Raw genomic sequence first — 57,671 nt, 5'->3', positions numbered from 1 at the left:
GCAATGCGGTTAACAACATGATCAATGCTGGTTTGCGCGGTGTTGATTTCGTTGTGGCCAACACTGACGCTCAGGCGCTGACAATGTCGAAGGCTGAACGTATCATTCAGCTGGGTGCTGCCGTAACCGAAGGTCTCGGCGCGGGTTCACAGCCGGAAGTTGGCCGTGCGGCCGCTGAAGAATGCATCGATGAAATCATCGATCACCTGAATGGCACGCATATGTGCTTTGTCACTGCCGGCATGGGCGGCGGCACCGGTACGGGGGCTGCTCCGGTTGTTGCGCGTGCTGCGCGTGAACGCGGCATTCTGACCGTGGGCGTTGTGACCAAGCCTTTCCATTTTGAAGGCCAGCGTCGCATGAAGACCGCCGAGATGGGCATCGAAGAGCTGCAGAAAAACGTCGATACGCTCATCGTTATCCCGAACCAGAACCTCTTCCGCATTGCCAACGACAAGACCACCTTCGCCGATGCTTTTGCCATGGCTGACCAGGTGCTCTATTCGGGCGTTGCCTGCATTACCGATCTGATGGTCAAGGAAGGCCTGATCAATCTCGACTTCGCCGACGTTCGTTCGGTCATGCGCGAAATGGGCAAGGCAATGATGGGCACGGGCGAGGCTTCCGGCGAAGGCCGCGCAATGGCTGCTGCCGAAGCTGCAATTGCCAATCCGCTGCTTGATGAAACCTCGATGCGCGGTGCCAAGGGCCTGCTGATCTCGATCACCGGCGGCCGCGACATGACGCTGTTTGAGGTTGATGAGGCTGCAACCCGCATCCGCGAGGAAGTCGATCCGGATGCAAACATCATCCTCGGCGCAACCTTCGACGAAGGTCTGGAAGGCGTGATCCGCGTATCCGTCGTCGCAACCGGTATCGACAAGCAGCAAGGAGATGCGGCGCCTGCGCCGATCGAATTTCGCCAGCCGGTAAAGCCTGCCGTACAGACGGCTACCAAGCCGGTTGCGCCACATGGCGCGCTGCGTCCGCCGGTCGTTGAACAGCCGGTCCAGCAGGAGCCTGTTGCCCAGGCTGCAGAAGCCGAAATGCCGGTTGCCCCGGCTGCTCCGGTTGCAGCCGCCGAGCCAGCCTTCCGTCCGCAGAGCCGCATTTTCCAGGCTCCTGCACCGGAAGCCTTTGACCGCGCACCGGTGGTTGCGCGTGCACCGCAGCAGGCTGCCCAGGCGACCGCCCAGGCTGTCCAGCAGCAGACCTATCAGCAACCGCAGCAGATGCATGTAGAGCCCATGCGTGAACCGCGTCCGGCCCCGCGCATGCCTTCGGTTTCCGACTTCCCGCCACAGGCGCAGGCTGAATTCAATGCCCGTCGTGCGCAGCAGGCACCGGCTCAGCCACAGGAAGAACGCGGCTCCAAGGGCCTGTTCAACCGTCTGCTGCAGGGCCTGTCGCGTCGCGACGAAGAGCAGCCGGCTGCCCGTCTGGAACCGGCACGCGAACCAGCCTTGCGTCCGGCAGAACCACGCCGCATGCCGCAGCAGGATGCATCGATCTATCAGCCACGCCGTGGCCAGCTCGATGATCAGGGCCGCGCCCGCGCAGTTTCGGAAGATGATCAGCTCGAAATTCCGGCTTTCCTGCGCCGCCAGTCGAACTGATTGACCGGATGATGATTTCGGATGCCGCAGGTGAAAGCCTGCGGCATTTTTGTTTGCGGCGCGGAAAACAGGTTCCTTATTTTCGCGGAACTGCTCTAAAGCTGATGCAATAATATAAAATATGAGAAAGCCGCAAAATTGGCCCGATTGGATGCCATGCGGGTCTGGCTTCAGGTAAGCAGTAATGATGCTGAGCAAATGATTGGAATGGTCGTGCAGAATTTTCAAGGCACAATTGGCGGCGAAGTGACGGTATCGGGCATTGGCGTACATGGTGGCAAGCCTGCCGCGGTGACCTTTCTGCCAGCCGAAGTGAATACGGGGATCGTCTTTCAACGGGCCGACATTGACGGCAGTCCATGGGTGCCGGCGCATGTGGAGCAGATCGGGGCAACGGATCTGTGCACATCGATCGGTGCGCGCGCGGCACGAATCGATACGATCGAACATCTCATGGCTGCAGTCACCGCATTGGGCATTGATAATCTGCGCGTGCGGGTGAGCGGGCCGGAAGTGCCGATTCTCGATGGATCCTCACGCGAATATGTTGCAGCCTTTGCCAGGGTGGGCCTGGTGCAGCAGGAGGTTCGCCGCCGTTATCTCCGCATTCTGAAGCCGGTGCGTGTTGAGGCCGGCAGTTCATGGGGCGAGTTCCGCCCCTATGACGGGACGCGCTATGAAGTCGAGATCGATTTTGATGTTGCGGTCATCGGTCGGCAGAAATTTGCCGGCGACATGAGTGCCGAGGTCTTCAGCCGGGAAATTGCCGATGCGCGCACCTTTGGCTTCATGAAGGATGTGGCAAGGCTGCATGCGGCAGGCCTTGCGCTGGGGGCGTCGCTTGACAATACCGTGGCAATTGGCGAGGATAATCAGGTGATGAACCCAGAGGGCCTGCGCTTTGCCGATGAATTTGTCCGCCACAAGACACTTGATGCGGTGGGCGATCTGGCGCTTGCCGGCATGCCTTTCATCGGTTGCTATGCATCTTATCGCGGCGGGCACAGGCTGAACAGCGAAGCAGTCAAGGCGCTGCTGGCCGATGCATCGGCCTATGAAATTGTTCAGGGCTGACAAATCAGACCGGGATGATTTATGCCGGGCTTGGTCATAATTGGGCCGCGATGGCAGAATCATCTGGGGAGGCTGCCCAAATCATTGGCGTTATTTGCAAAGTTGCAGCAATTTCTGGCGATAGATGCGCTAGACGATTGCCGATTGCGCGCCATTATGGTTTATGGACGGCTAGCGCAATTCAGATTTTCACGGAGACTCTGAATTGCACCAACATATTGTCTTTTCGCAGTTCCGGACGGAAAACCGGTTTCCACTTTCCTGGAACTGCTCTGAGGCATGTGAGCATATTCGCTTTGCGAGTGCTGTAATATTTGGATGAATGCTATTTGTGCTGAAGGCAAACTTCAGCTATGCCATTCGGAAAAGATGCTGCCAGAAGGCCGGAGACCGCATGACGAGTTTCAGATTTACGGGTGTGACAAAAACTGCACTGCTGACAAGTGCGCTGGCTGTTGTTGTGACGCTCGTCGGTTGCGCAAGCAAGGATGAAGATATCGATCTGGCCACCTATGTCGAGTCGATCGAGCCTGCAGACAAGCTTTACAATGAAGGTCTGGCCAATCTGGATGCCGGACGCCTGAACGAGGCGGCAAAGAAGTTTGCCGCCATCGAACGCCAGCATCCCTATACGGAATGGGCGCGCAAGGCGCTGGTGATGGCAGCCTTCACCAATTACCGGCAGGGCAATTACGAGGAAGCCATCAATATGGCAAAGCGTTACAACACGCTTTACCCAACCTCGCCTGAATCGGCCTATGCCTATTACATCATCGGCCTGTCCTATTTCCGTCAGATTCCGGATGTCACACGCGATCAGGCCGCAAGCCGCCGTGCCATCGCTGCGATGCAGGAAGTGGTCGATCGTTTCCCGGATTCGGAATATACCGAGGATGCCAAGGCCAAGATCCGTGTCGCGCGCGACCAACTCGCCGGCAAGGAAATGCAGATCGGTCGCTATTATCTTGAACGCAAGGAATATCTGGCCGCAATCAAGCGCTTCCGCGGCGTTGTCGAGGATTATTCCAATACCCGTCAGGTCGAAGAAGCGCTGGCCCGTCTGGTCGAGGCCTATTATGCGCTTGGCCTGACATCGGAAGCGCAGATGGCGGCTTCCGTTCTGGGTAAGAACTTCCCGGACAGCCAGTGGTACAAGGACAGTTACAAGCTGCTGCAGTCGGGCGGTCTGTCGCCGCGTGAAAACAGTGGCTCCTGGCTGGCACGGGCATCTTCACTGATCACTGGTGCGCCTCAGTAAGCGGAAACGCATATGCTGTCGAACCTGTCGATCCGTGATATTGTCCTGATTGAAAGGCTCGATATTGAGTTCAAGCCGGGCTTGTCGGTGCTTACCGGCGAGACCGGGGCAGGTAAATCGATCCTGCTCGATTCGCTGTCACTTGCGCTTGGCGCGCGCGGCGATGCATCGCTCGTGCGCGATGGTGCCGAACATGGCCAGGTGACGGCGGTGTTTGACGTGCCGGGCAATCATCCAGCCCGGCTTTTCCTGCGCGAAAACGGGTTTGATGATGACGGCGACATTATTCTGCGTCGTCTGCAGATGAGCGATGGCCGCACCCGTGTCTTCATCAATGATCAGGCGGCAAGTGTCGCGCTTTTGCGCGAACTTGGCAAAAAGCTGGTCGAAATCCATGGTCAGCATGATGACCGCGCTCTGGTGGACACCGATCTGCATCGCACGCTGCTTGATGCCTTTGGCGGGCTGGAACACGAGGCCAGTCTGGTGCGCGAGCGCCACAGGGCGTGGCGCGATGCCGAAAACGCGCTGAACAGGCACCGGGCCAAGGTGGAAGCTGCCGAGCGCGAGGGCGATTATCTGCGGGCGTCCGTCGAGGAACTCACCAGGCTTGATCCGCAGCCCAACGAAGAGGAAGAACTGGCCGAACGCCGCGCCGTGATGATGAAATCGGAAAAGATTGCCGGTGACATCAATGAGGCGGGCGAAATCCTGTCCGGGCAGGGCTCGCCCGTGCCGACGCTGGCGAGTCTGGTGCGCCGGCTGGAGCGCAAGATCCCGGAAGCACCGCATCTGCTGGAACCGGTATGCAAGGCAATCGATGAGGCGCTGAACAGTCTGGCACTGGCGCAGGATGGCATTGACCATGCCATGCGTGAGATTGATTTTGATCCACGCGAATTGGAACAGGTGGAAGAACGCCTGTTTGCGCTGCGGGCGGCAGCGCGCAAATATTCCGTGCCGGTTGAATCACTGTCGGCGCTGCGTGACAGGATGGATGCCGATCTGGCCGATCTTGACGCAGGCGCAGAAAAGCTCATCCAGCTTGAGGCAGAGGCTTCTGAGGCGCGCGCTGCCTATGACAGGGCTGCGGCAGAGCTTTCCGCCAAGCGGCGCGAGGCGGCGGAACATCTCAAGGCTGCCGTGATGGCAGAATTGCCGGCACTGAAGCTTGAACGGGCGGAATTTCTGGTCGAAATGACAAGTGACCCGGAATCACGCACGGCTGAGGGTATTGATACGGTTGAATATTGGGTGCGTACCAATCCCGGTACGCGCGCCGGGCCGATGATGAAAGTGGCTTCAGGCGGCGAGCTGTCGCGTTTTCTTCTGGCGCTGAAGGTGGCGCTGGCGGATCGTGGTTCTGCCCCGACACTGGTGTTTGACGAAATCGATACCGGCGTTGGCGGAGCGGTTGCCGATGCCATTGGCCAGCGTCTGGCGCGGCTTTCCGAACGCGTGCAGGTTCTGTCGGTCACCCATGCGCCGCAGGTTGCCGCGCGTGCTTCGACGCATTTCCTGATCGCCAAGTCGGCGACCAGTGATGACCGCATGGCAACCTCGATCCGCGTCATGGGTGCGGATGAGCGCCAGGAAGAAATTGCCCGCATGCTGGCCGGCGCCAGCATTACCGAGGAAGCGCGCAAGGCGGCAGAACGGCTGCTTGCCGAAAACCGCGCCTTCGCCTCCTGATCATGACATTGTTCTGTCAGGATCATCTGTTCGTAAGGGATGCAGCAGTATCGCGCGGGGCCGTTCTTGACTATCCTCTGCCCGATTCCTTCCTGCAGGACTGATGTAAGCCATGGCGAAAAAAGCCCGCACAACCGGCACCGAGATTGCCGTTGATCAATTGACCGCTCTGGAAGCTGCCGCAGAACTGGCTCATCTTGCACGCGAGATTGCCCGGCATGATGCGCTTTACCATGCCAAGGACCAGCCGGAAATTTCGGATGCCGAATATGATGCGCTGAAGCGGCGCAATGAGGCGATCGAAGCGCGCTTTCCCGAGCTTGTGCGCGAGGACAGTCCGTCGAAGCGGGTGGGGGCTGCGCCGCAACTGACGCAATTTGCGCCCATCACCCATGTCAAGCCGATGCTCTCCCTCGACAATGCCTTTTCGGATGAGGATGTGCAGGATTTTGTCGGCAGTGTTTATCGTTTTCTGGGCATGCTGCCGGACAATTCCATCGCCTTTACCGCCGAGCCGAAGATCGATGGGCTTTCCATGTCGATCCGCTATGAAAAGGGCAGGCTGGTTCATGGAGCCACCCGCGGCGATGGCACCACGGGCGAAAATGTGACCGCCAATATTCTCACCATCGCCGAAATCCCGAAACAATTGCCCGCCGATGCGCCGGATGTGGTGGAAGTGCGCGGCGAAGTCTATATGGCAAAAAGCGATTTTCTGGCGCTCAATGCCCAGATGGCGGCCGAGGGCAGGCAGACCTATGTCAATCCACGCAATACGGCGGCAGGTTCACTGCGCCAGCTCGACCCGAAGGTGACGGCAAGTCGCAAGCTCAAATTCTTCGCCTATGCCTGGGGTGACATGTCGGACATGCCGGCCGATACGCAGATGGGCATGGTTGAGGTTTTCCGCAAATGGGGCTTTCCGGTCAATCCGCTGATGCAGCGCTTTAACAGTGTTGATGGGCTGCTTGGCCATTACCGCGCGATCGGTATGGAACGGCCCAATCTCGATTATGACATTGACGGCGTGGTCTACAAGGTCGACCGGATCGAGCTGCAGAACCGGCTCGGTTTTCGCTCGCGCAGCCCGCGCTGGGCAATTGCGCATAAATTCCCGGCAGAACAGGCGACAACCATCTTGCGTGGCATCGACATTCAGGTTGGCCGCACCGGTGCACTGACGCCGGTGGCGCGGCTTGAGCCGATCACGGTTGGCGGTGTGGTGGTGACCAATGCAACGCTGCACAATGAAGATTACATCAAGGGCATCGGGCTCAAGGGCGAGCCGTTGCGCGAGGGACGGGACATTCGCATTGGCGACACCGTGATCGTGCAGCGCGCGGGCGACGTCATTCCGCAGATCGTCGATGTCGTGCTTGAGAAGCGGCCTGCCGATGCGGTGCCATTCCAGTTTCCGCATCAATGCCCGATTTGCGGCAGCCATGCCGTGCGCGAGGAGGGAGAATCGGTCTATCGCTGCACGGCGGGGCTCACCTGTCCGGCGCAGGCCATGGAGCGGCTTCGCCATTTTGTGTCGCGCAATGCCTTTGACATTGAGGGGCTTGGTGAAAAGCAGGTCGAGTTCTTCTTCAATGCGCAGGATCCAAGCCTTTCGATCCGATCGCCAGCCGATATCTTCACCCTGCAGAAGCGCCAGGAAGCTTCGCTCAAGAAGCTTGAAAATATCGAAGGCTTTGGCGCAACCTCAGTGCGCAAGCTTTATGACGCGATCAATGCAAGGCGGGAAATTGCGTTTTCCCGCTTCCTGTTCGGCCTTGGCATCCGCCATGTCGGCGAGGTCAATGCCAAGCGTCTGGCACGCGCCTATCGCTCCTATCAGGCCTTTGAAAGAGCCGTGCTCGAAGCCCGTCCGCCGAGGGAAGGCGACCGCAATGACAAGGGCAATGAGGCATGGCAGGAACTGACATCAATTGAAGGTATTGGCACCATCGTTGCCGAAGCCGTCGTCGATTTTTATGCCGAGCCACATAACCGGGAGGCTCTGGCCTCACTTCTTGCGGAAGTGAAACCGCTTGATGAAGAGGTGCAGATTGCAACCGGTTCGCCGGTTGAAGGCAAGACAATCGTCTTTACCGGTTCGCTGGAGCGCATGTCGCGCGATGAAGCCAAGGCCATGGCCGAACGCTATGGTGCAAAGACGGCTGGTTCCGTTTCCAGAAAGACTGATCTGGTTGTGGCCGGGCCGGGCGCAGGCTCAAAGCTTGCCAAGGCGCAGGAGCTTGGTATTGAGGTGATTGATGAGGATGCCTGGTTCAGACTGGTCGGGGAGGAGTGAGTGATGGCGCCCTTTCAAGGCTTTGGCGACAAGGCCATAGCCTTCCTGAAGGCGCTTGATTTCCATCAGAACCGCGAATGGTTTTTGGAAAACAGGGATATTTTTGAAAAGCATTTGAAAGAGCCACTCGGCGATCTGGTTGAAGAGCTGACCGAACGCTTTGCAAAGGCCGGTCTGCCGTTCAAGGGCGACCGGGTGAAATCGCTGTTTCGTATCAAGCGCGATACGCGCTTTTCCCGGGACAAGGCGCCCTATAACCGGCATTTATCGGCACTTCTGTCGGTATCCGGCTCGAAATGGGATGAAAGTGGCTGTTTCTATGTCTGCATTGGTCTGCCGGGTGTGCGCGATTGTTATGCCGGTGTTGCCTGGTGGAGCCCAAGGCCAGCATTGCTTGCAGCCATGCGGCAGTCGATCGTTGATGAACCGGAAAGGTTTCGCGCCATGGTCGCGGCCTTGAAGAAAAACGGTCTCACATTTAGCGATCATGATCGGCTGAAACGCAATCCGCGCGGGTTTGAGACAGTAAACGGGCCCGATCTGGTTGCGGCCATTCGCAACCGGCATTTTGTCGTGCGCATGGAAATTGATCCGGCCGAGATTACCGATCCGGCTCTTGCCGACCGCCTGTTTGATTTTGCCATGCGCGCAAGACCGCTGATCGACTAGGGCAAGCGCATAGAGCAGTCGCTGCCCGCATGATGATTGATCATAAAGATTTATCAGTCACTTCAATGAAACTGACGTGACAAGAAACGCCATGCTCTTTAGAGGGCGTTTCAGGGCATGTTTATTCCAAAGTCGAATCAGACATCTGCCCTGACCTGTCTAGGCGGCATGGGAACCGAAATCTGGTGGAACATTTCGGGATGTGCCTTCAAAGCATGAATGGGAGAGGGCCGGTGTCTCAGGCCAATATGATCAAAGGCAAGGCCTCCAATGCGGCATTGTTTTGGGAAGGCTTTCGCACCGCGCTGCCGGTGACGATTGCCATCATGCCGTTCGGCATGCTGTTTGGTGCCATTGCCATCGATAATGGTTTTACCACGGCTGATGCCGTTTTCATGAGTGCGGCGATCTTTGCTGGCGCAAGCCAGATGGTGGGGCTGGAGCTGTTTGGCCAGCATATTGCGCCATGGATGATCGTGCTGTCGATTTTCGCGGTCAATTTTCGCCATGTGCTTTATTCTGCTGCTGTCGGGCGGCGGATACAGCATTTCAGCTTCATCCAGAAGGCGCTGACCTTCTTCTTCCTCGCCGATCCGCAATATGCCGATGTCGAAAGCCGTGCCGAGGCAGGCAAGCCGGTCACCTTCATCGGCTATCTCGGCTTTTCCATGTGCATCTATCCGATGTGGGTGATTGATGGCTATATCGGTGCGCGTTTTGGCAAGCTGATCAAGGATCCTTATGCATGGGGCATCGATTTCATGCTGCCCATGTATTTCATGTGCCTTGTCATGGGATTCCGCTCGCGCGAGCACTGGTTTCCGGTGGTCGCGGCAAGTGCGCTTTCCTCCATCCTTGCCTATCATTTTATCGGCTCGCCCTGGCATGTCTCGATCGGCGCCATTGGCGGCATTGCCGTTGCCGTCATTCTCGCCAAGCCGAAGGAAGCGAATCTGTGACCGATTTTTTCTGGATCATCGTGGCGGGCGCTGTCGTCACCTATCTCACCCGCATTGGCGGCTATCTCATCCTGTCGCGCTTTGAGCGCATTCATTACCGCGTGGAAGCAGGGCTTAATGCCGTTCCGGCGGCAGTTCTGACGACACTGGTGGCACCGCCTGCCTTTGATCATGGCTGGAAGGAGCTGGCAGCCCTCATCGTCTGTATCGTGATGTCGCTGCGTGTGAACCTGCTCAAATCCTTTATCTGCGGTGCAGTGGTGCTCATTGCCCTGCGCCACTTTTTCCCCGGCTGAAAATAAACGCCGATCCGGGCAGACCGGATCGGCGTTTGCATGAAGACAAATGATCTGCCCGCAATCAGAGTGGTGCGGTTGCCCATTCCAGCCATTTTCGCGTGGCCTCATCCAGATGGCCGGACAATCTGGCATAGACTTTTGCGTGGTAATCGTTGAGCCAGTCGCGCTCCTCCTGTGTAAGAAGCGTAACATCGATCAGCCGGCGGTCGATCGGGCAATAGGTCAGCGTCTCAAAGCCCATCATTGCGATGTCGCCACCTGCAGGTACCTTCGGCTCGGTGACGATGATCAGGTTTTCGATGCGGATGCCGAAATGGCCCGGCTTGTAATAGCCCGGCTCATTGGAAAGGATCATGCCCGGAAGCAGTTCCTGCGTGCCGGTCTTGGCCAGACGCTGCGGTCCCTCATGCACGGCCAGATAGGAACCAACGCCGTGGCCGGTGCCATGGGCATAGTCAAAGCCATGTTTCCACAAGGCAATGCGCGCCAGAACGTCCAGATCCTGTCCGCGCGTGCCGGCCGGGAAACGGGCAGTGGAGATGGCAATCATGCCTTTGAGCACCAGTGTGAAGGCGCGCACGGTTTCTGGCTTGATTGCGCCTACGGGCACGGTGCGGGTGATGTCGGTCGTGCCATCGCGATATTGCGCGCCTGAATCAAGCAGGAACAGTTCGCCATCATTGAGCGTGCGGTTGGTTTCGGTATTGACGCGATAATGAATGATTGCGCCATTGGGGCCGGCACCGGAAATGGTGTCGAAGGAAATATCCTCAAGCGGCATCTGGAAGTCATTGCCGGCCTTGGCGCGGGCTTCTTCCAGCTTCTGCGCGGCGGTGATTTCATCAATGGTGCCGGGGGGCTGTGTGTCAAGCCAGGACAGGAAATTGACCATGGCAACACCATCACGCTCATGCGCTGCGCGCGAGCCGTCAAGTTCGGCCTTGTTCTTGACTGCGCGCGGCAGGCGGGCAGGATCCCTGCCGTCGATCACCTTGCCGCCTGCCGTTTCCACGATGAGACGCAGCTTTTCGGCCGCAAGACTGGAATCAAGCAGGATGGCCTCACCGGACTTTGCCCGCGCGGCAAGGCTCTTTTCCAGATCCTGCGGCGGCAGCAGTCTGGCAAGCTGGGTGAGATAGGCGCGCGGCTCGATATCGAGCTTTGCTTCATCGATGAAGAGTTCCGGTTCGCCCTTGGCCGGGATGATGGCAAAGCTCAAGGGAAGCGGGGTGTTGGAGACATCCTTGCCGCGAATGTTGAAGACCCAGGCAACAGAAGACGGATCGGTCAGAACGGTAGCGTCTGCTCCGCTTGCAGCCACGGCCTGCTGCATTTCGGCAATCTTGTCCCGTGCCTCACGGCCGGCAAAACGTGCAGGCTGAATGCTGACTGGGCCTTTGGGTGCATCTGGCTGATCGTCCCAGATGAGATCGACCAGATTTTCAGCCACCGGCACCAGGCTGCCGCCCCGCTTTTCAAGCGCTGCGGCAAGGGCCTTGGTTTCGGCAATGGTGTGCAGCCATGGGTCGAAGCCGATGCGCAGTCCCTTGCCATGGTCGGCGAGAAAGACATGCGGCGGATTGCTGACAAGGCTTTCATAAGAAAACACGGCCGGATCGGTCTGCGCGCGCACCTGCAATTCGTAGCGACCATCGACAAAGATATAGGCCTTGTCTTTCAGGATGAGGGCGGCGCCGGCCGAGCCGGTAAAGCCTGTCAGCCAGCCGAGGCGCTGGGCGCGTGGCGGCACATATTCGCCCTGATGCTCGTCAGCGCGCGGCACAAGAAATCCATCAAGTCCAAGCGCTGCCATTTTTTCCCGCAAGGCGGCAACGCGGGGCGCGCCATTGGCAGGATTGCTGGTTACCTCGAAAGACTGGAAAGCCATGGGACACCTCGAAACAGGACAGTTCAGACAACAGATCGCGTGGCAAGCATCAGCTCGTGCGGGCGGGATCAGACCGCCGGCATCATTTCATATGGATCGTCACCCAGCCTTCGCGATGCAGCGTCTTTTGATGGGTGAGCCCTTGTGCCTCATAGGCGACAATCACGGCATCGTGCTGGCTTTCAAGAATGCCGGACAGGATGATCGAGCCACCGGGGGCAAGATGCTGTTTGATGCCAGGGGCAAGCTCCATCAGCGGATTGGCAAGAATATTGGCAACGATCAGGTCAAATGGCGCATAGGAGCGGAAGATCGGATGGCCAAAACCTTCGGCAGTCGCTGTGACAACATGTTCGGCAACGCCGTTCTTGATGATGTTTTCGGCAGCAACCGAAACGGCGACCGGATCAATGTCGGTGGCAAGAACCGGAATCGGCGCAAGCTTGGCAATGGCAATCGCCAGAACAGCACTACCCGTACCAAGATCAAGCGCATTGGTCGGATGTTCGCTTTCGACGATCTCCTCGATCATTTCGAGGCAGCCTGCCGTCGTACCGTGATGGCCGGTGCCAAAAGCCTGACCGGCATCAATCTCGATGGCAATGTCATCCGGGGTGATCTTGTCGCGGTCATGCGAACCGTGAACAAAGAAACGTCCGGCGCGCACCGGTTTGAGGCCGGCCAGAGAATGGGTGACCCAATCAATATCCGGCAGTTCTTCCCATTCAAACGTGCCTGAGCCAATGGCTGCATCAATGCGGGCTGCGACTTCCGCAACCTCGCCCTCGACATAGATAGAGACTTCAAAGATCTGCCTGTCCTCATCGATTTCGGTGATGGCAACGGGAAAGCCGTCATCCTCGAACAATTGTTCGATGGTGGCGTAAAGGCGCTCGGCTTCGGCTTTTTCTGCCGTATGGAAGAGTTTGAACTGGGTCATTGATCGCTGTTCTCTTTCAGATTCAGAGTAGCTGTTTACCCCTTCGTGGAGCGTTTTGCCAGATTCTTCAACTTTTCCAGCGCAGTCTCTGCATTCTCCTGATAGGCGATGGTGCTGCGGAAGCGGCCGCCCTTGTCGAGCAGGAAGACAGAGGCCGTGTGATCCATCGTATAGCCGCCATCCGAATCCGGCACCTTGCGGGCATAGATATGATAGGACCTGATTGCCTCTGCGATGTTTTCCGGGGTGCCGGTAAGGCCGGTGATGCGGTCGGAGACATTGCCGACATAAAGCTTCAACACATCCTGCGTGTCACGTTCCGGATCGACGGTGACAAAATAGGCCTTGATGTTTTCACCCTCTGCCCCAAGCTGCTTCAACCAGCCATCCAGCTCGTAAAGCGTGGTGGGGCAGACATCCGGGCAATGCGTATAGCCGAAAAACAGCGCCACGGGGGTTGCACGCAGATCCTGTTCGGTAAAGGGTTTGCCGTCCATGGTGACAAGATTGAGCGGGCCGCCGAAAGGCTCATTGGCCGCCTGTCGGTCGCGGATCAGGTTGAAGGCTGCCGCCGCAATGATGACGACAACAAAGGTCAGAATGAAGATGGGCAGAAATTTTTTCATATCCGGTCAACCTTGTTGTTGGAGGCGCCATCAAACCCATGGTCGGGATGCGCCCGAAATGGTATCGCCTGTTGGGCAACCATAAGCCATCCTGCAGATTGATGGTCAAACCACATTTGAAGGCAGCAATATGGCATTGTCAGTTACGCATGTCTTGTCCCAAAATGCCCGCTTCCGGGATAGCAAATATCAGTTTGTTCAGAAAGAAATGAAATGACGCAGGACGGCGATCTCCGGTTTCAGAACAGCGAACCGCGCATTCATTCAACCGCGCAACTGAAGGGCGTGAAGCTGGGGCGCTATGTCGATATTGGCGAGCGGGTGATCCTGCGTGACGTGACGGTGGGCGACTTCACCTATTTTGAGCGCAATGGCGAGGGCATCTATGCCGATATTGGCAGGTTCTGCTCGATTGCCTCTCATGTGCGCATCAATGCGCTGGAACATCCGATGGAGCGGTTGACCACGCACAAGGTCAGCTATCGCCCCAATGAATATTTCCGCTATCTCGGTGTCGATGGCGTTTTTCGGGCAAGACGACAACAGCGCCGCGTGACGATCGGCCATGATGTGTGGATTGGCCATGGGGCCGTCATCATGCCGGGGGTGACGATCGGGCATGGTGCGGTGATTGGCGCCAATGCGGTGGTGACAAGGGATGTGCCGCCCTACACGATTGTCGGCGGTGTTCCGGCAAGGGTGATCCGCAAGCGTTTTGCCGATGACATTGTTGTGCGCCTGCTTGCGCTCAACTGGTGGGATTGGCCGCATGAACGGCTTTATGAGGCCATTCCCGATATTCAAGATATGGATATTGAAGCTTTTCTCACGAAGTGGGAAAGTGTCGGCTGAGTGCAGTATTTTGTAATAAAATCAAATTGTTGAAATGGATTTTGGCCAATGTGATTCAATTGGCCGGATGCTTCCAGCCGCAGGCGAAATATGGGTGTGGCTCTTGCAAACAAGTCTGCCAGACGCCAACTTTCGTGGGAGCAACATCAGGAGTTGATGATGAAGAAATTACTCGGCGCATCTGCTTTTCTGGCGCTATCCGTCATGTCTGCCATGGCTGAGGAGGTTGGCAAGGTGCCGGTGGACTGGTTCGGCAATGATATCGTGATCGATGCCGTGCATGATCCGAAGGTAAAGGGTGTTACCTGCCATCTTGCCTCCTTCTCACGTGGTATCATCGACCGTCTGCAGAAGGGCAACTGGTTTGAGGACCCGTCCAATGCATCGATCTCGTGCGAACAGACCGGGCCGATAGTCATTGGTGATATCAAGCTTGGCAAGGGTGGAGAGCGGGTCTTTTCAGAACGCACAAGCCTGATCTGGAAGAAGCTGGTGATTACCCGCATCTATGACCAGACCAACAATACGCTGCTTTATCTTGCCCATGCCAGCCAGGTCCAGGACGGCTCGGCCAAGACCTCGCTTTCGACCGTGCCGCTCTTCCGCGGCGATGTGACCTGGGAAAAGGGCCCGCCGCAATGAGCCCAATGTGGCCTGACTAGGCCCGTCAGGCCGGCTGGACGAAACTGTCCAGCACGCGCTTTTGGCCAGCCTTGTCGAATTCGATGGTGAGCTTGTTGCCATCGACGCCGGACACGGTGCCATTGCCGAATTTCATATGGAAAACACGGCTGCCGACCTTGAAGGTCGAAGGCTTGTCGGCAACCGACTTGGCAATCAGCTCGCCTTCGATCGTGCGTGCCTTCACCGCACCACGGCCTGCGCCATAGCCGGAATCCACCTCGCCATAGCCGATGCGCTCGACACGGGCGCCGGAGCGCGAGCCCCAATTGTTACGTGTCGCCTCCGAGCGGTTCTGCTGTGCGCGTTGCCAGCCGGGTGTTGCATAAGTGTTCTGGAACGGATCGACCTTGTCAAAGCGCGACTGACCATAGGCATTGCCATAGCCGCCATAATTGCCTTCCATCTCGGCAATCTCGACATGATCTTCCGGTAATTCATCCAGGAAGCGCGACGGAATGGTCGATTGCCACATGCCGTGGATGCGCCTGTTCGACACAAACCAGATATGCAGGTTTTTCTTCGCGCGCGTCACGCCGACATAGGCCAGGCGGCGTTCTTCCTCCAGCCCCGCCCGTCCGCCTTCATCCAGCGCGCGCTGATGCGGAAACAGGCCTTCTTCCCAGCCAGGCAGGAAGACGGTCTCGAATTCCAGCCCCTTGGCCGAATGCAGCGTCATGATGTTGACGGCATCGAGATCCTCATTCTGCTCGGCATCCATCACCAGAGCGACATGTTCAAGGAAACCGCGCAGGCTTTCATAATCTTCCATGGAACGGATGAGTTCCTTGAGGTTTTCCAGCCGTCCCGGTGCTTCCGCGCTCTTGTCGTTCTGCCACATGGCGGTATAGCCGGATTCATCGAGAATGATTTCGGCCAGTTCGGTATGCGGTGTATTGTCGAGCAGGGACTGCCAGCGACGGAAATTGGTGACCACCTCACGCAAGGCCGAACGCGGCTTGGGCTTCAGCTCTTCCGTTTCCACCAGTTCGCAGGCGGCCTCGAACATTGAAATGCCGCGGGCGCGGGCATGGTCATGCACCTGCCGGATGGCTGCTTCACCAAGGCCACGCTTTGGCGTGTTGATGATACGCTCCAGCGCCAGATCGTCGGCCGGCTGCGCCACCACGCGCAAATAGGCCATGGCATCACGGATTTCGAGCCGTTCATAGAAGCGTGGGCCGCCAATGACGCGGTAATTGAGGCCAAGCGTGACAAAGCGGTCTTCAAACTCACGCATCTGGAACGATGCACGCACGAGGATCGCCATGTCATTGAGCTTGTGGCCCTTGCGCTGGGCCTGCTCGATCGCCTCGCCGACAGCGCGGGCCTCTTCTTCGGAATCCCAGGCGGCGTGGATCAGCACGCGCGGATCATCCGGGTTGGGCGCATCGGTAAACAGCGTCTTGCCAAGCCGGCCCTCATTATGCGCGATCAGATGCGCGGCCGTGCCCAGAATATGCGCGGTCGAACGATAATTGCGCTCAAGCTTGATGATGGTCGCGCCGGGAAAATCCTTGTCAAAACGCAGGATGTTATCAACTTCCGCACCACGCCAGCCATAGATCGACTGGTCATCATCGCCGACACAGCACAGATTTACCTGTGCTGGTCTGTTTTCGCTCACGCTGTTTGCGCCGGTGGCGCCAACTGTTGGGCTGGCGTTTCTGGGCTGCGGGCGCTGGGCCAGCAGACGCAGCCACAAATATTGCGCCGTATTGGTGTCCTGATATTCGTCCACCATGATGTAGCGGAATCGGGTGTGATATTCGCGCAAAATGTCCGGGTGCGTGCGGAAAATGCGGATGGGGTGCAACAGCAGATCGCCGAAATCGCAGGCATTGAGCGTGCGCAGACGGTCCTGATAGGCCTGATAAAGCTCGCGTCCCTTGCCATTGCCAAAGGAGCGCGCGTCGCCTTCCGGAATATCGGCCGGGCCAAAACCCTTGTTCTTCCAGCCGTCGATCATGTTGGCGAAGGTGCGTGCCGGCCAGCGCTTGTCGTCCAGACCTTCGGACTGGATCAGCTGCTTGATGAGGCGGATGACATCATCCGTATCCAGAATGGTGAAATCCGAGGTGAGGTTCACCAGTTCGGCATGACGGCGCAGAAGTTTCACCCCGATCGAGTGGAAGGTGCCAAGCCATGGCATGCCTTCGACAGCGCCGCCCACCATATGGCCGATGCGCTCTTTCATTTCGCGCGCGGCCTTGTTGGTAAAGGTCACGGCCAGAATCTGGCTGGGCAGGGCAAGGCCGGTGGAGAGAATATGGGCAATGCGCGCCGTCAGAACGCGTGTCTTGCCGGTGCCTGCGCCAGCCAGTACCAGAACCGGGCCTTCCGTGGTCAGCACGGCCTGACGCTGTTCGGGATTCAGCCCTTTCAGATAATCAGGCTCGCCGCGCTGCTGGTTGCGCGCGGCCATGGCGCGGGCTGCAAGGCCACCTGCAGGGCCGCTACCCTGTGGCCGATGCGGGCGGGCGGGCGGTTCGTCATCGCCGAAAAACGGCATATCGTCAGAGAAATCGGACATCGTGCCCCGAATGTAGTGATTCGTTAGCGAAAGACCAGTCAGGGCGTGGAAATAATCCGCCTGAACCGGCTGTTATCAATGTTCCAGCTGCGTGATGCGGCGATCGGTGAAATTGCGCCTGTTGGCGGCAAGTGTCTGAACCATCTCACGCATTTCCGGTTCGCGCTGCAAGAGAGCATCCAGTTCCGTCATCTGGTTCATGGCGAGCAGACGCAGAATGTCGTCGCGGATCGTGCCATCCTCACGGCGGGGCAATTTGCTGACCGGTTGTATCAGTTCGACTTTCTGGCTTTTCAGCCGTGCGCGCAAGCGCTTTTCGTCGGGATCGCTGGTCTCGACAAAGGCATAGATGCCAACGCCCTTTGCGGGCAGCGAATAAAGGGTAAGCGCAACATCGCTGACCAGCGGATCGGATTTCAGGGCGGCGATGATGGCCGGACCTTCATTATCGATGCGGTCGCCCGTGCCCTCGCCATCAGACCAGCTGAAAATGCCCCGGGTAATGAAATTATAGACCTTCTTGCCTGTGGCCAGCCAGATGCGCGACGGCAATGAGCGGCGCGCGACAATGCGCCTTTCCGTTGGTGTCAGCAGATGGCTGGCAAAGGAACGCTTCTGTTTGATCAGATGGCGGAAATCCTCATAGGCCATGAAGCGATAGAGCATGCCGCGGCGGCGGTGAACGCTGGCAAGCTGAAAATCGATGATGGCTGCATTGCCTTCCGGGGTCATCAGCCAGTTCTGCGGCTTGGCGAGATCATTATGGGTGATGCCGAGCCGGCGCAGATTGCGCAGGATGTGGTGGGCGCTGCGATACCATTGTGGATCGGTGGGGCGGGCAAGATGCAGGGGGGTTCCTTCCGTCCAGGAACGATAAAGCCCATGGCGGTCGGTGGCGATCAGCTGCGGCACGCCTTCAAGGCCGCGCAGCTTTTTCAGGCCGCGAATTTCCCGCCGCGCCAGAATCCATGCCAATGGTTTCGACCACCATGGCGCAGCACTTACCACGCGGCGGATGATGCGCTTTTCCGGCTCGCCCACGAAATAACCCGCCCGCGTTTCGGAAAACACATCGCGTTTGAATACGGCGGTTTCCACAAATTCGGGGATGCTGTCTGCGTCGAGGAGCGCGTTATCGTCAAAATGCTGAGCCATGCGGTTCAACTAAACACTAATCGGTCAGCAATCAAGTCGATGACGCATGTGCCATCCATAAAGTCCCTGTATAAAGGGTAACAGCTGCCACAGAATCAGGGAAGGAAATGCCATGGCGAAAGGTGAGGAAATACGGCATCAGATTGAGCATATCATCCGGCAGGAGGAGGCGCTTACCTTTACGCGCTTTGATGAAAACACCGCTTTTGAGCTTGGCAGCCTGATCCGCAACATTGCCCTTGAGGAAAAACTCGGCGTGGCAATCGATATATCGCTGTGGGACAGGCGGCTGTTCTTTGCGGCAACCGCCGGGACAAGCGCAGACAATCATGAATGGATCCGCCGCAAGTTCAATGTGGTGCGGCGTTTTCATGCCGCGACCTATCGGCTGGTGCTGCAGCATAACCGGGACGACTCCATGTTTGCGCCCCATCGCGGGCTCAATGTCGAGGATTATGCGCTGGCGGGCGGCGGCTTTCCGATCCGGGTGGCGGGGATTGGCGCCATTGGCGCGGTGGTGGTTTCCGGTCTGCCGCAGCGGGAAGACCATAATCTTGTCGTGCGCGGGCTTGCCGTTTTTCTGGGGCTGGATCTTGCCGGGCTTGCACTGCCAAGCGCATGATGCGGCAGGAATGGGAGGCAGGTTTTCCGGAATCGAAACAGGGGTTTGCGGCAAGTTTCTTGCAAAATGATTCAGGACCGGTCCGTTTCGGGGCTGGCTTTTGTCTTTTGCCTTGTTGTCGCCCGATCAATATCATTATGTTGCGGTGATGAGAATGCCGTGATTCAGGCAGTCCTGTCTTGCAACGGCGCATTGGCTGAGCAATCCGGAGTAGAGTTTGGCGCGTATATTCGTCATAATTGGCGGTTTTCTGGTGCTGCTTTTGACAGCGGCCCTTGTCGTTCCTCCATTGGTTGACTGGAGCGGATACCGGGCTGATTTCGAGCGCGAGGCAGGGGTGATCCTCGGCCGTCCGGTGCGGGTGGCGGGTGATGTGCGCGCGCGTCTTCTGCCATTTCCTTCGGTGACATTCTCCGATGTGCGCATCGGGGAGGAGGGCGCGCCTGCGGCCATGACGGTCGAGCGTTTTTCCATGGATGCCGAACTTCTGCCGTTCCTGCGCGGGCAGGTGCTGATTTTCGATATGCGGGTGGAACGCCCAAATGTCACCATCACGCTCGACAAGGCCGGGCGAGTGGACTGGGCCCTGCGTCCGTCCACGCCGGTTGATCCGATGCATATCAAGGTCGAGCGGCTCGATATCAGCAATGGCACGATCACGCTGGCCGACGAGGCCAATGGACGCAGGCTGGTGGCGCGGGATGTCAATGCCGTGCTTTCCGCCACCAGTCTTGCCGGCCCGTGGACGGCCAATGGCCATCTTGATCTGGAAGGCCATCAGCTGGCCGTGGACATGACAAGCGGCGAGGCCAAGCCGGATGGCAGCATGCGCCTTCGCCTGCGTGTGTCACCGGAGGGGATGCCGGCCAGTCTTGACATGGATGGCGATATGCAGATCCAGGATGGGCGGCTTACCTATGCCGGCAATTTTGCCCTGCGTTCGGTCGATATGCTTGGACAGGCGCAGAATGTCAGGAACAATGCCCAAAACAGTACCAGGACAAGCAGCGACAAGCCCTTTTTCAGCGATCTGCGCCTGACCGGCAAGTTCAGCGCCGACAGACAGCGTTTTGACGCCAGCGAGTTCCGCATGGAACAGGGGCCTGCCGACAATCCCTATGTCGTCAATGGCAAGGCCTTCATTGATTATGGCACGGCCCCACGTTTTGAGATCAGCGCCGATGGGCAGCAACTCTTCCTTGGTCTAGGCAATGCGGCCGATGGCACGCAGCCCACGGCCGATGTGGCACAGCCAAACCGTATCGCCAACTGGCGGCGCGTGCTGGAGCAGCTGCCGATCATCTCCATTCCAGGCAATATCGATCTGCGTCTGCCTGCCATTGTCGCCGGTGATACGACCATCCGCGCGGTGACCATCAAGGCAGAACCGGCTGAAAATGGCTGGAACATCCAGCAATTTGCCGCCGACCTGCCGGGGCGGACAAAGATCGAGGCGGCTGGCCTGTTGACGGTCGGCAATGCCTTTGGCTTTTCGGGCGATCTGCTGGTTGCCTCGCGCCAGCCGGCAGGCCTTGCCTCATGGCTCAATGAGAAGGCAGTGGGAGAGGCCATGCGCAAGCTCACCGCAGCCGGATTTTCCGGCAAGGTTGATCTGCGCGACAATGTGCAGCGGATCGATGATCTGGAAATCGGGCTTGGGCAGACGACGATCAAGGGTTCCTTCGTGCGGCAGGACAATGGTGTCTCTGCGCCGACCATTGATCTCAGGCTGCATGGCGAGTCGGTGGAAAGCGAATCAATTCAGGCGCTTGCCGGCTTTTTCTTCCAGGAAGATGGCATTGGCTGGCTCAATGGCCAGCTTGTCTCGGTCGCCTTCAAGGCGGGTCCGGTGCGGTTTGATGATATGGAGGCAGGCAGTGTCGATATCGCATTTCGCCTGCATGACGGCCGGTTTGATTTTGACCGTTTCATGATTGCCGATGTGGCCGGCACGACCGTGACGGCAACCGGTACCTACGACCTTTCGGCCAGTGCTCCTTCAGGGTCGCTCGACGCCACCATTCTTTCAAGCGATCTTGCGCCATTCCTGACAATGCTTGCCAACCACTATCCGCAGGTGCCGCTGCTGCATGGTCTGTCCATGCGCACCAGCAATTTTGCCGGCCTGTTCGAGCAGACAGAACTCAACATCATTGCCAATGCAGCGCAGGCGGCTCCGGCGGCAGGACAAGCCGATGCTGTGGTGGCAAAGCCGGCAACCAGCAATGGCAAAGCCGCGCGCACGCTGGACTTGAAGACGCAAACGCCGCCTGCACATGACGAAATTTCCTTCAGCCTGAGCGGCAAGGCAGGCGGCATGAAGCTTGATCTTGCCGGCACGGCAAGCGGCGGCGACAGGGAAGGCGAGCCGCTGCAGATGCAGCTCAATGGTACGGCATCATCGCCACATGGCGAAGCCGTTCTGGCGCTGATCGGATTGCCCACCCTGCCGCTGGGGCTGGTTGGGGATCTGTCGGCCGATCTGACGATGCAGGGCACGCCAAGTGCTGGCATGCGCACATCGCTGATGCTCACGGCGCCGGATGGCACGGCTTCCTTTGATGGTGTGATCTCCATGGTCGGCAATGACATTGCCGCAAGCGGCAAGGGGCAGCTCAAGGCGGCTGACCTGCAGCCCTTCATTGCCACGGCCGGCTATGCGCTGCCGGGCTTTGGCGAGGGATTGCGCGTTGATCTTGCCAGCGACTTCCAGTTCGCCAAGGGAATTGTGCGCCTGCCCAATCTTGCCGGCAGGCTGGGTGAGGAAGAGCTCAAGGCACGCATTGAAGCCAATCTTTCCGATAATGGCCTGCCGCAGATCAAGGGCGAGGTCGGCCTCGAAAGCATCGATCTGGAAAGCCTGGCCGCGATCATGCTGGGGCATGATGCGATTGAGCCTGTCGCACCCACGGCGAAGTCCGTCTGGCCGCACAAAAAATTTGCCGCCCATCCGACATTCCCGCTGCTGTTCGACCTGCGCGTGAATGCTGGGACCGCCTTCATGGCAAGCTTTGGTGAAATGCGCGATTTTTCGGCGCGGATCGAGAAAGGTGCAAGCAGGCTGCGGCTTTCCGAGCTTGCGGGCAACTGGAGCGGCGGTTTTCTGACCGGCATGGTGTCGCTGGAAAGTGCTGCGACGCAGGCAATGCTTTCAGGTGAGCTCAAATGGGCTGGCGCTCCGCTTTCCGGGTTTTACCGTCCTGACGGAAAAACGCCGCTGAGCGGCATTGTGAAGGCCGAAATGTCGGTGACGGGGTCGGGCGAGAATGTGACGGCGCTGATTGGTTCGCTCGCGGGTGCGGCATCCATTGATATCGAGAATTTTACCATTCACGGCTTTGACGAAAATGCTTTGCCGCGCATGCTGCAGGCGACGGATCTTGCAGTTGACCAGAAGCCGAATGGAGAGACGCTCGATAGCAGAAGGTTTGCCGTGATTGCCGAAGAGGCAACAGGGCCTGGCCATCTGGCACTTGGCAATGTGCATCTGGATGCAGCGATTGCCGGTGGCAAGGTGCGCATCGCACCGCTTGATCTGGCCACGGCCAGGGCAGTACTGAAAGGAGAGGTGCAGCTTGATCTTGTCACGCTTGCGCTTGGCGGCAGCGGGACCCTGGCCTTCATCCATGCGACGGACAGGGAAGCAGGGCTTTTGCCGGAAATCCATTTTGAACTGGACGGCAATTATGATGCGCCGCGGATTCGCCTTGACCGCCAGCCGCTGACGCAGTTCCTGACACAACGTGCACTGGAACGCGAACAGGATCGCGTTGAGGCCATGCAAGCCGCCCTGATGGAAAAACAGGCGCTGCGCCGTCAGCTGGGGCTTCTGAAAGCGCAGGAAGAAGCGCGCGAACGGGCGCGGATCGAAGAAGAAAACCGTCGCAGGGCAGAGTTGGCCGCACAAGAGAAAAGACGTGCGGAGCAGATGTCACATGGACAAGGACTGGGGCCAGTGGAAGGTCTTGATGATTTCCTGAAGGGTCTGGAAAGGGGAGCGCCGCCTGATCGGGCGCCGCAAGACACAGGCAAAAGCCCATCCATTCAGCCCTGATTATTGCGGAATCTGCGCTTTCAGATATTCCAGAACATGCAGACGCAGTGCCGATGAAAGATTGGTCTGGCGCTCACGTCTGGCGTCGACTTCCGCCACGAGGGCAGCCACCGAAATGCCGCGCTTTGCCGCGATTTCCTCAATGATCGCAAAAAACGGATCTTCCAGTGTGTAGCTGGTGGCATGGCCGCGAATGCTGACGGAGTGTTTGCGCATTGGTCTTACTCGCGCGTGTCGTCTGATGGGGCTGGGCGCTCCAGCCGGTTGCGCTCGAGAAAGCGCTCGGCCTTTTCTGCCTCTCTGCTGGCCAGTTCCTTCTCGGCTCTGGTACGGCCGAACAGGATACGGTTCTGCTCAGCCTGCCTTTCTTTGGCGTCGCGCGCCTTTCGCTTTCTGAACTGGCGCAGATTGATGATTTCGCTCATTTCTTCGGCTCTTTCGGATTGGTAAACCACCAGATCGCGACCGAGACGAGCGCCAGCAGCAAAAGGCCAAAGGTCATCTGCATGAGAGGGAAATTGGGCGCGTCCCTTGCGACAAAGAAAGCGGCAACAAGTCCGCTGAACCACAAGATAAGCTGAGCGATCAATCTGATCATGACTATCCCCGCAGTAAACGCGACGCGCCGGACAAGGCAAGCCCCGCACCGGCACATTCATCTGTCTCGTGACAAGTTATGTTTCTGCTGGCAAGATTTGAGGCGCCAGAAGAGTTTTCCATTAAAACAGCATCAAACGAAATGCGCTATCAGGAAATTCACCAGCACGCGGGTTTCCTGATGATCCGATTGCGGCCACTGCGCCTGGTTCGGCCTGAAGAGCGCAATGGCCACTGCATTGATCGGCGAACAGCCGGATCTCTCATGAAGAGGCGGAATCACTCCCGGCCCCGGGGGGGGATTGCAACGGCCAGTCAGCTGACAATCATTTCTTGCGGAAGGCATCAAGCGAAACGACATCGGCCGAAGGCTTGGACGCTGCTTCTCCCGTCTTTTCTCCGGCAGGCTTCTTGTCATTGCCATCAGCCGTCTCGGCTGCATTGTGCGACTTTGTGGTAGGTTTGGCCGGCTTTTCAAGGGGCTGTATGGGTGCAGGATCGATCATTGCCTCGCCCTTGCCTTCATCATTGTCGCCTTCCGGCTGGATGATGGCAACGTCGAATTCCAGTTCGAAATTGACCGATGGATCATAGAAACCGCGAATGGCGGCAAAAGGTATGGTCAGCCGTTCCGGAATATCGCCAAAGGACAGCCCCACTTCAAACATCTGATCCGTGACCACCATGTCCCAAAACTGATGCTGCAGGACAATGGTCATCTGCTCGGGATATTTCTCTCTGAGGCGCGGCGAAATGCGCACTCCAGGCGCTCCAGTGAGGAACGTGATGAAGAAATGATGGTTGCCCGGCAAACCAGCCTTGGCCACCTCCGCAAGAACCTTGCGAATGACGCCGCGTAGGGCTTCCTGAGCGAGAATGTCGTAACGGATGAGATCCTGTGCCATGCGTTTCTTATCCCACGGATTCGAGGGGGGATGTCAAGTTTTCTATGAGAAATTTCAAGAAGATTCATCAATTGCCAGCGTGCTGTCGCGGCCGCAGATGAGCACAACCGGACCGGCTTTGGAAGAGGGTTTTTCCGATCTCAAGGGAAGAAACGCAGACAAAAGTGGAGGTTTCTGTTGCCAGGTACCTCCGAACCCCGCCTTAAAGTGCGAACCTCAAGGACTTGATTTGAAGCTTTCGCACCGCATTAAGCGGCGAGACGAGCTTCCGCATAGTTGTCGTTTGCAACTATTAAGTTAGCCCGATAACGGTGGTACAATGCCGGGCAAAAGAGCGATCTTTACACCCTTGTCGATCCTGTTTCGCCCCCGCCACAAGACAGCTACAACGCCTTTCCGCTGGCCCTGTATTCTGGTGGAGGCGCCGGGTACCGCCCCCGGGTCCAATGGGTTTATTACATCGTCCATTTATTGCCATAGCTGGCATGAGCCAGCGCGTCTTATATAGGTGGCGTTGACGGCGAATGGAAGAGGGCAAAAGGCATGATTTTCACGCATTGCAACAAATGCCGGGAACAAGCTCTGCCGGCGCTGCCGGCCGCTTCATTTCTCATTGACAGCCAGTCAATGCTGGTCAATCCTTGAACAATACCGGGTTTGGGCTGGCATAATGACCTGGGTCAAACTCCGTGCGATCTGATCGGGGCTAGGTTCCCCTGTAGGTAGGGAGACAGGATTTATGAGTGATTATCTCGCGGATGTCCGCCGTTACGATGCTGCCGCTGACGAGGCTGTGGTTGAAAAGATTGTAAAGCATCTTGGCATTGCCTTGCGCAATCGCGATTCCTCACTGGTTTCTGCTACCGATCCGGAGGAGCTCAAGCGTGTGCGCGAAAGCTGGGTTGGAAAGAAGCTCGGCGTCACGGATGCGGCCAAGGCCGAGGAAGTGGTCAATCATGTGGCTGAGGTCATGAAGGGCGACCGCAACAAGCAGCGTGTCACTTTTTATTATCTGGTGGCCAAGCAGCTCGGAAAGCTGGGCGATCTCTGAAAACAATATGTCGGAGCAATCCGGCGGTTCCGTAAAAATCCGGATTGTTCCAGGTTTGATGGCAATAGGCCAGAGTTGCAAACCCCGGTGCGCGCCGCCGGGGTTTTTTGCCTATACTACGGCTGACGAATCGATTCTGGAATCAATTTCATGCGCGCCTATCTCGATCTGCTTCAACATGTGCTCGACAATGGTGTCGATCGCGCTGACCGTACGGGTACGGGCACGCGTTCGGTCTTCGGCTATCAGATGCGTTTCAATCTGGAGGAGGGCTTTCCGGTTCTTACCACCAAGAAGCTGCATCTGCGTTCGATCATTTATGAGCTGCTATGGTTCCTGAAGGGGGATACCAATATTGCCTATCTGAAGGAAAATGGTGTTTCGATCTGGGATGAATGGGCCGATGAGAAGGGCGACCTTGGCCCGGTCTATGGCTATCAGTGGCGCTCATGGCCTGCGCCCGATGGCCGTCATATCGACCAGATCAGCAATCTTCTGAAAATGCTGCATGGCAATCCGGAATCGCGCCGCCTGATTGTTTCGGCCTGGAATCCGGCGCTGGTCGATGAGATGGCGCTGCCACCCTGTCACTGCCTGTTCCAGTTCTATGTCGCCAATGGCAAGCTGTCCTGCCAGCTCTATCAGCGTTCGGCGGATATTTTCCTGGGTGTGCCGTTCAATATCGCGTCTTACGCGCTGCTGACGATGATGATTGCACAGGTTGTCGGCCTCAAGCCCGGCGAATTCATCCACACATTTGGCGATGCGCATATCTATTCCAACCATTTCGAGCAGGCGCGGTTGCAACTTACCCGCACGCCCAAGCCTCTGCCGGTCATGCATGTCAATCCGGATGTGAAGGATCTGTTTGCCTTCCGCTTCGAGGATTTCAGACTGGAAGGCTATGAAGCCGACCCGCATATCAAGGCGCCGGTGGCGGTATGAGCAGCAGGGCCAGGATTACGGCCGTGGTTGCCGTGTCGCAGAATGGTGTCATCGGGCGGGACAATGACATGCCGTGGCGGCTTTCGAGCGACCTCAGGCGGTTCAAGGCGCTTACCCTTGGCAAGCCTGTCATCATGGGGCGCAAGACGTGGGAGTCGATTGGCAGGCCCCTGCCGGGACGTCCCAATCTGGTCGTGACGCGGGATGCCGGCTTCAGGGCGGAAGGCGCTGAAGTCTTCACCTCTCTTCAGGCAGCGGTGGAACGTGGCCAAAGTCTTGTGGCAGAACTGGGCGTTGATGAAGTCTGCATTATCGGTGGCGGCAATATATATGCGCAGGCGCTGCCTTTCACCGACCGGGTTTATCTGACACGGGTGCTGGCGCATATTGATGGCGACACGTATTTCCCCGAACTTGCAGCGGATGAATGGCAGATGGTTTCGCATGAAGAGGTGCCGATGGGTGAAAAGGACAGCCACCCGACACGTTTCGAGATCCATGATCGACGGGTTTCTTAAGCATTTCAGGCGATTTTTATAGGCATTGCGTTGAAACCTGGTGTCGCGATACCTATAAAACGAAAAGATTATTTGAAAACGGGAGCTTGCATTCAGCACTTCCGTTTCCGAGCGAGAGGTAAGAATGCCCTGGAGCAATCAGAATGGCGGCGGCCCTTGGGGCGGTGGTGGCGACAACAACAATGGCGGTCCCTGGGGGCAGGGTCCAAAGAGGCCGCGCGGCGGCGGACCCAATACACCACCTGATCTGGAAGATATCTTGCGCAAAGGTCAGGATCGTCTGAAGCAGGTGCTGCCGGGAGGCCCGGGTGTGGGCGGCAGCAACAAGCCGGTCATTTTCCTGATTGGTGCGGCACTGGTTGGTTTCTGGCTGTTCCAGTCGATCTATACCGTCCAGCCGGATGAGCTTGCGGTTGAAATGCGCTTTGGCAAGCCGAAAGCGGAAGTTTCCGAACCGGGTCTGCATTTCCATCTCTGGCCGATCGAAACCTATGAAAAGGCGCAGATCGCGGAAAAGCAGATCAATATTGGCGGTCAGGGTACACGCAATGCCACGCAAGGGCTGATGCTGACGGGCGACCAGAACATTGTCAATGTGCAGTTCTCGGTGCTTTACCGTATTTCCGATCCAAAAGCCTATCTGTTCAATGTCGACAACCCGGACGGCATGGTGCAGCAGGTGGCCGAAAGCGCCATGCGTGAAATTGTAGGCCGTCGTCCGGCGCAGGATGTGTTCCGCGACAATCGTGCGGCCATTGCGCAGGATGTGCGCAACATCATGCAGCAGACGCTCGATTCCTATCATGCCGGTATCCAGATCAATGCCGTGTCGATCGAGGATGCCTCGCCGCCGCGCGAAGTGGCCGATGCCTTTGATGAAGTGCAGCGCGCCGAGCAGGATGAAGACCGTTTCGTCGAGGAAGCCAACCAGTATTCCAACCAGAGACTCGGTCAGGCCCGCGGTGAGGCGGCACAGCTGCGCGAAGAGGCGGCCGCCTACAAGAACCGCGTCGTGCAGGAAGCCCAGGGTGAGGCGCAGCGCTTCTCCTCTGTGCTCAAGGAATATCAGAAGGCACCTGAAGTCACGCGCAACCGTCTGTTCCTCGAGACCATGGAAGACGTGCTGAAGAGCTCCAAGAAGGTGGTCATTGAAGGAGGCAAGGAAGTCGTGCCCTATCTTCCGTTGAATGAGCTGATGCGTCAAAAACAGAATGATGCGGCCGAAACCAAGACAACGGGAGGCAACTGACCATGTCATCAAACAGATTCCCGTTCATCGTCGGTATTATCGCGGTTATCGGCATTCTTCTCTATGCCTCGGTTTTCATCGTGAACGAACGCCAGCAGGCCATTGTGCTGCGCTTTGGCCAGATTGTTGACGTGAAAACCAAACCGGGCATCTATTTCAAGCTGCCATTCGGCTTCTTTGATGCCGATACGGTGCAGATGATCGATGACCGCCTGTTGCGCTTTGATCTGGACGATATCCGTGTCCAGGTTTCGGGCGGCAAGTTCTATGATGTGGATGCTTTCCTCGTCTATCGCATCACCGATGCGCGCAAGTTCCGTGAGGCTGTCTCGGGCAGCATTCCGCTGGCTGAACAGCGCCTGCGCACGCGTCTTGATGCGGCATTGCGTAGCGTCTATGGCCAGCGCGGCTTTGAGGCAGCCCTATCGGAAGGACGCGGTGAAATGATGCGCGAGGTGCGTGACCAGCTGCGCGCCGATGCGACCTCGCTTGGCTTGACCATCGTTGATGTGCGCATCCGCCGTACCGATCTGACGACCGAAGTGTCGCAGCAGACCTATGACCGCATGAAGGCTGAACGTCTGGCAGAGGCGGAGCGCCTGCGTGCGCGCGGCCGTGAAGCGGCCCAGCGCATCCGCGCCATTGCCGATCGTCAGGTTGTTGAAACCATGGCCGAAGCGCGCAAGGAGTCGGAAATCCTGCGCGGTGAGGGCGAGGCTGAACGCAGTGCCATCTTTGCCGAGGCAGCTGCGAAGGATCCGGGGTTCTTTGCCTTCTATCGCTCCATGGCCGCCTATCGCGAGGCCCTGAAATCGCCGGAGACGACGCTGGTGCTTTCGCCGGATTCCGAGTTCTTCAAATTCTTCCGTGATGCAGGCGGCAAGCTTGCAGAACCGGAGAAATAGGCGGGATCAGACGCCATGAGCGATTTTCTCGCCGCCGTAGGATTGCTCTTCGTCTTTGAGGGGCTCTTTTATGGCGGCTTTCCTGCCGTGGCAAAGAAGCTTGCGCGTGAGGCAAGCGAAATGCCGGAAAACGCTTTGCGGCTTGCCGGCGTTGCCGCCCTTGCGATCGGTGTCGCAATTGTATGGATTGCCAGAGGATAATCCTCTGGCAATATTTCTGCTGCTTCCTGGGCCGGTCGTAAACCGGCCTTAATTCAAGACACATATTGTCAGGCATTATTGGCAAATATTGAAACAGTTATCAGGAATGGAGTGGGCTTGATGGCGAAAGCAGCAAGGATGGGGGGCACAAGGACTGGTGTGGTGCGTACCCTGTTTGCAACGCTGGCCATGAGCGCGACCGCGCTTGGCGAGCCGGTATTTGCGCAGGAAACGGCGAAGGTCTCGCCGCAAATGCCGGCGCAGATTGCCCCGCAAGCCCCGGCACGTCGCGGGCCCGCATCGGTGGCCGACATCGCCGAGGGGCTGCTTGATTCGGTGGTGAATATTTCCACCACCCAGACGGTTGAAGACGACACGATCAATGATTCGGACAGTCCGGTGCCGACGCCAAAGGTGCCGGAAGGCTCGCCCTTTCAGGATCTGTTCAAGGATTTTTTCAACAATAAGGGTGGTGGCGACAATGGCAGCCAGAAGGTGCAGTCCCTGGGGTCCGGTTTTGTCATCGATGCCGAAAAGGGGCTGATTGCCACCAATAATCACGTCATTGCCGATGCGGACGAGATTATGGTCAACTTCAATGATGGCGCCAAGCTGAAGGCGGAGCTGGTTGGCAAGGATACCAAGACGGATCTGGCGCTGCTGCGGGTTGATCCGAAAAAGCACAAGCTCAAGGCTGTTGCGTTCGGCAATTCCGATCAGGTGCGCATTGGCGACTGGGTACTGGCCATTGGCAATCCGTTCGGGCTTGGCGGCACGGTGACGGCGGGCATTGTCTCCGCACGCAAGCGCGACATCAATTCCGGCCCTTATGACAATTTCATCCAGACGGATGCCGCCATCAACCGCGGCAATTCCGGTGGCCCGCTGTTTGACATGGATGGCAAGGTGATCGGCATCAATACGGCGATCATTTCGCCTTCCGGTGGTTCGATCGGCATCGGTTTTGCCATTCCGGCGGAAATGGCGGTCAATGTACTTGATCAGCTGAAGGAATTTGGTGTGGTCCGCCGCGGCTGGCTTGGCGTGCGCATCCAGCCGGTGACGGAGGATGTTGCCCAGACCTTTGGTCTCAAGGAGGCGAAGGGCGCGCTGGTTGCCGGGCTGATTGAGGGTTCAGGCGTCGATAACAAGGCGATCGAACCGGGTGATGTTGTCATCCGTTTTGACGGGCATGAGGTGGCCAGCGCCCGCGACCTGCCGCGGCTTGTGGCTGAAAGCCCGGTTGGATCGGAAGCGGAACTGGTCGTTATCCGCAATGGCGAAGAAAAGACGCTGAAGGTCAAACTCGGCCTGCTTGCCGAGGATGAAACGGCAGCCAACAGCGATGCCGATGCAGAGGAAGGCGATGCAGTGATCGAGGATGAGAAGCCCGATCAGGCAAGGCCGGACAAGCCGGGCAAGGAACAGCCGGGCAAGGCTGGAACCAGAATTCTCGGCATGTCGCTTGCAGCCCTGAGCGATGATCTGCGCAGCGAATATGGCATTGCCGATGATGTGACGGGCGTTGTGGTTGTGCATGTCGCGTCGGGCTCGGCTGCAGGCGAAAAACGCATCGAAACAGGTGATGTGATTGTCGATGTCGGCTCGGTTGCGGTGAAGACGCCGGAAGATGTCAGGAAGCGCATCGAAGCCTTGCGTCGCGAGGGGCGCAAGAATGCGCTGGTCATGCTAGCCTCCCGTTCAGGGGAATTGCGCTTCGTGACAATCCGTATTGACTGATCGGCCATGCTGACCGGAAAGTCGTGAGAACAATTGAAAACGGCCGCGCATTTGCGCGGCCGTTTTTTGCAATTTGAATCAGATAGCAGGAAATGCTGACAATGCGATTCAGGCGTCGTTGCGCAGATTTCAGAGCACGAAATCCGATTTGCGATAGCCCTGAAGATAGAGAAGGGCGGTCAGGTCGCCGTGGTCGATCCTGACCTTGGCCTGTGCGGCGACGGCCGGCTTGGCGTGGAGAGCGACGCCGGTTCCTGCCAGTTGCAGCATGCCGAGATCATTGGCGCCATCGCCAACCGCAATGGCATCAGCCGGGGTGAGGCCAAGCCGTTTTGCAATCTCGACCAGCTTTTCAAACTTGGCCTCGCGGCCCAGGATCGGTTCGGCAACCGTGCCGGTCAGATGGGTGCCGTCATCGATCAGAATATTGGCGCGGTCCTCATTGAAGCCGATCATCTCGGCAATGCGCCGCGTGAAGGCGGTAAAGCCGCCTGAGACCAGAGCAGTATGGAATCCATGCCTGCGCATGGTGCGTACAAGTTCCGGTCCGCCGGGCGTAAGTGTGATGCGGGTTGCGATCACCTTGTCGATGACATCGAGGGGCAGCCCCTTGAGCAGGGCGACACGTTCGCGCAGCGCAGGCTCGAATGCGATCTCGCCATTCATGGCGCGCGCGGTGATGGCAGCGACATGTTCGCGCAGACCGGCTTCTTCGGCCAGCTCATCGATACATTCCTGTGCGATCATGGTGGAATCCATGTCGGCGATCAGTATCTTCTTGCGTCTTTTGTCCTGTTCCTGCACGACGACATCCACTGGTTCGCCGTCAATGGCTGTGCGCAGGTTTGCTTCGGCTTCGGCGGCATCCATGCCGGTCGGGAGCGGAATATCACAGGCAATATTATCGGCCAGCCAGTAAAGTCCGGTTGCATTCACGGCCTCTGACGCTTTAATCCCCAGGGATGGAACGAGCGCGGCGCTGGCCGGATTGGCGATCAATGTAGCGACGAGTGAGGCTGGTGCAGACATGAGGAAGCTTTTCCTGCAATGAGTAAGGATGCGGTCAAGAATGCTATCCTGATAGCCGGGCCAACGGCGAGCGGCAAGTCGGCTCTTGCCATTCATGCGGCACGATCGACAGGTGGTTTCATCGTCAATACGGATTCGATGCAGGTTTATGATGTGCTCAATCTGCTGACCGCGCGTCCGGGCAAGGCTGATCTGGCCTCTGCCGAGCATCATCTTTATGGTCATGTGCCACCATCTGCCTCCTATTCTACCGGAAAATGGTTTGCCGATGTGGCTGCTCTTCTGACGCGATTCGACCTGCAGGGGCGTGTGCCAATCTTTGTCGGTGGCACGGGGCTTTATTTCCGTGCATTGCTGGGAGGTCTGTCGCATATGCCGGAGGTGCCGGAGGAAGTGCGCGACTGTTGGCGCAAGCGCGGTCAGGAAGAGGGGACGGAAGCGCTTTATGCCGAGCTTGTCAGGCGTGATGCGCATATGGCTGCCACGCTGCGCCCGACCGACACACAGCGCATCACGCGGGCGCTGGAAGTGATCGAAGGCACTGGCCGGTCACTGCTTGAATGGCAGCAAGCGCGCGGGCAGGCGCTGGTTGATGACATAAGCGCGCGCAAGATCGTGCTGATGCCTGATCGCGCATGGCTGCGTGAGCGCATTGCCTGTCGCTTTGCCCAGATGTGGGAACAGGGCGCGCTGGATGAGGTGCGAGCACTGNCTGGATGAGGTGCGAGCACTGCTTGCCCTGGAGCTTGATCGTTCACTGCCTGCGATGAAAGCCATTGGCGTGCGCGAGATCGAAGCTTTTCTGAAGGGCGGGATGACACGCGAGGAGGCAATCGAGCGTTCGGTGATTGCCACAGGCCAATATGCCAAGCGCCAGTCGACATGGTTCCGCAATCAGCTTGACGCAAGTTGGCTGTCTTTTTCCTCAGGTGAAGCGGCCTGCGCGGCATTTTCGTTTGCTTAAACGAAATAATATTATCGGCTGCGTCATTTCGGCATCAGAAAATGTCGATTGTCGTATAATTTTGCGTTGACGCGGCCTTTTTGCATGATTAGTGTCCGCCGCATGAAAACGAACACGAAGATCATTCTTGTGGTACGACCGCGCATGGGCAGGGTGGTATAGCCACCCGGCGAAAGCTCCCATGCGCGAAAGACAGGCTCCCTCGGGGGCCTTTTTTATTATCCAGAATGGTCCAGGGATTTGAGACGAGACGGGAAGACAGCAATGACAGCAGGAAAACAGGAAGCGGACAAAACCGCTGCTGCTTCGCAGGAGGCGGGCAATCCACGCGAAATGACCGGCGCGGAAATGGTTATCCAGGCTCTGATCGATCAGGGCGTGACAGATATTTTCGGCTATCCGGGTGGTGCCGTTCTGCCGATTTATGACGAACTGTTCCAGCAGGACAAGATCCGGCACATTCTGGTTCGTCATGAACAGGGTGCAGGCCATGCAGCCGAAGGTTATGCACGCTCGACCGGCAAGGTTGGCGTCATGCTGGTGACGTCTGGTCCGGGGGCGACCAATGCGGTTACGCCCCTGCAGGATGCGCTGATGGATTCCATTCCGCTGGTCTGCATTTCCGGCCAGGTTCCAACCACGCTGATTGGTTCCGATGCCTTCCAGGAATGTGATACGGTTGGCATTACGCGCCCCTGCACCAAGTACAACTGGCTGGTCAAGGATGTGAACGAGCTGTCACACATTCTGCATGAGGCCTTCCATATTGCCTCGACCGGTCGTCCCGGTCCGGTTGTCGTCGATATCCCAAAGGACATCCAGTTCGCCAAGGGCATCTATACGCCGCCGGAAAAGACCCCGCGCACCAGCTATCGCCCGGTGGTCAATGGCGATGCTGTGGCTATCAGCGAGGCGGTCAGGCTGCTTGCCAATGCCAAGCGCCCGGTCATCTATACAGGCGGCGGTGTCATCAATTCCGGCCCTGCGGCAACCCGTCTGCTGCGCGAGCTGGTTGAGCTTGGCAATTTCCCGATCACCTCGACCCTGATGGGCCTTGGCGCCTATCCGGCATCGGGCAGGAACTGGCTTGGCATGCTCGGCATGCACGGCACCTATGAAGCCAATATGACCATGCATGATTGCGATGTCATGCTGTGCATTGGCGCGCGTTTTGATGACCGCATCACCGGCCGTCTTGATGCCTTCTCGCCTCACTCCAAGAAGATCCACATCGACATTGATCCATCCTCGATCAACAAGAATGTTCGTGTCGATGTGCCGATCGTTGGCGATGTCGCCAAGGTTCTGGAAGATCTGGTACGCCAGTTCCGCGCTTCGGAAAGGAAGCCGTCCAAACAGGACATGGCCGATTGGTGGGCGCAGATCGACCGCTGGCGTGCGCGCAAGTCGCTGGCCTATACGCCAAACAAGGACGTCATCATGCCGCAATATGCGATTGAACGTCTTTGCGCCCTGACCCGGGGGCGCGACACCTATATCACCACCGAGGTTGGCCAGCATCAGATGTGGGCGGCGCAGTTCTTCGGCTTTGACCAGCCAAACCGCTGGATGACCTCTGGCGGCCTGGGCACCATGGGCTATGGCCTGCCGGCAGCTCTTGGCGTGCAGATTGCCCATCCGGATGCGCTGGTCATCGACATTGCCGGTGATGCATCGGTTCAGATGTGCATTCAGGAAATGTCGTCTGCCATCCAGCATGATGCGCCGATCAAGGTCTTCATCCTGAACAACCAGTATATGGGCATGGTACGCCAGTGGCAGCAATTGCTGCATGGCAACCGCCTGTCGCATTCCTATACGGAAGCCATGCCGGATTTTGTCAAGCTGGCCGAGGCCTATGGCGCACACGGCATTCGTTGTGAAAAGCCGGGCGATCTCGACGACGCCATTCAGGAAATGATTGACGTCAGGAAGCCGGTCATTTTCGATTGCCACGTGGCCAATCTCACCAACTGCTTCCCGATGATCCCGTCCGGCAAGGCGCATAATGAAATGCTTCTGCCTGATGAGGCGACGGATGAGGCTGTTGCCACTGCCATCGATGCCAAGGGCCGTTCGCTCGTTTGATCCGGAGGAATTGTCATGAACGCTCAGAATCTTGCTTCCGGCTCGGCCTATTTCATCGCCGCCGAAACGCAGCAACCAGAAAGCCACACGCTTGCCGTGCTGGTGGATAATGAACCGGGCGTGCTTGCCCGCGTGATCGGCCTGTTTTCCGGTCGCGGCTATAATATCGAAAGCCTGACGGTGTCGGAAACCGAACAGGAACAGCATCTGTCGCGCATCACCATTGTCACGCGCGGCACGCAGCATGTGCTGGAACAGATCCGCCATCAGCTGGAGCGCATTGTTCCGGTGCATCGTGTGGTTGATCTTTCCGAGCGCGCAGTCGAACTTGGCCATGACCGCCCGATCGAACGTGAACTGGCGCTGGTCAAGGTGGCAGGCCATGGCGAAGCGCGGGCGGAAATGCTGCGCCTGGCCGATGCCTTCAAGGCCAAGGTGGTGGACGCGACGGTCGATCATTTCATCTTTGAACTGACTGGAAAGTCGTCCAAGATCGACCAGTTCATCGCCATCATGCGTCCGCTTGGTCTGGTGGAAATCTGCCGCACGGGCCTTGCCGCGATGAATCGCGGGCCTGATGGCCTGTAATCAGGCCTTATGGCTGATCGATCAAAACCGGCGCATCAGTTGCCTGCGCCGGTTTTTCTTTGTCGCGCCATCGCCGACAGGCCCGTCTGCGGCAAAGAGTGCGGAAAATCATGCCTTGAAATGCGCTGGATGGAGCATTTCGTATTGTCCCATGCGTCATGAAAGGCGCTATGTCGGCCGTCATGTCATTTGAAATCTTCCTTGCGCTGTTCGTCTTTGCCTTTGTCACCTCGATCACGCCGGGGCCAAACAATCTGATGCTGCTTGCCTCTGGCGTGAATTTCGGCTTCCGCCGCACCATTCCGCATATGTTAGGCATTGGGGCAGGGTTCTTTTCGCTGCTGATGGCGGTCGGCTTCGGGCTCGGTGCCTTGATGGCGGCCATGCCGTCGATCTATGTGGCGCTGAAATTTACCGGTGGCATCTATATGCTTCATCTCGCCTGGAAGATTGCAACGGCGCGCTCAATCGGGGATGCAAGATCGTCTTCCCGGCCTCTGAGCTTCCTGCAGGCTGCGCTGTTTCAATGGGTCAACCCCAAGGCATGGGTCATGGCGGTGACGGGGCTTGCAACCTATGCCACGCATGAAGACCACAATCTGGCCGTGGTTCTGGTCAGTACCGTTTTCGCGCTGGTCAATCTGCCCTGTGTCTCAAGCTGGGCTGGCTTTGGTACATTGCTGCGCAAGTGGCTTGCCGATCCGCTGCGGCTTGCATGGTTCAACCGGGTGATGGGCGTGCTTCTGGTGACAAGCTTGTGGCCGATGCTGAAGTGATGGGCCAGCCTTGTCGATTTGATCACGGTTTGATCTTGTTTTTCTTCTTCGAATCCTGTCAGACAGTTTCATGCAATTTTCTCCGGAACAGGATCAGGCACTCAAGGCGGTCGGGCAGTGGCTGAAGGAAGGCCGCCGTCCGATATTCAGGCTGTTCGGTTATGCCGGAACTGGCAAGACAACGCTTGCGCGCCATTTTGCCGAACATGTCGATGGTGATGTGCAGTTTGCCGCCTTCACCGGCAAGGCGGCACAGGTGCTGCGCTCCAAGGGGGCGACCAATGCCCGCACGCTGCATTCGCTGATCTATCGCCCACGCGGCGAGGAGGAAATCGAGGACGAAACAACCGGCAAGACCTCGATTGCTCCCACCTTTTCGCTCAATCGCCAAAGCCCGGTTGCCAAGGCGGCGCTTGTCATCGTGGACGAATGTTCGATGGTGGATGAGGCGCTGGGGCGCGATCTGATGAGTTTCGGCACGCCCATTCTGGTGCTTGGTGATCCGGGGCAGTTGCCGCCGATTTCCGGCGGCGGCTTTTTCACCGAACATGAGCCGGATTTTCTTTTGACCGAAATTCACCGTCAGGCGCGGGACAATCCGATCATCCGGATGGCGCTCGATGTGCGCGAGGGACGCGAACTTGCATATGGTGATTTTGGCGCGGCCAAGGTGATCAGCAAGTCGCAAGTCAATCAGGACATGGTGCTGTCGGCCGATCAGGTGCTGGTTGGCACCAACCGCACCAGACGGCGCTATAACCAGCGGCTCAGGGAGCTCAAGGGCTTTACGGCGGATTATCCGCAGGCGGGCGACAAGCTGGTCTGTCTGCGCAACGATCCGGCCAAGGGGCTGCTCAATGGCTCTCTGTGGAAGGTAATGACTGCGTCCAAGGAAACGGTAAAGCCCGGTATCAACCTGTTGGTGACGCCAGAGGATGATGATCGCGGCGTGGCCAAGATCAAGCTTCTCAAGGCGCAGTTCGAGGATCCGGAAACGGAGATCCCGTGGCAGACCAGAAAGCGCTATGACGATTTTGATTATGGCTATGCACTGACCGTACACAAGGCACAAGGCTCGCAATGGGATGAGGTCGTGCTGTTTGACGAGAGCTTTGCCTTTCGCGATACGCGCGAACGCTGGCTCTATACGGCGATCACGCGCGCGGCAGAACGTCTGACCGTGGTGAGATGATCAGTCTTGCAGTGGATGGGCATCCAGCCATTCCCATGCCTTTTCTTCTTCATCCGTGCTGAAGGCGCGCATGTCGATGGAGAGGAATGGCTTCATCAGCGCGATACTTGCCTGTATCCAGAGCGGTCCGCCGACAACGGCATAGCGGCGCACTTTGCGCAAGGAGCGTGAGCGCAATTCAAACATGCGTTCCGAGAAGGCCGATGTCCAGTCTATCCCTTCATAGCTTGTGAGGCGGATCAGAAGATCAATTTCGTCATGGGTCTCATAGGCTGCCTCAAGCAGCCCCCACAAATTGATTAGGGCATTTTCTGTCAGTCGCCCAACCACGGCAAATGCAAAAACATGATCACGGTCGGTTCTGATGCGGCGGATGACAGGTAAATCTTCATTGCGCATGCGACCCCCAGACTGAAGCGGAGCAACATCAGATTGTTACGAATGTCGAATGACGCCAAAGCCGAAAAGGGCTTCAGCAGATGCATGATCAGGCGACGATTTTGGGGATGGATAATACTCCATTCTGTGAAAACACTCACATATTTCCTTATGACTATGTATAAAGCAGCAGGTCCATTCAGGGGAGTAGCACTTCCATGCCTGCAAAATTGTCGGTCAATCTCAATGCGGTCGCCCTGCTCAGAAACCGGCGCGATCTTCCCTGGCCAAGTGTCGTCGGGCTTGGACGCGCAGCCCTTGCCGCCGGTGCTGCCGGTCTGACCGTGCATCCAAGACCGGATCAGCGGCATATACGCTTTTCGGATCTGGCTGATCTGCGGGCGCTGATCGATGACGAGTTTCCGCAAGCCGAATTCAATATCGAAGGCTTTCCCAGCGAAGATTTTCTCGCCCTGGTGGAAAAACATCAGCCGGAACAGGTGACGCTGGTTCCCGACGATCCAGCACAGGCCACATCCGACCATGGCTGGGATTTTCCGGGCAAGACGGCGTTCCTGGCGCCGATCGTGGCGCGTCTCAAGGCCTCCGGCATGCGTGTGTCGCTCTTTGCTGATCCTGATCCATTGGGCTACGAACAGGCCAAGGCGACAGGTGCCGATCGCATCGAGCTTTATACCGGGCCTTATGGTGCAACCCATGACGATCCAAAGGCGGCTGAACGCGAGCTTGCTCGTCTTTCCAGGGCGGCTGCCGTGGCGCGCGAACTGGGCCTTGGGGTCAATGCCGGCCATGATCTGACGGTCGACAACCTGCCGGCGCTGGTCAGGGCCATTCCGGACCTGCTGGAAGTCTCGATCGGGCACGGGCTGACGGCTGATGCCCTGATGTATGGCATGCCGGCGACTGTTGCGCGTTACCGGGCGGCGCTGGGACACTGACCTGCCATTTCAGCTTTGTCCGGTTTGTTGCCGGAGACAGGAAACCTGCAGGGATGAGGACGGGAAACCCGCCCGATATTGGTCATGACGACAGTCGGCGCGTGGGCTTCATGTTACTGAAACGCCAGATGTCGGGTCCTGATTGGGTGAGTGATCATGGGGCGTATCGGCAAGTCGTTGCAGTATTGCTGCTTCCCGCAAACATTGTTTTCTGCGTCCCAACAAAATTCGCGTATCAAAATGCGCGTGCAGGATGATAAGAAATACGCTCCCTGTTCCCTTGCGAGGAATAGACATATCCGTTCCGAGGTGCCTGAATGAGCGACGTTCAAAATGGCATGCCTGCAACACCCCAGACTGGCGCGGTGGATAATGGCACGAATGATGACATGCCAATTTCGGAGATGCCGCAGCACAATGAAAAAATGCGCACGCTCGTGCTTGGTGCCCTCGGTGTGGTCTATGGCGATATCGGCACCAGCCCGATCTATGCCTTCCGCGAGGCCCTGCATGCCTCGGCCATTGACGGGCATGTCTCGCGCATTGGCGTGCTGGGGGTGGTGTCGCTCATTTTCTGGGCGCTTTTGCTTGTCGTTACCATCAAATATGTGATCTTCGTCCTGCGCGCCGACAATAATGGCGAAGGGGGAATCCTGTCCCTCATGGCGCTGGCGCGTTCGGTCGTGCATCGGCGGGCAGGCTGGGTGCTGGCGGCCGGCATTCTCGGCGCGGCCCTGTTCTTTGGCGATGCCGTCATCACGCCTGCCATTTCGGTTCTGTCGGCGGTTGAAGGGTTTGAAATTGTCACGCCACATCTTGAACCTTTTGTCGTGCCGGTGACAGTGACCATTCTGGTCACGCTGTTTTCCATCCAGCGCATGGGGACGGCGCGTGTGGCGACCGTCTTCGGGCCGGTCATGGCACTGTGGTTTCTGGCGCTTGGGCTGTCCGGCCTGTGGCATATTTTCGATGATCCAAACGTGCTGGTCGCACTCAATCCCTATTATGCACTGCAGTTCATGATGCTTAGTCCCGCTGTTGCCTTCGTGACCTTCGGGGCGGTGTTTCTTGCCATGACGGGGGCGGAAGCGCTCTATGCCGATCTCGGCCATTTCGGACGCAGACCCATCGTGCTTGCATGGCTTGGGATCGTGTTTCCCTGCCTTTTGCTCAATTACTTCGGGCAGGCGGCCTATATTCTGTCGCACGGGCGCAAGGCCGAACTGCCGTTTTTCCAGATGCTGCCGGATTTTGCATTGCTGCCCATGGTCCTGCTTGCGACGGCTGCAACCATCATTGCCAGTCAGGCCGTCATTTCAGGCGCCTATTCCGTGGCGCGTCAGGCGGTGCAGCTCAATATCCTGCCGCGACTTGAGATCCAGCATACGTCCAAGAAGCTGCACGGGCAGATCTATATGCCCCGGGTCAATCTGTTTCTCGGCATTATCGTGGTCATTTTCGTGCTGGGCTTCCAGAAGTCCACCAATCTGGCTGCCGCTTATGGCATTGCCGTTACCGGCAACATGCTGGTGACGACGGCGTTGCTGTTCATCGTCATGCTGCGGATCTGGAACTGGCCAAGACTGCGCGCCATCGCCTTCATCCTGTGCATGCTGATGATCGACATCATGTTTTTCAGCGCCAATATTCTCAAGGTGCACGAGGGCGGGTGGGTGTCGATCCTGGTTGCGGCCATTCTGGTGGTGGTGATGTGGACATGGACACGTGGCTCGCGGCTGCTGTTTGCCAAGACCAGAAAGACGGAAGTGCCGCTTGATCTCATCGTTGACCAGATGCAGAAACATCCGCCCACCATTGTGCCGGGTATGGCAGTATTTCTGACAGGTGATCCGAAATGTGCGCCAACGGCGCTGATGCACAGTCTGAAACATTATAAGGTGCTGCATCAGAGCAACATCATTTTGACGGTCGTGACCGCCTCAAAACCATGGGTGCCGATTCAGGACAGGGCGCGGATCATGCAGTTCAATGAACGCTTCATGCAGGTGACGCTGACCTTCGGCTATATGCAGCAGCCCAATATCCCCCGTGCGCTGATCTATTGCCGCAAGCTTGGCCTTGATTACGATACGATGACTACCTCCTTCTTCCTGTCGCGTCGTTCACTCAAGGCTTCGCATAATTCAGGCATGCCCTTGTGGCAGGACAAGCTGTTCATCCTTTTGGCAAGTACGGCTGCCGACGCGACAGAATATTTCCAGATTCCGACCGGACGTGTGGTGGAAATCGGCACGCAGGTCAATCTGTGATCAGCAAGGCGCGCAAGGGGCTTGAAAGGCTGGGCCCGTCTTTGCCCTGCAGATTGAGATGAGGACAATCGCAGCGGGTTTTCGTCTTGTTTTGCCGCGAAGGATGCCGGTTCTGTCTTTCCGGCGGAAAGGTGACACTGGTTCTTGTGCCGGAGCCTTCATGTGGTCTGCCGCCTTCTGTCCAACAATGCATCAGGCTGTGCCCAAAATTCATTACATTGCATAAAAATCATTCTTGACGCATTTGTCCGCTGAGATTATGGATAGGAACCGTACCGTACGGTACAAGAAGGAGGATCAGCGTTGACAGACAAGAAGGATGACTTGCAGGCCAAGGTGCCGCAGGCTCTGTCGCCGCGACAGAGCAATGTTCTGGAGCAGGCTCTGCGTCTTCTTGTTGAAGGCGGAGACCGCGCCTTGACGACGGCGAGCATTGCGCGTGCTGCCAATTGCTCGAAGGAAAGCCTCTATAAATGGTTTGGTGACCGTGACGGCCTATTGACGGCGATGGTGCGCTGGCAGGCGTCGAAAGTGCGTGTCGTGCCATTGGCACGTGAAAGGCTCGATGCCGAGGCACTGTTTTCCAGCCTTGAACATTTTGCACGTGACTGGCTGCTCGTTCTGTCGAGCCAGACATCGATTGCGCTCAACCGGCTTGCGATCAGCCATGCCGCATCGGCCAAGTCTGCCCTGGGCGATATTGTGCTGTCGAATGGCCCGGTTGCCATGGCTGCCCGTCTGAAGCCGGTGCTCATAATGGGCAAGGAAGCAGGGCTTCTGTTCTTTGACGATGTCGATGAGGCGTTCCGGACATTCTTCGGGCTGGTCGTGGGCGACATGCAGATCCGTCTGCTGCTCGGCGACAGGCTGGAACAGACAGATGCCAAGGTGATCCGGGATGCCCGGCGTGCCACCAAGCAGTTTTTCGCTCTTTATGGAGCACAAGCATCGGCTGACTGACATCAGCCGTAGGATTCAAACTGAACCGAAGGGAAGAATACAATGCGCGTTTATTACGATCGGGATGCCGATCTGAACCTGATCAAGTCGAAGAATGTCGTTATCGTTGGTTATGGTAGCCAGGGCCGTGCGCATGCGCTGAACCTGAAGGACTCCGGTGCTGCCAATGTCCGCATCGCCCTTCGTGAAGGTTCCGCTACCGCCAAGAAGGCCGAAGCTGACGGCTTCCAGGTCATGACTGTTGCTGATGCAGCCAAGTGGGCCGATCTGATCATGATGGCAACCCCTGACGAACTGCAGGCCGACATCTACAAGGAAAGCATCCATGACAATCTGCGCGATGGTGCTGCAATCGCCTTCGCCCATGGCCTCAATGTTCATTTTGGCCTGATCGAGCCAAAGAAGACCGTTGACGTCATCATGATCGCACCGAAGGGTCCGGGCCACACGGTTCGCGGCGAATATCAGCGCGGCGGCGGCGTTCCTTGCCTGATCGCTGTTCATCAGGACGCTTCGGGCAATGCCCATGACCTCGCCCTGTCCTACGCTTCGGGCGTTGGCGGCGGCCGTTCGGGCATCATCGAAACCACCTTCAAGGAAGAATGCGAAACCGACCTGTTCGGTGAACAGGCAGTACTTTGTGGCGGTGTTGTCGAACTCATCCGCGCTGGTTTCGAAACCCTGGTTGAAGCTGGCTATGCGCCTGAAATGGCCTATTTCGAATGCCTGCACGAAATGAAGCTGATCGTGGACCTGATCTACGAAGGCGGCATTGCCAACATGAACTATTCGATCTCGAACACGGCTGAATGGGGCGAATATGTCACTGGCCCGCGCATCATCACTGCTGAAACCAAGGAAGAAATGAAGCGTGTTCTGAAGGACATTCAGACCGGCAAGTTCACCTCGGAATGGATGCAGGAATATCGCGCTGGTGCCGCCCGTTTCAAGGGCATCCGCCGCAACAACGATGCGCACCAGATCGAGGAAGTTGGTGCAAGGCTGCGTGCAATGATGCCGTGGATCGAAAAGAACAAGCTGGTCGACAAGGCCCGCAACTGATCATCAGACAATCATTGGGGACGGTTCGCCGTCCCCGACAGCTTTGACAGGGCGTTTTAGGAAAAGCCGTTTTACGCAGGGCGATCACAGATTTTCCGCATATCCTTATTCGATACAAGCATAGGAAAGCCTGTTCTCGTTTCGCCAATTTTGCGCTAGGCGTAGTTTCCTAAAACGCTGATGGGGGCACCTGGCGTCCGTGTGACCCTGAAGCATGAATGAGGAGAATGACGTGCAGGACTGGGACAAAAATTACGCAACCCGCTCGAAACGCATGCGTGCATCGGAAATACGCGAGCTGCTGAAGCTTCTGGAGCGCCCAGACATTATTTCGTTTGCGGGCGGTATTCCCGATCCGAAACTGTTCCCGCATGAGGCCTTTCAGGCTGCCTATAGCGATATTCTGAGCGGTCAGGAAAGCAATGCTGCCCTGCAATATTCCGTTTCGGAAGGTTACAAGCCACTGCGTACATGGCTGGTTGGTGAACTTGGCCGTTTCGGCATCAAGTGCACGGAAGATAATGTGTTCATCACCTCTGGCTCGCAGCAGGCGCTTGACTATCTGGGCAAGCTGTTCCTGTCGCCGGGTGATACGGCGCTGGTCGCAGCACCAACCTATCTTGGTGCGCTGCAGGCCTTCAATGCCTATGAGCCGAACTATGACATTCTTGCCATCAAGGGCAACCGCACGCCCGAATCCTATGCGCAGGCAGCGGAAAAGGCCGGAGGCAAGGTGAAATTCGCCTATCTTTCGGCTGATTTCAGCAATCCGACCGGCGAGACGGTTGACCGCGCCGGCCGGGAAAAACTGCTTGCCATGGCTGACGAGCTCGACATTCCGGTGATCGAGGACGCCGCTTATCAGCACCTGCGCTATAATGGCGAGGCCATTGCGCCGATCATGGCGATCGATATTGAACGCAATGGCGGCGACATTGAAAAGACCCGCACCATCTATTGCGGCTCCTTCTCCAAGACACTGGCGCCGGGCCTGCGCGTTGGCTTTGTGGTTGCAAACCAGGCTGTCATTCGCAAGCTTGTGCTGATGAAGCAGGCTGCCGATCTGCACTCCTCAACCATCAACCAGATCGCCATTCATCATGTCGCCGAACGCGGCTTCCATGAACAGGTTGAAAAGATTGCCAAGGTTTACAAGCATCGCCGCGATTGCATGCTGTCGGCCCTGGCCGCCCATATGCCGGAAGGCACGGACTGGACGAAGCCGGAAGGCGGCATGTTCATCTGGGTCACCTTGCCGGAGGGCATGGATGGTGCAGCCCTGCTTGCCGCTTCCATCGATAGTGAAAAGGTGGCCTTCGTGCCAGGCAAGGCCTTCTATGCTGATGGCTCGGGCGCCAATACGCTGCGTCTCAGCTATTCCTGCGCCAATGACGAAATGATCGAGGAAGGCATCAAGCGTCTTGGCCGTCTGATCCGCAATCATATGTAACCGTTCTTGAACGGCATTCCAGTCAGGCCGCATGCCCGTCATGCGGCCTTTCTGTTGCTTGGGCATATTGTTTTCGCGCTTCGGACGGAAAACCGGTTTTCATTTTTCCTGGAGCTGCAACTTATCCTTTTCGCAGTTCCGGGCGGAAAACCGGTTCCCACTTTTCCTGGAACTGCTCTATTGCTGGAAAGGTGAGACGCATCTCGTGCGCGGGCCGGTGAGGGGTTGGTAGGTGTTGTCCGATGCGCGATAGCTGCGATAGCGCTCCGTACACCAGCGAATATGGTTGCTGCCTGGCAATGGTGGTGGTGTGGCCGCGCGGCTGGTCGGACAGACTGCACCATAGCATTTTGGCGTGGCGGCACTGGTCGAACTGCCCGGAATGGTCGGCCCGGCTGGCCTGAGCGGCTGGATATAGGGATTGCCATTCAGCTCAACGGCATGACCGGGCAGGACAAAGCCGAACAGGCAAATGGCGGCAATGATTGCGCATAGGCCAGCGCGCGCGGTTTTTCCAGACATCTGATCTGTCCTCAAGGCGCCTGTTTCCGGGTGGGTCAGGCGCATCCATGTTTCATTACATTATCAAACATACTTCAAATTGGGCTTATAGTGGATTTACGATCATGAAAAGTTGTACCTAAATGAGTGTGCGATTTCCATTAGGGTAAGGTTATAGAAAGGGGGCTCTGATGGTTCAGCTGATGAAAGCGGCAGTCTTTGTCGAGAAAAACCGTATTGTGCTTGAAGACAAGCCTGTTCCGGATGTCGGGCCACTGGATGCGCTGATCCGCATCACCACCACCACGATTTGCGGCACGGATATCCATATCCTCAAGGGAGAATATCCCGTCGAGAAAGGGCTGACCATTGGGCATGAGCCGGTTGGCATCATCGAAAAACTGGGCTCTGCTGTCACCGGCTATCAGGAAGGCCAGCGTGTGATTGCCGGTGCGATTACGCCATCCGGCCACAGCTATGCCTGTCTGTGCGGATGCGGGGCGCAGGATGGTGCGGGCAGCAAACATGGCTTCCGGGCGATGGGGGGCTGGAAATTCGGCAATACGATCGATGGCTGTCAGGCCGAATATGTGCTGGTCAAGGACGCCATGGCCAATCTGAGCCCGATCCCGGATCACCTGAGCGATGAAGATGTGCTGATGTGCCCGGACATCATGTCGACCGGCTTTTCAGGTGCGGAAAGCGGCGGGGTGAAGATTGGCGATACGGTTGCCGTTTTTGCGCTTGGGCCGATTGGTCTGTGTGCCGTGGCAGGTGCCCGGCTGATGGGAGCGACCACGATCATTGGCGTGGATACGCTGCCTGAGCGCATGAAGGTTGCGCGCGGGCTTGGCGCTGACCATGTCATCGATTTCAAGGCGGGCGATCCGGTCGAGCAGATCATGGAACTCACGGATGGGCGCGGCGTGGATGTCGCCATTGAGGCGCTTGGCACGCAGAGCACGTTTGAATCGGCCTTGCGCGTCCTGCGTCCCGGCGGAACCCTCTCAAGTCTGGGCGTCTATTCGACAGATCTCAAGATTCCGCTTGATGCCTTTTCGGCTGGCCTTGGCGACAAGCGCATTGTCACCACACTGTGCCCCGGCGGCAAGGAACGGATGCGCCGGCTGATGGAGGTTTGCGCTTCTGGTCGTGTTGATCTGAAGCCGCTGGTCACCCATCGCTTCAAGCTCGATGACATCGAAAAGGCTTATGATCTGTTTGGCAATCAGCGTGATGGCGTGCTGAAAGTGGCCATCCAGCCATGATGGCTGCCTGAAGGACAGGCGCATTGCCTGAATTCTGGCATTGTCCATGTGCGATCATGGGCAATGCCCTGATTTTCATATTCCCGGCTCTTGAACCGTGCATATTTTGCCTGCCGGAGCGGTTTCGGCGCTAGCATATTCATGTTGAGAATAATGATGCCCGGCATGAACTGCTTGCCAAGTGGGTCATTAGCGGCAACATTGCTGCAATGTTTACGATTGCTACATTCAATGTTGAAAATCTGATGCGCCGGTTTGATTTTTCCGGTTTTCGCAATCAGTTGCATCAGGATCGCAGCCTGCAATTGTTTGAAATCAGCGATGAGGAGCAATATCGCCTGCTCGAACAGGCACGCACGATGGCGCATACGGATGATACGCGCCAGCTCACCGCGCTTGCCATTGCCGATACGCGCGCCGACATTCTATGCCTGCAGGAAGTCGACAATCTCGCCGCGCTCAATGCGTTTGAATATGGCTATCTGTTCAAAATGATCGGTCATGGCTATCGCCGGAAATATCTGGTTGATGGCAATGATTCCCGCGGCATCGATGTGGCTGTGCTGGTGCGCGACGAAACACGCGATGGCAAGCCGATTTCCGTCGATGCGGTGACCAGCCATGCCCATGTGACCTATACGGATTATGGGCTTTACGATCCTGTTCTGGCCGAGCTTGGCATTGAGCCGCATGACCGTATTTTCCGGCGCGACTGCCTCAACATTGATCTGCGCATTGGCAACAAGCCCTTGTCGCTGTTTGTCACCCATCTGAAGTCCATGACCGGATCGCGCAATGGGTTTGATGGGCGAATTGCCTCATTGCCCATTCGACAGGCGGAAACGCGGGCCATTCGCCGCATCATTGAAGACAAGTTCGGCGCGAACAGGGCAGCCGAACGGCGTTGGCTGATCTGCGGTGATTTCAACGATTATCGCGAACGCATCGTCATTACGGGTGACCGCTGGAATGGCTATGACTTCACGCCGGTCCGGGAAGAGCAAAGCGCGCTCAATGAATTGCTGGATGATGGTTTTGCCGTCAATCTGGTCGAGCGGCGTCCGGTGATGGATCGCTGGACGCTTTATCACACCCGCGGTCCGGAAGAGCGCCATCTCTGTCAGCTCGATTACATTCTGGCCTCGCCATCATTGGCGGCCAGGAATGAAAAGGCTGTGCCGGCAATCATCCGCAACGGCCAACCTTACCGTACGATCTTTCCGCCTGATCAGGTGGTGGAGCGCTATCCGCGTACCGGATGGGATCGGCCAAAGGCAAGCGATCATTGTCCTGTCGCCGTGACGCTTAACGTGGTTTGAAATCCGGCATAAGCAGTTCCAGGAAAAGTGGGAACCGGTTTTCCGCCCGGGAACTGCGGAAAAACAGGCAGTTCCAGGAAAAGTGGGAGCCGGGTTCCTGTCCAGACTGCGATAAACAATATTAGAGCAATCAGCGTTTCCGTGAAAATCTGAATTGCTTTAAGCTGCCGCATCAGTTGCATCAGCCATGGGAACAGGTTTCATGGATCGCGTCGCAGAAAATACGGTTCTGACTGTCGAGCGCGTTGATGTTCGCATCGTGCCGGGGGCGCTTGATTATGCTTTGGAGAATCATGCAGCCATCCGCGCCAACTGGCAACGTGAATGCGCGGCCAATCCCAGCCTTTATGATGGTGAGATTTATCTTGCACCTGAAGCGCGGCTTGAGCATGGTGTGCTTACGGCAGGCTTCAGACGCACGAGCTTTGCCACGCTGATGCATTGGCGGCGCGATCCGGCACGCATGCGTCCATGGCATATTTTCAGTGTTGGCGTGATTACCTCACGGGAAGGCGATCTCATCGCGGCTGAAATGGGCCACGGACATGCCATTGCCGGGCGCATCTATTTTCCCGCCGGCACAGTCGACAATCAGGATATTGTGGATGGCCGGGTTGACTATAATGCCAATATGCTGCGCGAGGTGCGCGAAGAGACCGGGCTTGATCTTGGGCAGGCCCGGATGGAGCCGCATTTCAATCTCGTAACCAGCAACCGCAGCATCGCCCTGTTCCGCCGTTTCCGGTTCGATGCCTCTACATGGGAGCTGGTGGCTGCGATCAATGATTTTCTTGCCCGCCAGTCCATGCGGGAACTGGCAAGGATCATTCCGGTCAGCCGTGCCGGTCAGCTTGGAGAGGCTACGCCGCCTTATGTGCGGGCCTTTGCCGATTGGCATTTTATGAATTCGTAAAAACCTGCAAACAATCAATGACAGCGCCGTCAAATTGTTTATGCTCAATTTTGTCGGGAGCACTGGCAATGGAACCGGTTGCAGTTTGGGCGAGGAGACTGTTTAGCGAGCGAGGACGTTGCGTATGACGAATGTGATCGCGTCAGGTCGGTATTACGAGATTTTTGATGTTTTCTCCGACAAGGCCATGGCAGGCAATCCTCTGGCGGTGGTGCATGAATGCTCAGGCCTCAATGATGCGCAGATGCAGGCGATTGCACGTGAGTTCAATCTTTCCGAAACCATCTTTCTGCTGGAACCGGAAAACAAGACGCATACGGCTTCCGTTCGCATTTTTACACCCGAATATGAGCTTCCCTTTGCCGGTCATCCGACGGTCGGGGCGGCCATCTCGCTGGCACGTCGCCGCCATGAGGGCAAGGAGCCGGGCCTTCTGATCGCACTGGAGGAAAAGATCGGCCTTGTGCGCTGTGGCGTGGTTCTGGGCGAGAACAACAGCGCCTTTGCCGAATTTGATCTGCCGATCCTGCCGCGACGCCTCGATGTGAAAATCGAAAAGGAGGAAGCCGCCGCCGCGATCGGTCTCGGCACGCATCAGATTGGTTTTGAAAACCATGTGCCGGCAGTCTGGAGTGCTGGGACACCGTTTTTGCTGGTGCCGGTGCATAATCTGATTGCCGCGGCCAAGGTGTCGATCGATCCGGTCTATGTCTGTGAGAGCCTGCCACATGTCGATGGCAGGCCGTTGCCGATCTATGTCTATTGCCGTGATACCATCCTGTTCGACAGCCATTTTCATGCGCGCATGTTTGCGATCGGCGCCAATGTGTTTGAAGATCCCGCAACCGGGTCGGCGGTGGCCGCTTTTGCCGGTGCGGTGCAGGAAAATGATCAGCCGGTCGATGGGGCAACCCAGTTCTGGATCGAACAGGGCATGGAGATGGGGCGGCCGTCACGCATCCGGCTTGAGCTCGATGTGGAAAGGCAGAAACTCACTTCCGTGCGTATTGGCGGATCAGCGGTGAAAATTGCCGAAGGCCGTCTGTTCGTGTGACTAATTTTTGTTTTTAATCAAGGTATTGGCTGAGAATTATGATAAATTGAATCTCAGCTTGGGCACCATATGGGGATACGCACCATGATGATCAGGGAATTGTCGGATTATGATGTTCGCGATATGATCCAGCATGCGAGCGTGGGGCGGATGGCCTATATTCTGGACGATCGTCCTGTCATTGTCCCGATGGGATTCCGTTTCAGTGGCGGCTCGCTTTATTCATTCACAACTGATGGACAGAAAACGGCTGCGCTTGCCAGAAACAATGCGGTTTGCGTGCTGTTTGACGATATTCAATCGCGCACCAAATGGCGCTCGGTGGTTGTTCATGGACGTTATCATAGGATCGAGGGGGAGCAGGAAAAGGCAGCCTTGGTGAAACTGTTTTCGGATTTGCCGACCTGGTGGGAGCCTGCCTATGTGCGCATGGTGAAACAGGACGGCGAGGAGCGCAAGCTTTCGCCAGTCTTTTTCCGTGTCGATATTGAAAGTGCAACCGGCCGTGAGGCCGGTTGAGCCACGCCTGATGCGCTGAGAGCAATCCAGATTTTCACGGAAATGCCGATTGCTCTGACATATTGTTACTTTACTGTTCCGGACAGAAACCGGTTCCCGTTTTTCCTGGAGCTGCTTGTTTTCCCGCAGTTCCCGGGCGGAAAACCGGTTCCCACTTTTCCTGGAACTGCGTTAGCGAACAACCAGTACCGGAATATGGCCGCGGGTAAGCACTTCATTGGTCTGGCTGCCAATGATGAAGCTCTTGAGGCCGCGTCGGCCGTGTGAGGCCATGACGATCAGGTCAATATTCAGTTCCTGTGATTTTTCGATGATCGCTTCTGCGGCATGCATGGCGCTGACATGCAGCGGCTCGATGGTCAGGCCGAGTTCCTGCGCCTGTGCCTGCACCTTGTCGAGGATTTTCTGGGCGAATTCTGTCCGTTCCTTTTCATAGACTTCGATGAAGGCTGGCGTGTCGATCCAGCCGCCCGGCAGGCCGGAGGCAGAGTAGGGGGCGGTGACAGTCATCACCGTCACCTTGGCACCGAGCGCCTTGGCGAGTTTGAGCCCGTGAGTGACGCCACGTTCGGCGAATTCAGATCCATCCGTAGTAATAAGAAGCTGTTTGTACATTTTGCCCTCGCTCTTGTCGCACGGTTTCATTCATGAATTTAAGGACTATATGAACAAGATCAAATCCTTTCGGCAGTAAGCTGCTCTTGTGCAACATAAAGTGAAACGGATCTCCTGATGCCACTCGATTGCGACGCCTTTCATGCAAGCTGGGTTGCGACCGTGCTCAATCTCGACTGGCCTTCACGGGCTTCCCTCGCAATCAGCGACGATGCCGAGCGGGTGAAACAGCAAAAGCGCGAATTGCAGCGTCTGTTTGATGAGGCGCAAGACCATGGGCTCAATGCGGTCATTTTTCAGGTCTCGCCGACGGCGGATGCCTTTTATCGGTCAGACTATTTGCCATGGTCTGCCTATCTGACCGGCACGCCCGGCAAGGATCCGGGATTTGACCCGCTGCAGTTTGCCATCGATGAGGCGCATAAGCGCGGCATTGAACTTCATGCCTGGCTTAATCCCTATCGCGTTGCCATGGATACCGAACCGGCGACGAGAGCGGCCCTGTCGGCAAGCCTGTCGGGTGGGCGGGACAGCGTCTACAAGACCCATCACGACTGGGTTCGCATTGCCGCCGGGCGACTTGTGCTTGATCCGGGCATTCCGCAGGTACGCAAATGGGTAGGCGATATCGCCGCCGAGGTCGTGCAGAAATATGATGTCGATGGCATCCAGTTCGACGATTATTTCTATTATGAAACGGCCGGCTCCAGGCTTGATGACGATGAGACCTTCAGGCGCTTTGGCACCAGTTTTGCCAGCAAATATGACTGGCGGCGCTACAATACGGAAATGCTGGTGCGCGAAATTTCTGAGCGGGTTAAGACAATCAAGCCCAAAGCGCGTTTTGGCATTTCGCCGGGCGGGGTGTGGCGCAACAAGGCGGATGATCCGCTTGGTTCTGCAACGCGGGCAGGCAAGACCAATTATGACGGCGATTTTGCCGATACGCGGGCCTGGGTCAAACAGGGCCTCGTCGACTATATCGCACCGCAGATCTATTGGTCACATGGGCGCAGGGATGTGCCCTATGATGTGCTGGCCCGATGGTGGGCGGATGTGGTGCGCGGCACGAAAACCGATCTTTATATCGGCCTGGCGCTTTATCGTGCGGGTGAATCTTCGGCCTCGGAGCCCGGATGGACGGATGAGAACGGCGTTGGCGAGATCAGGCGACAGCTTGAACTCAATGAAAAACTGCCTGAGGTAAAGGGCAGCATTCTGTTCCGACATGGTTTTCTGTCTGATCCAAAACTGAAGCCGGTTTCGGATTTTTTCAAAAAACGCTGGGGCGCGTGTCGAAAGCGCCAGTAATTTTTCTAGTCTTTTGATTGAAATCAAAGAGCCGGATTTGGGGCGGTGCTAGACAATATTTGTTCGTCGCGTCCACCAGCGCGTGAACGTCTTCCGGGGTGCCGTCCCGGCTACCCAGGCCTTCTCCCAGGCACCCCGGTATATCGAATCTGTCGAGCGCATGAGCGCGATCTTTCGCAACGTCGTTTTATCGACAGCCAGCGGGTGCTGGCGACGTTGTTCTCCTCTATTTCACCAATACAGCACCCGCGCCCTCCCAAGGCTGTGATGTGAATTGTGATATTCATGAATATTTTGCAGCAAGTCCGTTGCAGGGCAGAAATGTGATTTCTATGCTTGTGCAAGAATTTATTGATTTCTGAACAGTGGGGAATTGGCATGGCGTTAGACCGTCGGAAGTTTTTGTTTGCGGGCCTTGCCGTCATACTGGCCGCCGGCGGCTATTATGCATGGAAGAATTTGAACGGATCCAGTTTGCCTGAAGGCATTGCTTCGGGCAATGGCCGTATCGAAGCGGTCGAGATTGATGTGTCCACCAAGACGGCAGGGCGCGTGCGTGAAATTCTGGCCAGAGAAGGCACCTTCGTGAAGGCAGGTGATGTGCTGGCGCGCATGGATACCGATCTTCTTGACAGCCAGCGCAAACAGGCCGAGGCACAGTTGCGGCGTGCTGAAATCGGTGTTGAAACGGCCCATGCCCTGGTTGCACAGCGCAATGCGGAGCGGGCTGCCGCCGATGCGACCGTGGCCCAGACCGAGGCGCAGCTTGATGCCGCCAATCGCCGTCTGGCGCGTTCTGAACAGTTGACCGCCTCGCGCACGGTTTCGCAGCAGGTTCTGGATAATGACCGCGCCGCAGCCAAGGCGGCAGAGGCTGCCGTCAATCAGGCGAAAGCCCAGCTTGCGGCAACGGAAGCGGCCATTGGTGCTGCCAAGGCGCAGGTCGTGGATGCGGAAGCTGCGGTTGAGGCGGCCAGGGCTGCGATTGCCGCCATTGAAGTCCAGATCAATGATGCAACATTGCGTGCGCCGACGGATGGCCGCGTGCAATATCGCGTGGCTGAGCCGGGCGAAGTTCTGGGCAGTGGCGGGCGCGTGCTCAGCATGGTTGACCTCAATGATGTCTATATGACCTTCTTCCTGCCGACGGCGCAGGCTGGACGGGTGGCGATTGGCGCGGATGCGCGCATCGTGCTTGATGCGGCACCGCAATATGTCATTCCGGCTTCGATCAGCTTTGTCTCCGATGTGGCGCAGTTCACGCCCAAGACGGTTGAAACCGAGGAAGAACGGCAGAAGCTGATGTTCCGCGTCAAGGCCAAGGTGCCGGAAGAATTGCTGCGCAAATATGTCCAACAGGTAAAGACCGGCCTTCCGGGCGTTGCTTATGTCAAGCTTGATCCGAACGCCGAGTGGCCGAGCCATCTTGCGGAAACTGTAGAATGAACGAAACGGCGACAGGGGCTGAGGGCGCTGACCGATTTGTCGTGCGTGCTGCGGGCGTCGGGCTTTCTTATGGCAAGGTTCGCGCGCTCAACGATGTCACGCTGGATGTTCCGGCCGGGTGCATGGTGGGGCTGGTCGGCCCGGACGGGGTTGGCAAATCCAGCTTGCTTTCGCTGTTTGCCGGGGCGCGGCGCATGCAGCAGGGCCATATTGAGGTTCTGGGCGGCGATATTGCCAACAAGCGTCATCGTCAGTCTGCCTATCCGCGCATTGCCTATATGCCGCAGGGGCTTGGCAAGAATCTTTATCCGACCCTGTCGGTTTTTGAGAATATCGATTTTTTCGGCCGGCTGTTCGGGCAGGACGAACGGGAACGCCAGCGTCGCATCAAACATCTGCTGACGCGCACGGGCATGTCGGCCTTTGCCGACCGGCCGGCCGGAAAGCTGTCGGGCGGCATGAAGCAGAAGACCAGCCTGTGCTGTTCGCTGATCCATGATCCTGATCTCTTGATTCTGGATGAACCGACGACGGGTGTCGATCCCCTGTCGCGCCGTCAGTTCTGGGAACTGATCGATGATATTCGCAAGGATCGCCCTGGCATGAGCGTGATCGTGGCCACCGCCTATATGGAGGAGGCCGAGCGGTTCGACTGGCTGGTGGCGATGAATGATGGCGCGATTCTGGCAACCGGAACGCCGCAGGAATTGCTTGCGCACACCAAAACCTCCAATCTGGATGCGGCCTTTATCGCGCTTTTGCCGGAAGAACAGCGCCGTGGCCATCATGATGTGGTCATTCCACCACGCGCGGTCAGCGGGGATGACAATATAGCCATTGAGGCGGAAAATGTGACGGTGCGTTTTGGCAAGTTCACCGCCGTCGACAATGTCAGTTTCCGTATCCCGCGCGGGGAGATTTTTGGCTTTCTCGGTTCCAATGGCTGCGGCAAGACCACCACGATGAAGGTGCTGACCGGACTTCTTCCGGCAAGCGAAGGTACGGCCAAACTGTTTGGCCGCGCGGTCGATCCCAATGACATCGATATACGCCGCCATGTTGGCTATATGTCGCAGGCATTTTCGCTCTATTCGGAACTGACGGTGCGGCAGAACCTGGAACTCCATGCAAGGCTGTTCCAGATGGAGCCGGATGAAACCGCACGCAGAATCAAGGAACTGACAGAACGCTTTGATCTTGTCGATGTTATGGACACGCTGCCGGACGCTTTGCCGCTGGGCATGCGCCAGCGTCTGTCGCTTGCGGTTGCGCTCATCCATTCGCCAAGCATACTGATCCTCGACGAGCCGACATCGGGGGTTGATCCGGTCGCGCGCGATGAATTCTGGCAGATTCTGGCGGAGCTTTCGCGCAAGGATGATGTGACGATTTTCGTTTCGACACATTTCATGAATGAGGCGGAACTGTGTGACCGCATTTCGCTGATGCATGCCGGCAAGGTGCTGGTCAGCGATACGCCCAAGGCAATTACGGCAAGCCGCAATGCTGCAACGCTGGAAGATGCTTTTGTTGCCTATCTGGAAGAGGCGATTGGCGATAGCGGCAAGGCTGCGCAAGAACCAGAACCGCTTGAAGAGGTCGAGCCTGTCACAGATCATGCGCAGTACAGGAAACGCAGATCTGGCCTGTTGCCGAATTTCCGGCGCATGTTCGCCTATACGCAGCGCGAGGCGCTAGAATTGCGGCGCGACCCCATCCGCGCCACCCTTGCCCTGGTTGGCAGTCTCATTTTGATGTTCGTCATGGGCTACGGCATCAATATGGATGTCTCCAACCTTTCCTTTGCCGTGCTTGATCGTGACGACACGGTTGCAAGCAGGCAGTTGTCGCAGGAAATTGCCGGGTCGCGTTATTTTACCGAAAAGCCGCCAATCATCGATTATGATGATATGGATCGGCGCATGCGCAATGGTGAAATCAGCCTGGCCATTGAAATCCCGCCGAATTTCGCACGCAACATAGCCCGTGGCCATACGGTAGAGATCGCAGCCTGGATCGATGGTGCCATGCCCATGCGTGCTGAAACGGTGAAGGGCTATGTGCAGGGCGTTTATGCCAACTGGCTGAGCCAGAAAACACGCGAACTTTATGGTTCCGCGGCGACATTGGGCAATTTCAATATCGAAATCCGCTATCGCTATAATCCGGATGTGCAGAGCATCGTGGCGATGGTGCCGGCGATGATCCCGCTTCTGTTGCTGATGATCCCGGCCATGTTGTCGGTGCTGAGCATTGTGCGCGAGAAGGAGCTTGGCTCGATCATCAATTTCTATGTGACGCCGGTGACCAAGCTCGAATTCCTGCTCGGCAAGCAATTGCCCTATATTGTGTTGGCCTATTGCAATTTCCTGATCCTGCTCTTTGCGGCGATCTTCATCTTCAGGGTGCCGTTTACCGGCAGTCTGCTGACCTATTGCGCGGCAGCCCTGCTTTATGTCACCGTGACAACGGGCATGGGGCTGGTGTTCTCGACCTTCCTGAAAAGCCAGATCGCGGCAATCTTTGGTACCGTACTCCTGACCCTTATTCCGGCGATCCAGTATTCCGGTATCATTGACCCGGTATCCGCGCTGCAGGGGGCGGGTGCCCTGATCGGTCGCATTTACCCGACCACCTATTTCGTGATCATTTCGCGCGGCAGTTTCTCCAAGGCGCTTGACTTTGGTGACCTTGGCGCTTCGTTCCTGCCGCTTCTGATCGCCATTCCGGTGCTGACAATAGCGAGCGTCCTGCTCCTCAAGAAACAGGCGGACTGAGATGAGGATCAGCAATGTTTTCCAGCTCGGCATCAAGGAACTGCGCGGTCTGTTCCGTGACCCGGTTCTACTGATCCTGATTGTCTATGCCTTTTCGCTTGCCATCTATACGGCGGCAAAGGCCATGCCGGAGACCCTGAACAATGCGACGATTGCCATTGTGGATGAAGATCAGTCGCCGGTCTCAAGCCGCATCATCACGGCCTTCTATCCGCCCTATTTCGTGCCGCCAAGACTCATTACCGTGAACGAGATGGACAGCCGCATGGACGAGGGGCTGGATACATTTGCGCTTGATGTTCCGCCCAATTTCCATCGCGATCTGCTGGCCGGTCAATCGCCGACAATCCAGCTCAATATTGATGCGACGCGCATGAGCCAGGCCTTTACCGGCGGCGGCTATATACAGAATATCGTCACCAACGAGGTGAACGAATATGTCAATCGCTATCGCGGCGACAGTTCCGTTCCGGTCACGCTCAATCTGCGCGCACGCTTTAACCCCGATCTGGATCAAAGCTGGTTTGGTGCCATTTCCAATGTCATTTCGTCGGTGACGATGCTGTCCATCATCCTGACAGGGGCGGCACTGATCCGTGAGCGCGAACATGGCACGATCGAGCATCTGCTCGTCATGCCTGTAAGCCCGGTGGAAATCATGATCAGCAAGATCTGGTCGATGGGGCTGGTGGTGCTGATTGCCTCGGCCTTTGCGCTGGTATTCGTTGTGCAAGGGATTTTGCACGTGCCGATCCAGGGCTCCATATTGCTGTTTCTGGTGGGGGCGGCCCTGCAGCTTTTTGCCACGACCAGCCTTGGCATTTTCCTGGCAACGGTTGCAGGCTCCATGCCGCAATTCGGCATGTTGCTGATTCTGGTTCTCATCCCCATGCAGATGCTGTCCGGC

General features: G+C 57.2%; 51 protein-coding genes, 1 other RNA gene and 1 pseudogene (2 of these 53 running past the window's edge). 38 read left to right on the top strand and 15 right to left on the bottom strand.

The window, feature by feature from the left end:
• The 8 genes from ftsZ to ACFO1V_RS09235 form a co-directional block, all read left to right on the top strand.
• On the top strand, positions 1-1,616 hold the 3' portion of the coding sequence (ftsZ, locus tag ACFO1V_RS09270) for a cell division protein FtsZ (RefSeq protein WP_374829164.1). It extends 79 nt beyond the left edge of the window; only the last 1,616 of its 1,695 coding nucleotides appear in the window; its start codon lies beyond the left edge, outside the window; its stop codon occupies positions 1,614-1,616.
• Positions 1,617-1,829: 213 nt separating this feature from the next.
• A complete protein-coding gene (lpxC, locus tag ACFO1V_RS09265) occupies positions 1,830-2,690 on the top strand; it encodes a UDP-3-O-acyl-N-acetylglucosamine deacetylase (RefSeq protein WP_374829166.1) in 861 nt (286 codons plus the stop codon).
• A gap of 394 nt (positions 2,691-3,084) precedes the next feature.
• Positions 3,085-3,948 carry an outer membrane protein assembly factor BamD gene (locus ACFO1V_RS09260; protein WP_374829168.1) on the top strand — a complete coding sequence of 288 codons (864 nt, stop codon included), beginning with the start codon at positions 3,085-3,087 and terminating at the stop codon, positions 3,946-3,948.
• Between the two features lie 12 nt (positions 3,949-3,960).
• Positions 3,961-5,640 carry a DNA repair protein RecN gene (recN, locus tag ACFO1V_RS09255; RefSeq protein ID WP_374829170.1) on the top strand — a complete coding sequence of 560 codons (1,680 nt, stop codon included), beginning with the start codon at positions 3,961-3,963 and terminating at the stop codon, positions 5,638-5,640.
• A gap of 112 nt (positions 5,641-5,752) precedes the next feature.
• A complete protein-coding gene (gene ligA, locus ACFO1V_RS09250) occupies positions 5,753-7,936 on the top strand; it encodes an NAD-dependent DNA ligase LigA (RefSeq protein WP_374829172.1) in 2,184 nt (727 codons plus the stop codon).
• Positions 7,937-7,939: 3 nt separating this feature from the next.
• The gene (locus tag ACFO1V_RS09245; protein WP_374829174.1) at positions 7,940-8,605 is read left to right on the top strand and encodes a DUF2461 domain-containing protein; all 666 of its coding nucleotides are present in this window, start codon (positions 7,940-7,942) and stop codon (positions 8,603-8,605) included.
• Between the two features lie 248 nt (positions 8,606-8,853).
• On the top strand, positions 8,854-9,564 hold the full coding sequence (locus tag ACFO1V_RS09240) for an AzlC family ABC transporter permease (RefSeq protein WP_374829650.1): 711 nt from the start codon (positions 8,854-8,856) through the stop codon (positions 9,562-9,564).
• The gene (locus tag ACFO1V_RS09235; protein ID WP_374829176.1) at positions 9,561-9,860 is read left to right on the top strand and encodes an AzlD family protein; all 300 of its coding nucleotides are present in this window, start codon (positions 9,561-9,563) and stop codon (positions 9,858-9,860) included. Before ACFO1V_RS09240 ends, ACFO1V_RS09235 begins: the two co-directional genes overlap by 4 nt.
• A gap of 64 nt (positions 9,861-9,924) precedes the next feature.
• Here ACFO1V_RS09235 and ACFO1V_RS09230 read toward each other — a convergent pair whose 3' ends face one another.
• The 3 genes from ACFO1V_RS09230 to ACFO1V_RS09220 all read right to left on the bottom strand — a co-directional run bounded on the left by ACFO1V_RS09230 (position 9,925) and on the right by ACFO1V_RS09220 (position 13,317).
• Complete coding sequence (locus ACFO1V_RS09230) at positions 9,925-11,751, bottom strand: aminopeptidase P family protein (RefSeq protein ID WP_374829178.1); 1,827 nt, start codon at positions 11,749-11,751, stop codon at positions 9,925-9,927.
• Between the two features lie 82 nt (positions 11,752-11,833).
• Positions 11,834-12,691: a 50S ribosomal protein L11 methyltransferase gene (locus tag ACFO1V_RS09225; RefSeq protein ID WP_374829180.1), complete on the bottom strand. Its 858-nt coding sequence runs from the start codon at positions 12,689-12,691 to the stop codon at positions 11,834-11,836.
• Between the two features lie 35 nt (positions 12,692-12,726).
• The gene (locus ACFO1V_RS09220) at positions 12,727-13,317 is read right to left on the bottom strand and encodes an SCO family protein (protein WP_374829182.1); all 591 of its coding nucleotides are present in this window, start codon (positions 13,315-13,317) and stop codon (positions 12,727-12,729) included.
• A 213-nt stretch (positions 13,318-13,530) separates the two neighbouring features.
• On the opposite strand from ACFO1V_RS09220, the gene ACFO1V_RS09215 reads away from it, so the two are divergent.
• Positions 13,531-14,169, top strand: coding sequence for a DapH/DapD/GlmU-related protein (locus ACFO1V_RS09215; RefSeq protein WP_374829184.1), 639 nt, complete (start codon positions 13,531-13,533; stop codon positions 14,167-14,169).
• Positions 14,170-14,328: 159 nt separating this feature from the next.
• On the top strand, positions 14,329-14,811 hold the full coding sequence (locus ACFO1V_RS09210; RefSeq protein ID WP_374829186.1) for a CreA family protein: 483 nt from the start codon (positions 14,329-14,331) through the stop codon (positions 14,809-14,811).
• A 25-nt stretch (positions 14,812-14,836) separates the two neighbouring features.
• Here the strand turns inward: ACFO1V_RS09210 and ACFO1V_RS09205 are convergent, their stop codons facing one another.
• Entirely contained in the window at positions 14,837-17,383 is a 2,547-nt protein-coding gene (locus ACFO1V_RS09205) for an ATP-dependent helicase (protein WP_374829188.1), read from the bottom strand.
• Between the two features lie 75 nt (positions 17,384-17,458).
• Entirely contained in the window at positions 17,459-18,538 is a 1,080-nt protein-coding gene (locus tag ACFO1V_RS09200; RefSeq protein ID WP_374829190.1) for a serine/threonine protein kinase, read from the bottom strand.
• Between the two features lie 112 nt (positions 18,539-18,650).
• Between ACFO1V_RS09200 and ACFO1V_RS09195 the strand changes: the two genes are divergently transcribed.
• The gene (locus tag ACFO1V_RS09195) at positions 18,651-19,160 is read left to right on the top strand and encodes a heme-degrading domain-containing protein (RefSeq protein WP_374829192.1); all 510 of its coding nucleotides are present in this window, start codon (positions 18,651-18,653) and stop codon (positions 19,158-19,160) included.
• Positions 19,161-19,377: 217 nt separating this feature from the next.
• Positions 19,378-23,214 (top strand): AsmA family protein, encoded by a 3,837-nt coding sequence (locus ACFO1V_RS09190; RefSeq protein ID WP_374829194.1) that lies wholly within the window; start codon positions 19,378-19,380, stop codon positions 23,212-23,214.
• Here the strand turns inward: ACFO1V_RS09190 and ACFO1V_RS09185 are convergent, their stop codons facing one another.
• The 5 genes from ACFO1V_RS09185 to ssrA all read right to left on the bottom strand — a co-directional run bounded on the left by ACFO1V_RS09185 (position 23,215) and on the right by ssrA (position 25,250).
• Positions 23,215-23,430, bottom strand: a complete 216-nt coding sequence (locus ACFO1V_RS09185) for a ribbon-helix-helix domain-containing protein (RefSeq protein WP_374829196.1) — start codon at positions 23,428-23,430, stop codon at positions 23,215-23,217.
• A gap of 5 nt (positions 23,431-23,435) precedes the next feature.
• Entirely contained in the window at positions 23,436-23,639 is a 204-nt protein-coding gene (locus ACFO1V_RS09180) for a DUF4169 family protein (protein WP_374829198.1), read from the bottom strand.
• Positions 23,636-23,812: a hypothetical protein gene (locus ACFO1V_RS09175; RefSeq protein WP_374829200.1), complete on the bottom strand. Its 177-nt coding sequence runs from the start codon at positions 23,810-23,812 to the stop codon at positions 23,636-23,638. Before ACFO1V_RS09175 ends, ACFO1V_RS09180 begins: the two co-directional genes overlap by 4 nt.
• A 325-nt stretch (positions 23,813-24,137) precedes the next feature.
• Positions 24,138-24,716: an SspB family protein gene (locus ACFO1V_RS09170; protein ID WP_374829202.1), complete on the bottom strand. Its 579-nt coding sequence runs from the start codon at positions 24,714-24,716 to the stop codon at positions 24,138-24,140.
• Positions 24,717-24,879: 163 nt separating this feature from the next.
• Positions 24,880-25,250, bottom strand: a transfer-messenger RNA (tmRNA) gene (ssrA, locus tag ACFO1V_RS09165).
• 205 nt (positions 25,251-25,455) lie between these two features.
• Here ssrA and ACFO1V_RS09160 point away from each other — a divergent pair.
• The 7 genes from ACFO1V_RS09160 to ACFO1V_RS09130 all read left to right on the top strand — a co-directional run bounded on the left by ACFO1V_RS09160 (position 25,456) and on the right by ACFO1V_RS09130 (position 31,325).
• Positions 25,456-25,767: a DUF2853 family protein gene (locus tag ACFO1V_RS09160; RefSeq protein WP_374829204.1), complete on the top strand. Its 312-nt coding sequence runs from the start codon at positions 25,456-25,458 to the stop codon at positions 25,765-25,767.
• A 150-nt stretch (positions 25,768-25,917) separates the two neighbouring features.
• Positions 25,918-26,712, top strand: a complete 795-nt coding sequence (locus ACFO1V_RS09155; protein ID WP_374829206.1) for a thymidylate synthase — start codon at positions 25,918-25,920, stop codon at positions 26,710-26,712.
• Entirely contained in the window at positions 26,709-27,230 is a 522-nt protein-coding gene (locus ACFO1V_RS09150) for a dihydrofolate reductase (protein ID WP_374829208.1), read from the top strand. The genes ACFO1V_RS09155 and ACFO1V_RS09150 overlap by 4 nt, the downstream gene beginning before the upstream one ends.
• A 124-nt stretch (positions 27,231-27,354) precedes the next feature.
• Complete coding sequence (hflK, locus tag ACFO1V_RS09145) at positions 27,355-28,479, top strand: FtsH protease activity modulator HflK (protein WP_374829210.1); 1,125 nt, start codon at positions 27,355-27,357, stop codon at positions 28,477-28,479.
• Between the two features lie 2 nt (positions 28,480-28,481).
• Positions 28,482-29,384 carry a protease modulator HflC gene (gene hflC, locus ACFO1V_RS09140; RefSeq protein WP_374829212.1) on the top strand — a complete coding sequence of 301 codons (903 nt, stop codon included), beginning with the start codon at positions 28,482-28,484 and terminating at the stop codon, positions 29,382-29,384.
• A 15-nt stretch (positions 29,385-29,399) separates the two neighbouring features.
• Entirely contained in the window at positions 29,400-29,585 is a 186-nt protein-coding gene (locus tag ACFO1V_RS09135) for a DUF2065 domain-containing protein (protein WP_374829214.1), read from the top strand.
• Positions 29,586-29,705: 120 nt separating this feature from the next.
• Positions 29,706-31,325 (top strand): Do family serine endopeptidase, encoded by a 1,620-nt coding sequence (locus ACFO1V_RS09130; RefSeq protein ID WP_374829216.1) that lies wholly within the window; start codon positions 29,706-29,708, stop codon positions 31,323-31,325.
• A 129-nt stretch (positions 31,326-31,454) separates the two neighbouring features.
• Here ACFO1V_RS09130 and serB read toward each other — a convergent pair whose 3' ends face one another.
• The gene (gene serB, locus ACFO1V_RS09125; protein ID WP_374829218.1) at positions 31,455-32,354 is read right to left on the bottom strand and encodes a phosphoserine phosphatase SerB; all 900 of its coding nucleotides are present in this window, start codon (positions 32,352-32,354) and stop codon (positions 31,455-31,457) included.
• A gap of 18 nt (positions 32,355-32,372) precedes the next feature.
• On the opposite strand from serB, the pseudogene miaA reads away from it, so the two are divergent.
• The 5 genes and pseudogenes from miaA (at position 32,373) to ACFO1V_RS09100 (ending at position 37,962) form a co-directional block, all read left to right on the top strand.
• Positions 32,373-33,318, top strand: a pseudogene (gene miaA / locus ACFO1V_RS09120) (tRNA (adenosine(37)-N6)-dimethylallyltransferase MiaA).
• 264 nt (positions 33,319-33,582) lie between these two features.
• Positions 33,583-35,406: an acetolactate synthase 3 large subunit gene (locus ACFO1V_RS09115; protein WP_374829222.1), complete on the top strand. Its 1,824-nt coding sequence runs from the start codon at positions 33,583-33,585 to the stop codon at positions 35,404-35,406.
• A 15-nt stretch (positions 35,407-35,421) separates the two neighbouring features.
• Positions 35,422-35,994, top strand: coding sequence for an acetolactate synthase small subunit (gene ilvN / locus ACFO1V_RS09110; RefSeq protein WP_374829224.1), 573 nt, complete (start codon positions 35,422-35,424; stop codon positions 35,992-35,994).
• Between the two features lie 182 nt (positions 35,995-36,176).
• Complete coding sequence (locus ACFO1V_RS09105) at positions 36,177-36,770, top strand: LysE family translocator (protein WP_374829652.1); 594 nt, start codon at positions 36,177-36,179, stop codon at positions 36,768-36,770.
• Between the two features lie 70 nt (positions 36,771-36,840).
• The gene (locus ACFO1V_RS09100; protein WP_374829226.1) at positions 36,841-37,962 is read left to right on the top strand and encodes an ATP-dependent DNA helicase; all 1,122 of its coding nucleotides are present in this window, start codon (positions 36,841-36,843) and stop codon (positions 37,960-37,962) included.
• On the opposite strand, the gene ACFO1V_RS09095 is transcribed toward ACFO1V_RS09100, so the two are convergent.
• Positions 37,963-38,361, bottom strand: coding sequence for a SpoIIAA family protein (locus ACFO1V_RS09095; RefSeq protein ID WP_374829228.1), 399 nt, complete (start codon positions 38,359-38,361; stop codon positions 37,963-37,965).
• A 197-nt stretch (positions 38,362-38,558) separates the two neighbouring features.
• Here ACFO1V_RS09095 and ACFO1V_RS09090 point away from each other — a divergent pair, with 197 nt between their 5' ends.
• The 5 genes from ACFO1V_RS09090 (at position 38,559) to ACFO1V_RS09070 (ending at position 45,041) form a co-directional block, all read left to right on the top strand.
• The gene (locus ACFO1V_RS09090; protein WP_374829230.1) at positions 38,559-39,299 is read left to right on the top strand and encodes a pyridoxine 5'-phosphate synthase; all 741 of its coding nucleotides are present in this window, start codon (positions 38,559-38,561) and stop codon (positions 39,297-39,299) included.
• A gap of 389 nt (positions 39,300-39,688) precedes the next feature.
• Positions 39,689-41,569, top strand: coding sequence for a potassium transporter Kup (locus ACFO1V_RS09085; RefSeq protein ID WP_374829654.1), 1,881 nt, complete (start codon positions 39,689-39,691; stop codon positions 41,567-41,569).
• Positions 41,570-41,872: 303 nt separating this feature from the next.
• Positions 41,873-42,529 (top strand): TetR/AcrR family transcriptional regulator, encoded by a 657-nt coding sequence (locus ACFO1V_RS09080; protein WP_374829232.1) that lies wholly within the window; start codon positions 41,873-41,875, stop codon positions 42,527-42,529.
• A gap of 42 nt (positions 42,530-42,571) precedes the next feature.
• Positions 42,572-43,591, top strand: a complete 1,020-nt coding sequence (gene ilvC, locus ACFO1V_RS09075) for a ketol-acid reductoisomerase (RefSeq protein ID WP_374829234.1) — start codon at positions 42,572-42,574, stop codon at positions 43,589-43,591.
• A 274-nt stretch (positions 43,592-43,865) separates the two neighbouring features.
• Positions 43,866-45,041: an aminotransferase-like domain-containing protein gene (locus tag ACFO1V_RS09070; protein ID WP_374829656.1), complete on the top strand. Its 1,176-nt coding sequence runs from the start codon at positions 43,866-43,868 to the stop codon at positions 45,039-45,041.
• Positions 45,042-45,218: 177 nt separating this feature from the next.
• Here ACFO1V_RS09070 and ACFO1V_RS09065 read toward each other — a convergent pair whose 3' ends face one another.
• Positions 45,219-45,563 (bottom strand): BA14K family protein, encoded by a 345-nt coding sequence (locus ACFO1V_RS09065; protein ID WP_374829236.1) that lies wholly within the window; start codon positions 45,561-45,563, stop codon positions 45,219-45,221.
• 170 nt (positions 45,564-45,733) lie between these two features.
• Between ACFO1V_RS09065 and ACFO1V_RS09060 the strand changes: the two genes are divergently transcribed.
• Positions 45,734-46,810 carry an NAD(P)-dependent alcohol dehydrogenase gene (locus ACFO1V_RS09060; RefSeq protein WP_374829238.1) on the top strand — a complete coding sequence of 359 codons (1,077 nt, stop codon included), beginning with the start codon at positions 45,734-45,736 and terminating at the stop codon, positions 46,808-46,810.
• Here the strand turns inward: ACFO1V_RS09060 and ACFO1V_RS09055 are convergent.
• Positions 46,771-47,097 carry a hypothetical protein gene (locus tag ACFO1V_RS09055; RefSeq protein WP_374829682.1) on the bottom strand — a complete coding sequence of 109 codons (327 nt, stop codon included), beginning with the start codon at positions 47,095-47,097 and terminating at the stop codon, positions 46,771-46,773. The genes ACFO1V_RS09060 and ACFO1V_RS09055 overlap by 40 nt on opposite strands.
• Here ACFO1V_RS09055 and ACFO1V_RS09050 point away from each other — a divergent pair.
• The 4 genes from ACFO1V_RS09050 (at position 47,020) to ACFO1V_RS09035 (ending at position 50,615) form a co-directional block, all read left to right on the top strand.
• Positions 47,020-48,129: an endonuclease/exonuclease/phosphatase family protein gene (locus tag ACFO1V_RS09050; RefSeq protein WP_374829240.1), complete on the top strand. Its 1,110-nt coding sequence runs from the start codon at positions 47,020-47,022 to the stop codon at positions 48,127-48,129. The genes ACFO1V_RS09055 and ACFO1V_RS09050 overlap by 78 nt on opposite strands.
• A gap of 202 nt (positions 48,130-48,331) precedes the next feature.
• Entirely contained in the window at positions 48,332-49,042 is a 711-nt protein-coding gene (locus tag ACFO1V_RS09045; RefSeq protein ID WP_374829242.1) for an NUDIX hydrolase, read from the top strand.
• A 124-nt stretch (positions 49,043-49,166) separates the two neighbouring features.
• On the top strand, positions 49,167-50,096 hold the full coding sequence (locus ACFO1V_RS09040) for a PhzF family phenazine biosynthesis protein (RefSeq protein ID WP_374829244.1): 930 nt from the start codon (positions 49,167-49,169) through the stop codon (positions 50,094-50,096).
• An 84-nt stretch (positions 50,097-50,180) separates the two neighbouring features.
• Complete coding sequence (locus ACFO1V_RS09035) at positions 50,181-50,615, top strand: pyridoxamine 5'-phosphate oxidase family protein (RefSeq protein WP_374829246.1); 435 nt, start codon at positions 50,181-50,183, stop codon at positions 50,613-50,615.
• Positions 50,616-50,786: 171 nt separating this feature from the next.
• Here the strand turns inward: ACFO1V_RS09035 and ACFO1V_RS09030 are convergent, their stop codons facing one another.
• Positions 50,787-51,230, bottom strand: a complete 444-nt coding sequence (locus ACFO1V_RS09030) for a universal stress protein (protein WP_374829248.1) — start codon at positions 51,228-51,230, stop codon at positions 50,787-50,789.
• Positions 51,231-51,347: 117 nt separating this feature from the next.
• Between ACFO1V_RS09030 and ACFO1V_RS09025 the strand changes: the two genes are divergently transcribed.
• The 4 genes from ACFO1V_RS09025 to ACFO1V_RS09010 form a co-directional block, all read left to right on the top strand.
• Positions 51,348-52,541, top strand: a complete 1,194-nt coding sequence (locus ACFO1V_RS09025; protein WP_374829250.1) for a glycoside hydrolase family 10-like protein — start codon at positions 51,348-51,350, stop codon at positions 52,539-52,541.
• Between the two features lie 378 nt (positions 52,542-52,919).
• Positions 52,920-53,987 carry an HlyD family secretion protein gene (locus ACFO1V_RS09020; RefSeq protein WP_374829252.1) on the top strand — a complete coding sequence of 356 codons (1,068 nt, stop codon included), beginning with the start codon at positions 52,920-52,922 and terminating at the stop codon, positions 53,985-53,987.
• Positions 53,984-56,764: a ribosome-associated ATPase/putative transporter RbbA gene (gene rbbA, locus ACFO1V_RS09015; protein WP_374829254.1), complete on the top strand. Its 2,781-nt coding sequence runs from the start codon at positions 53,984-53,986 to the stop codon at positions 56,762-56,764. The genes ACFO1V_RS09020 and rbbA overlap by 4 nt, the downstream gene beginning before the upstream one ends.
• Position 56,765: 1 nt before the next feature.
• Positions 56,766-57,671, top strand: the 5' portion of a protein-coding gene (locus ACFO1V_RS09010; protein WP_374829256.1) for an ABC transporter permease. Its footprint extends 207 nt past the window's final position; 906 of the gene's 1,113 nt are visible here — the first part of the coding sequence; its start codon is at positions 56,766-56,768; its stop codon lies beyond the right edge, outside the window.

The sequence above is a fragment of the Daeguia caeni genome, from assembly GCF_042653845.1.
Classification (GTDB): domain Bacteria; phylum Pseudomonadota; class Alphaproteobacteria; order Rhizobiales; family Rhizobiaceae; genus Brucella; species Brucella caeni.
This window is presented reverse-complemented; position numbering and strand designations above follow the sequence as displayed.

Bases quoted from the DNA above. Each gene is read 5' to 3' on its own strand.
- ACFO1V_RS09070 (WP_374829656.1), top strand. From the start codon at position 43,866: ATGCGTGCATCGGAAATACGCGAGCTGCTGAAGCTTCTGGAGCGCCCA.
- ACFO1V_RS09160 (WP_374829204.1), top strand. From the start codon at position 25,456: ATGAGTGATTATCTCGCGGATGTCCGCCGTTACGATGCTGCCGCTGAC.
- ACFO1V_RS09020 (WP_374829252.1), top strand. From the start codon at position 52,920: ATGGCGTTAGACCGTCGGAAGTTTTTGTTTGCGGGCCTTGCCGTCATA.
- ACFO1V_RS09155 (WP_374829206.1), top strand. From the start codon at position 25,918: ATGCGCGCCTATCTCGATCTGCTTCAACATGTGCTCGACAATGGTGTC.
- ACFO1V_RS09175 (WP_374829200.1), bottom strand. From the start codon at position 23,812: ATGATCAGATTGATCGCTCAGCTTATCTTGTGGTTCAGCGGACTTGTT.
- ACFO1V_RS09130 (WP_374829216.1), top strand. From the start codon at position 29,706: ATGGCGAAAGCAGCAAGGATGGGGGGCACAAGGACTGGTGTGGTGCGT.
- ACFO1V_RS09260 (WP_374829168.1), top strand. From the start codon at position 3,085: ATGACGAGTTTCAGATTTACGGGTGTGACAAAAACTGCACTGCTGACA.
- ACFO1V_RS09170 (WP_374829202.1), bottom strand. From the start codon at position 24,716: ATGGCACAGGATCTCATCCGTTACGACATTCTCGCTCAGGAAGCCCTA.
- ACFO1V_RS09035 (WP_374829246.1), top strand. From the start codon at position 50,181: ATGATGATCAGGGAATTGTCGGATTATGATGTTCGCGATATGATCCAG.
- ACFO1V_RS09210 (WP_374829186.1), top strand. From the start codon at position 14,329: ATGAAGAAATTACTCGGCGCATCTGCTTTTCTGGCGCTATCCGTCATG.
- serB (WP_374829218.1), bottom strand. From the start codon at position 32,354: ATGTCTGCACCAGCCTCACTCGTCGCTACATTGATCGCCAATCCGGCC.
- ACFO1V_RS09085 (WP_374829654.1), top strand. From the start codon at position 39,689: ATGCCAATTTCGGAGATGCCGCAGCACAATGAAAAAATGCGCACGCTC.
- hflK (WP_374829210.1), top strand. From the start codon at position 27,355: ATGCCCTGGAGCAATCAGAATGGCGGCGGCCCTTGGGGCGGTGGTGGC.
- ACFO1V_RS09150 (WP_374829208.1), top strand. From the start codon at position 26,709: ATGAGCAGCAGGGCCAGGATTACGGCCGTGGTTGCCGTGTCGCAGAAT.
- ACFO1V_RS09185 (WP_374829196.1), bottom strand. From the start codon at position 23,430: ATGCGCAAACACTCCGTCAGCATTCGCGGCCATGCCACCAGCTACACA.
- ACFO1V_RS09030 (WP_374829248.1), bottom strand. From the start codon at position 51,230: ATGTACAAACAGCTTCTTATTACTACGGATGGATCTGAATTCGCCGAA.
- ACFO1V_RS09100 (WP_374829226.1), top strand. From the start codon at position 36,841: ATGCAATTTTCTCCGGAACAGGATCAGGCACTCAAGGCGGTCGGGCAG.
- ACFO1V_RS09095 (WP_374829228.1), bottom strand. From the start codon at position 38,361: ATGCGCAATGAAGATTTACCTGTCATCCGCCGCATCAGAACCGACCGT.
- ACFO1V_RS09090 (WP_374829230.1), top strand. From the start codon at position 38,559: ATGCCTGCAAAATTGTCGGTCAATCTCAATGCGGTCGCCCTGCTCAGA.
- ACFO1V_RS09105 (WP_374829652.1), top strand. From the start codon at position 36,177: ATGTCATTTGAAATCTTCCTTGCGCTGTTCGTCTTTGCCTTTGTCACC.
- ACFO1V_RS09045 (WP_374829242.1), top strand. From the start codon at position 48,332: ATGGATCGCGTCGCAGAAAATACGGTTCTGACTGTCGAGCGCGTTGAT.
- ACFO1V_RS09240 (WP_374829650.1), top strand. From the start codon at position 8,854: ATGATCAAAGGCAAGGCCTCCAATGCGGCATTGTTTTGGGAAGGCTTT.
- ilvC (WP_374829234.1), top strand. From the start codon at position 42,572: ATGCGCGTTTATTACGATCGGGATGCCGATCTGAACCTGATCAAGTCG.
- ACFO1V_RS09225 (WP_374829180.1), bottom strand. From the start codon at position 12,691: ATGACCCAGTTCAAACTCTTCCATACGGCAGAAAAAGCCGAAGCCGAG.
- ACFO1V_RS09200 (WP_374829190.1), bottom strand. From the start codon at position 18,538: ATGGCTCAGCATTTTGACGATAACGCGCTCCTCGACGCAGACAGCATC.
- rbbA (WP_374829254.1), top strand. From the start codon at position 53,984: ATGAACGAAACGGCGACAGGGGCTGAGGGCGCTGACCGATTTGTCGTG.
- ACFO1V_RS09040 (WP_374829244.1), top strand. From the start codon at position 49,167: ATGACGAATGTGATCGCGTCAGGTCGGTATTACGAGATTTTTGATGTT.
- ACFO1V_RS09065 (WP_374829236.1), bottom strand. From the start codon at position 45,563: ATGTCTGGAAAAACCGCGCGCGCTGGCCTATGCGCAATCATTGCCGCC.
- ACFO1V_RS09215 (WP_374829184.1), top strand. From the start codon at position 13,531: ATGACGCAGGACGGCGATCTCCGGTTTCAGAACAGCGAACCGCGCATT.
- ACFO1V_RS09195 (WP_374829192.1), top strand. From the start codon at position 18,651: ATGGCGAAAGGTGAGGAAATACGGCATCAGATTGAGCATATCATCCGG.
- ACFO1V_RS09055 (WP_374829682.1), bottom strand. From the start codon at position 47,097: ATGCAACTGATTGCGAAAACCGGAAAAATCAAACCGGCGCATCAGATT.
- ACFO1V_RS09180 (WP_374829198.1), bottom strand. From the start codon at position 23,639: ATGAGCGAAATCATCAATCTGCGCCAGTTCAGAAAGCGAAAGGCGCGC.
- ACFO1V_RS09205 (WP_374829188.1), bottom strand. From the start codon at position 17,383: ATGTCCGATTTCTCTGACGATATGCCGTTTTTCGGCGATGACGAACCG.
- recN (WP_374829170.1), top strand. From the start codon at position 3,961: ATGCTGTCGAACCTGTCGATCCGTGATATTGTCCTGATTGAAAGGCTC.
- ACFO1V_RS09220 (WP_374829182.1), bottom strand. From the start codon at position 13,317: ATGAAAAAATTTCTGCCCATCTTCATTCTGACCTTTGTTGTCGTCATC.
- ACFO1V_RS09025 (WP_374829250.1), top strand. From the start codon at position 51,348: ATGCCACTCGATTGCGACGCCTTTCATGCAAGCTGGGTTGCGACCGTG.
- ACFO1V_RS09135 (WP_374829214.1), top strand. From the start codon at position 29,400: ATGAGCGATTTTCTCGCCGCCGTAGGATTGCTCTTCGTCTTTGAGGGG.
- ACFO1V_RS09115 (WP_374829222.1), top strand. From the start codon at position 33,583: ATGACAGCAGGAAAACAGGAAGCGGACAAAACCGCTGCTGCTTCGCAG.
- ACFO1V_RS09050 (WP_374829240.1), top strand. From the start codon at position 47,020: ATGTTTACGATTGCTACATTCAATGTTGAAAATCTGATGCGCCGGTTT.
- ACFO1V_RS09245 (WP_374829174.1), top strand. From the start codon at position 7,940: ATGGCGCCCTTTCAAGGCTTTGGCGACAAGGCCATAGCCTTCCTGAAG.
- hflC (WP_374829212.1), top strand. From the start codon at position 28,482: ATGTCATCAAACAGATTCCCGTTCATCGTCGGTATTATCGCGGTTATC.
- ligA (WP_374829172.1), top strand. From the start codon at position 5,753: ATGGCGAAAAAAGCCCGCACAACCGGCACCGAGATTGCCGTTGATCAA.
- ACFO1V_RS09230 (WP_374829178.1), bottom strand. From the start codon at position 11,751: ATGGCTTTCCAGTCTTTCGAGGTAACCAGCAATCCTGCCAATGGCGCG.
- ilvN (WP_374829224.1), top strand. From the start codon at position 35,422: ATGAACGCTCAGAATCTTGCTTCCGGCTCGGCCTATTTCATCGCCGCC.
- ACFO1V_RS09060 (WP_374829238.1), top strand. From the start codon at position 45,734: ATGGTTCAGCTGATGAAAGCGGCAGTCTTTGTCGAGAAAAACCGTATT.